Annotated in this window: 34 protein-coding genes and 1 pseudogene; 26 read left to right on the plus strand and 9 right to left on the minus strand. The window is 67.8% G+C overall.

Translation table 11 applies throughout. From position 1 onward, the window contains the following. Window positions 1–91: 91 nt before the first annotated feature. Both DDV73_RS06465 and DDV73_RS06470 read left to right on the plus strand, forming a co-directional pair. Window positions 92–2,062 (plus strand): acyl-CoA dehydrogenase family protein, encoded by a 1,971-nt coding sequence (locus DDV73_RS06465; RefSeq protein ID WP_109506433.1) that lies wholly within the window; start codon window positions 92–94, stop codon window positions 2,060–2,062. After that, complete coding sequence (locus DDV73_RS06470; RefSeq protein WP_161962303.1) at window positions 2,059–2,721, plus strand: class I SAM-dependent methyltransferase; 663 nt, start codon at window positions 2,059–2,061, stop codon at window positions 2,719–2,721. The genes DDV73_RS06465 and DDV73_RS06470 overlap by 4 nt, the downstream gene beginning before the upstream one ends. A gap of 121 nt (window positions 2,722–2,842) precedes the next feature. Here DDV73_RS06470 and DDV73_RS06475 read toward each other — a convergent pair whose 3' ends face one another. After that, window positions 2,843–3,358: an inorganic diphosphatase gene (locus DDV73_RS06475; RefSeq protein ID WP_476703541.1), complete on the minus strand. Its 516-nt coding sequence runs from the start codon at window positions 3,356–3,358 to the stop codon at window positions 2,843–2,845. A 160-nt stretch (window positions 3,359–3,518) separates the two neighbouring features. Here DDV73_RS06475 and dacB point away from each other — a divergent pair, with 160 nt between their 5' ends. From dacB to DDV73_RS06550, 15 genes are all read left to right on the plus strand, one after another. After that, window positions 3,519–5,126: a D-alanyl-D-alanine carboxypeptidase/D-alanyl-D-alanine endopeptidase gene (gene dacB / locus DDV73_RS06480; protein ID WP_109506435.1), complete on the plus strand. Its 1,608-nt coding sequence runs from the start codon at window positions 3,519–3,521 to the stop codon at window positions 5,124–5,126. A gap of 44 nt (window positions 5,127–5,170) precedes the next feature. Then, window positions 5,171–6,214 (plus strand): zinc-dependent metalloprotease, encoded by a 1,044-nt coding sequence (locus DDV73_RS06485; protein ID WP_240617154.1) that lies wholly within the window; start codon window positions 5,171–5,173, stop codon window positions 6,212–6,214. A 4-nt stretch (window positions 6,215–6,218) separates the two neighbouring features. Further along, on the plus strand, window positions 6,219–7,196 hold the full coding sequence (gene tilS, locus DDV73_RS06490; RefSeq protein WP_109506436.1) for a tRNA lysidine(34) synthetase TilS: 978 nt from the start codon (window positions 6,219–6,221) through the stop codon (window positions 7,194–7,196). Window positions 7,197–7,307: 111 nt separating this feature from the next. Continuing rightward, complete coding sequence (locus DDV73_RS06495) at window positions 7,308–12,155, plus strand: phospholipase A2 (RefSeq protein ID WP_154402631.1); 4,848 nt, start codon at window positions 7,308–7,310, stop codon at window positions 12,153–12,155. Between the two features lie 37 nt (window positions 12,156–12,192). Beyond that, window positions 12,193–12,744, plus strand: coding sequence for a hypoxanthine phosphoribosyltransferase (gene hpt / locus DDV73_RS06500; RefSeq protein ID WP_109506438.1), 552 nt, complete (start codon window positions 12,193–12,195; stop codon window positions 12,742–12,744). 39 nt (window positions 12,745–12,783) lie between these two features. Beyond that, window positions 12,784–13,005, plus strand: coding sequence for a DUF2191 domain-containing protein (locus DDV73_RS06505; protein ID WP_109506439.1), 222 nt, complete (start codon window positions 12,784–12,786; stop codon window positions 13,003–13,005). Between the two features lie 13 nt (window positions 13,006–13,018). Next, entirely contained in the window at window positions 13,019–13,459 is a 441-nt protein-coding gene (locus tag DDV73_RS06510; protein ID WP_276310095.1) for a TA system VapC family ribonuclease toxin, read from the plus strand. Between the two features lie 89 nt (window positions 13,460–13,548). Next, window positions 13,549–15,597 (plus strand): ATP-dependent zinc metalloprotease FtsH, encoded by a 2,049-nt coding sequence (gene ftsH / locus DDV73_RS06515; protein WP_109506440.1) that lies wholly within the window; start codon window positions 13,549–13,551, stop codon window positions 15,595–15,597. Next, window positions 15,594–16,208, plus strand: coding sequence for a GTP cyclohydrolase I FolE (folE, locus tag DDV73_RS06520; RefSeq protein ID WP_109506441.1), 615 nt, complete (start codon window positions 15,594–15,596; stop codon window positions 16,206–16,208). Before ftsH ends, folE begins: the two co-directional genes overlap by 4 nt. Before the next feature lie 56 nt (window positions 16,209–16,264). Continuing rightward, on the plus strand, window positions 16,265–17,113 hold the full coding sequence (gene folP, locus DDV73_RS06525) for a dihydropteroate synthase (protein ID WP_109506442.1): 849 nt from the start codon (window positions 16,265–16,267) through the stop codon (window positions 17,111–17,113). 96 nt (window positions 17,114–17,209) lie between these two features. Further along, the gene (locus DDV73_RS06530) at window positions 17,210–17,623 is read left to right on the plus strand and encodes a nuclear transport factor 2 family protein (RefSeq protein ID WP_161962304.1); all 414 of its coding nucleotides are present in this window, start codon (window positions 17,210–17,212) and stop codon (window positions 17,621–17,623) included. Next, window positions 17,620–18,012 carry a dihydroneopterin aldolase gene (folB, locus tag DDV73_RS06535; protein ID WP_109506444.1) on the plus strand — a complete coding sequence of 131 codons (393 nt, stop codon included), beginning with the start codon at window positions 17,620–17,622 and terminating at the stop codon, window positions 18,010–18,012. The genes DDV73_RS06530 and folB overlap by 4 nt, the downstream gene beginning before the upstream one ends. Next, window positions 18,005–18,574, plus strand: a complete 570-nt coding sequence (gene folK / locus DDV73_RS06540) for a 2-amino-4-hydroxy-6-hydroxymethyldihydropteridine diphosphokinase (RefSeq protein WP_109506445.1) — start codon at window positions 18,005–18,007, stop codon at window positions 18,572–18,574. Before folB ends, folK begins: the two co-directional genes overlap by 8 nt. Next, window positions 18,571–19,059, plus strand: coding sequence for a DUF3180 domain-containing protein (locus DDV73_RS06545; RefSeq protein WP_109506446.1), 489 nt, complete (start codon window positions 18,571–18,573; stop codon window positions 19,057–19,059). Before folK ends, DDV73_RS06545 begins: the two co-directional genes overlap by 4 nt. Window positions 19,060–19,138: 79 nt before the next feature. Continuing rightward, a complete protein-coding gene (locus DDV73_RS06550; RefSeq protein WP_240617155.1) occupies window positions 19,139–19,657 on the plus strand; it encodes a coiled-coil domain-containing protein in 519 nt (172 codons plus the stop codon). A 206-nt stretch (window positions 19,658–19,863) separates the two neighbouring features. Here the strand turns inward: DDV73_RS06550 and DDV73_RS06555 are convergent, their stop codons facing one another. Further along, complete coding sequence (locus DDV73_RS06555) at window positions 19,864–20,889, minus strand: ABC transporter ATP-binding protein (protein WP_420818468.1); 1,026 nt, start codon at window positions 20,887–20,889, stop codon at window positions 19,864–19,866. Between the two features lie 3 nt (window positions 20,890–20,892). On the opposite strand from DDV73_RS06555, the gene DDV73_RS06560 reads away from it, so the two are divergent. The 3 genes from DDV73_RS06560 (at window position 20,893) to DDV73_RS06570 (ending at window position 23,346) form a co-directional block, all read left to right on the plus strand. Next, window positions 20,893–21,606, plus strand: coding sequence for an ABC transporter permease (locus tag DDV73_RS06560; protein WP_240617156.1), 714 nt, complete (start codon window positions 20,893–20,895; stop codon window positions 21,604–21,606). After that, entirely contained in the window at window positions 21,603–22,337 is a 735-nt protein-coding gene (locus DDV73_RS06565) for an ABC transporter permease (RefSeq protein ID WP_109506449.1), read from the plus strand. The genes DDV73_RS06560 and DDV73_RS06565 overlap by 4 nt, the downstream gene beginning before the upstream one ends. Window positions 22,338–22,398: 61 nt before the next feature. Then, complete coding sequence (locus DDV73_RS06570; RefSeq protein ID WP_109506450.1) at window positions 22,399–23,346, plus strand: ABC transporter substrate-binding protein; 948 nt, start codon at window positions 22,399–22,401, stop codon at window positions 23,344–23,346. A gap of 499 nt (window positions 23,347–23,845) precedes the next feature. Here the strand turns inward: DDV73_RS06570 and DDV73_RS06575 are convergent, their stop codons facing one another. The 4 genes from DDV73_RS06575 to DDV73_RS06590 are packed head-to-tail and all read right to left on the minus strand — an operon-like array spanning window position 23,846 to window position 28,441. Beyond that, complete coding sequence (locus DDV73_RS06575; RefSeq protein ID WP_276310094.1) at window positions 23,846–24,262, minus strand: PIN domain-containing protein; 417 nt, start codon at window positions 24,260–24,262, stop codon at window positions 23,846–23,848. Then, window positions 24,259–24,489: a CopG family transcriptional regulator gene (locus tag DDV73_RS06580; protein ID WP_109506451.1), complete on the minus strand. Its 231-nt coding sequence runs from the start codon at window positions 24,487–24,489 to the stop codon at window positions 24,259–24,261. The genes DDV73_RS06575 and DDV73_RS06580 overlap by 4 nt, the downstream gene beginning before the upstream one ends. A 56-nt stretch (window positions 24,490–24,545) precedes the next feature. Then, window positions 24,546–25,691 (minus strand): glycosyltransferase family 2 protein, encoded by a 1,146-nt coding sequence (locus tag DDV73_RS06585; RefSeq protein ID WP_240617157.1) that lies wholly within the window; start codon window positions 25,689–25,691, stop codon window positions 24,546–24,548. Continuing rightward, the gene (locus DDV73_RS06590; RefSeq protein ID WP_161962305.1) at window positions 25,691–28,441 is read right to left on the minus strand and encodes a glycosyltransferase family 8 protein; all 2,751 of its coding nucleotides are present in this window, start codon (window positions 28,439–28,441) and stop codon (window positions 25,691–25,693) included. The genes DDV73_RS06585 and DDV73_RS06590 overlap by 1 nt, the downstream gene beginning before the upstream one ends. A gap of 94 nt (window positions 28,442–28,535) precedes the next feature. Here DDV73_RS06590 and DDV73_RS06595 point away from each other — a divergent pair, with 94 nt between their 5' ends. Next, window positions 28,536–29,594 (plus strand): sulfotransferase family protein, encoded by a 1,059-nt coding sequence (locus DDV73_RS06595; protein WP_240617158.1) that lies wholly within the window; start codon window positions 28,536–28,538, stop codon window positions 29,592–29,594. A 76-nt stretch (window positions 29,595–29,670) separates the two neighbouring features. On the opposite strand, the gene DDV73_RS06600 is transcribed toward DDV73_RS06595, so the two are convergent. Continuing rightward, on the minus strand, window positions 29,671–31,842 hold the full coding sequence (locus DDV73_RS06600) for a hypothetical protein (protein ID WP_154402632.1): 2,172 nt from the start codon (window positions 31,840–31,842) through the stop codon (window positions 29,671–29,673). Between the two features lie 147 nt (window positions 31,843–31,989). After that, entirely contained in the window at window positions 31,990–32,775 is a 786-nt protein-coding gene (locus DDV73_RS06610; RefSeq protein ID WP_154402633.1) for a hypothetical protein, read from the minus strand. 361 nt (window positions 32,776–33,136) lie between these two features. Between DDV73_RS06610 and DDV73_RS06615 the strand changes: the two genes are divergently transcribed. The 5 genes from DDV73_RS06615 (at window position 33,137) to DDV73_RS27775 (ending at window position 45,440) form a co-directional block, all read left to right on the plus strand. Further along, window positions 33,137–34,810: a LamG domain-containing protein gene (locus DDV73_RS06615; protein ID WP_161962306.1), complete on the plus strand. Its 1,674-nt coding sequence runs from the start codon at window positions 33,137–33,139 to the stop codon at window positions 34,808–34,810. Window positions 34,811–34,988: 178 nt separating this feature from the next. Next, window positions 34,989–37,082, plus strand: coding sequence for a hypothetical protein (locus DDV73_RS06620; RefSeq protein ID WP_154402635.1), 2,094 nt, complete (start codon window positions 34,989–34,991; stop codon window positions 37,080–37,082). Further along, complete coding sequence (locus tag DDV73_RS06625; protein WP_161962307.1) at window positions 37,079–38,659, plus strand: laminin G domain-containing protein; 1,581 nt, start codon at window positions 37,079–37,081, stop codon at window positions 38,657–38,659. Before DDV73_RS06620 ends, DDV73_RS06625 begins: the two co-directional genes overlap by 4 nt. Beyond that, a complete protein-coding gene (locus DDV73_RS06630; protein WP_109506460.1) occupies window positions 38,656–45,078 on the plus strand; it encodes an RHS repeat-associated core domain-containing protein in 6,423 nt (2,140 codons plus the stop codon). The genes DDV73_RS06625 and DDV73_RS06630 overlap by 4 nt, the downstream gene beginning before the upstream one ends. Before the next feature lie 74 nt (window positions 45,079–45,152). After that, window positions 45,153–45,440: a hypothetical protein gene (locus DDV73_RS27775; RefSeq protein ID WP_154402637.1), complete on the plus strand. Its 288-nt coding sequence runs from the start codon at window positions 45,153–45,155 to the stop codon at window positions 45,438–45,440. A 167-nt stretch (window positions 45,441–45,607) separates the two neighbouring features. Here the strand turns inward: DDV73_RS27775 and DDV73_RS06635 are convergent. After that, window positions 45,608–45,895: pseudogene (locus DDV73_RS06635) on the minus strand (transposase); the annotation flags it as partial. Window positions 45,896–46,063 lie beyond the last annotated feature (168 nt).

Raw genomic sequence — 46,063 nt, forward strand, 5'->3', positions numbered from 1 at the left:
ATCGGTAAGCCGTGTGCGGGAAAACCGCACGCACGGATTGAAAGGGGAATGGGGAAACGGGCCAGCAATGGCACCGCGCCCCTGACTACCAATGGCCGACTACGTGCAGCCCACTGTCGACGTACCAGCCCTGACCACGTTGCTCGACGGCGAGTACGCCGCCGTCCGCGACACCGTCCGCAAGCACCTCGCGCAGCACGCCGGCATCGTCGTCGATGAGCAGACGATGGGCCGAGACGAGTTCCGGGAGCGGGTGCGCGACCTGGTCGTCGAGGCGGCCGACGCGGGCCTGACCGGGTACGGCTTCCCGAAGGAGTACGGCGGCGGTGGCGACGTCGGCGCGTCGATCGCGGCCTTCGAGACACTGGCCTTCGGTGACCTGTCGGCGCTGGTGAAGTTCGGCGTGCAGTTCGGCCTGTTCGGCGGCGCGATCCTGCAGCTGGGCAGCGAGCGGCACCACGCGGCGTACCTCTCCGACCTCATCAGCGGCAGGCTGATGGGCTGCTTCGCGATGACCGAGACCGGGCACGGCTCCAACGTCCAGGCGCTCGGGACGACCGCGACGTACGACGCGGCCACCCAGGAGTTCGTGATCACGACTCCGGACCGGAGCGCGCGCAAGGACTACATCGGCAACGCCGCCCGGCACGCCGAGCTCGCCGTGGTGTTCGCGCAGCTGCTGCCGGCGCCGGAGGCTGCGTCGGAAGGTGTGCATGCCTTCGTGGTGCCGCTTCGTAAGAAGGGCTTGGGGAAGGACGGCGAGCCGCTGCCCGGCGTACGGATCGAGGACTGCGGCCACAAGATGGGCCTCAGCGGCGTCGACAACGGACGGATCTGGTTCGACGGGGTGCGGGTGCCGCGCGAGGCGCTGCTCAACCGGTTCGCCGACGTGACCGCGGACGGCGTCTACACCTCCGAGATCGAGAACCCCAACCGGCGCTTCTTCACGATGCTCGGCACCCTCGTGCAGGGCCGGGTGAGCGTGGGCGGCGCCGGCATCAACGCCGCTAAGGTCGCCTTGACGATCGCGCTGCGGTACGCCGAGCGGCGGCGCCAGTTCGAGACCGGCGCCGAGGAGGGGGACGGCGAGGAGGAGCAGCTGCTGCTCGACTACGGCATGCACCAGCGCCGGCTGCTGCCGCTGCTCGCCCGCACCTACGCACTCCACTTCGCCCAGGAGATCGTGGCCGGCCAGCTGCACGACGTCCTCTCCGGCGTCACCACCGAGGAGCGCGACCGCCGTGCCCTGGAGTCGCGGGCGGCCGGCACCAAGGCACTCGGCTCCTGGCACGCGACCCGGACCATCCAGGAGTGCCGCGAGGCGTGCGGTGGCGCGGGCTACCTCTCGGCCAACAGGTTCGCGGCGCTCAAGGCCGACACCGACGTCTTCACGACGTTCGAGGGCGACAACCACGTGCTGCTGCAGCTGGTCGCGAAGGGGCTGCTCACCGACTACTCCTCGGAGTTCTCCGATCTCGACCAGCTCGGCATGGTCCGCTTCGTCGCCGAGCTGGCCGTGGAGACCGTGATCGAGCGGACCAGCGTGCACAAGCTGTTCGAGCGGGTGAAGGACCTGCTGCCCGGCGGCGACGACTGGGACCAGGAGGCCGGGCTGCTCGACTCCAACTACCAGCTGGCGATGCTGCGCTACCGCGAGGAGCACATGCTGGCCGGGGTCGCCCGGCGGCTCAAGCGCGGCGTCGACGACGGGATGAAGCCCGGCGCGGTCTTCTCCCGGGTCCAGGACCATGTGATCGGCGCGGCCCGGGCGCACGTCGAGCGGCTGGTGCTGGAGGCGTTCGTGGCGAAGGTGGCCAAGACCGAGGACGGCGACAACAAGGTCGCCCTCGGGCTGCTGTGCGACCTGTACGCGCTGTCGGTGATCGAGGCCGATCGCGGCTGGTTCATGGAGCACGGCCGGCTCAGCAGCCAGCGGGCGAAGGCGATCACCCGCGAGGTGATGGACCTGTGCCGCAAGGTCCGCCCGCTCGCGGTCGACCTCGCCGACGCGTTCGGCGTACCGGAGGAGCTGCTGCAGGTCGAGCTGCTGGAGACCTCGTGAACGTCCCTGGCTTCGGCGGCTGGAACTCCGATCCGCTCTGGGCGCGGTTCTACGACTGGACCGTCGAGCACGAGCGGGTCGGCGGAGTGCTGTGGCGGGCCGGGATCGGCAGCGAGCTGCGCCTGCTGTACGACGCTGCCGCGGAGATCGGCCGGCAGCCGGCCGGTTCCCGGATCCTCGACATCCCGTGCGGCGGTGGGGTAGCGCTGCGTGGGCTGCGGCCCGGGCAGGGCGTCGAGTACGTCGCCGGCGACATCGCCCAGGCGATGCTGGACCGGACTCTTGCGGCTGCTCGGGATCGCGATGTCGCCGACCAGGTCAAGCCGCAGATCGCCGATGTCGGAGACCTGCCCTTCGCCGACGGTGAGTTCGACCTGGTGGTCTCCTTCACCGGTCTGCACTGCTTCCCCGACCCGCACCGCGCGATCGCCGAGATCGTCCGGGTGCTCCGGCCCGGCGGCGTACTCACCGGCAGCACGCTGCTCAACCGGTCCGGACTGCGCTACGCCCCGATCGGGCCGATCGGCCGCGCCGCCAACGTCCTCGGCCCCGGCCTCACCTACGGCGAGCTCACCGCCTGGCTCGCCGAAGCCGGCCTCGGCCACGTCACCATCGACCGCAGCGGCGCCCTCGCCTACTTCCGCGGGACCCGTCGCTGAGCAGAGCCGGCCAAATCGGACGGGGTTGTCAGGCACTCCCTGACGTTGTGGGCCGTTGCAACGCCCAACAAGGTCAGGAATACCCGGTCGGCCGGGGATTCCGCCACCCCGCGTCAGCCGTTCAGTGACCGCCGTTGACCTTCAGCCGCTCGAAGGACGCCTTGACCTCGGCGATGGCGTCCTCGCGGCCGACCCAGTTGGCGCCTTCGACGGACTTGCCGGGCTCGAGGTCCTTGTAGACCTCGAAGAAGTGCTGGATCTCGAGGCGGTCGAACTCGGAGACGTCGGAGATGTCCTGCAGGTGCGCCAGCCGCGGGTCATGCGTCGGGACGCAGAGGACCTTGTCGTCGCCGCCGGCCTCGTCGGTCATCCGGAACATGCCGATCGCGCGGCACTTGATGTGGCAGCCGGGGAAGGTCGGCTCCTGCAGAATCACGAGCGCGTCGAGCGGGTCGCCGTCCAGGCCGAGCGTGTCGGTGATGTAGCCGTAGTCCTCGGGGTACTGGGTCGAGGTGAACAGCTGCCGGTCGAGGTAGATCCGGCCGGTCTCGTGGTCGACCTCGTACTTGTTGCGCGACCCCTTCGGGATCTCCACGAGTACGTCGAACTCCAGCACCTCGGCGGCAGGCTCAGTCACAGTCAGCTCCATCGAACTTCTCGGGAATCGTTGGCCGCACCAAGTGGCCGCGCGGCGTACAGAAGTCTCGGCGATGCACCGCAACGCAAGACGACCGGCAGCCGGACACCGCCCGTTCTCGTGACCGGAGCCACAACCAGCAAGCCAGTAGGGTGCCTGCGTGACTGACGCGACGGGCAGCGAGGAGCGCCGGCGGCCGAGCCTGGCCGCCCGGTTCTTCGGGTACTGGTTGCCGACGCTGCTGGTCCTGGCGCTGGTGGGCGGCGCGTTTGCGGCGCACCGCTACGAGCTCGGCCCGCGCTGGCTGGGCTGGAAGGGCGACGACGCCGTCAACGCCTGCGGAGCTCCGGGTGGCAAGTCGATCGCTTCGCGATCGTCATGCCACCCGGCCGCCGTCGACCCGCCGGAAGGCCTCGACCTCCCCGATCTCGTCCCGGCCTCGCCGGTGGCCGAGCCGGTCCTCGATGGCGGCCCCGCCGATCCCGCGCTGGTCCGAGAGGCGCTGGCGCCGTACCTCGGCGACAACGACCTCGGCAAGCACGTCGCGGTCGCGGTGGCCGAGCTGGGCGGCGGTACGCCGGTCTTCGGCACCGCCGACGAGCTGGCCACCCCGGCGTCCACGATGAAGCTCGTCACCAGCGCCGCCGCGCTGGCCGCGCTGGGCCCGGACCGCACGTTCGAGACCTCGGTGGTTGCTGGCCGCAGCCCGCAGCAGATCGTGCTGGTCGGCGGCGGCGACCCGTTCCTCGCGTCCAAGCCGTTGCCGCCGGAGGTGCGCGACCTGACCTACCCGAGGCGGGCCGATGTTCGCACACTCGCCAAGAAGGTTGCTGCCAAGCTGGTCAAGCAGGGCCGGCGGTCGGTGAAGCTGGCCTACGACGACACCCTGTTCACCGGCCCGACCGCGAGCCCGCAGTGGCAGCCGGACTACATCGCGGACGCGATCGTCTCGCCGATCACCGCGCTCTGGGTCGACAACGGCGAGCCAGCGTCCGGCCTGGGCCGGGTGGCCGACCCGTCGGCGTACGCCGCGGATGTGTTCGCGCAGGAGCTGGCGGCCGCCGGCGTCAAGGTCGTGGGCGCGCCGACCAAGCAGGCGGCGCCACCGAGCGCAGCCAAGCTCGGCACCGTCGAGAGCGCGCCGGTGCTGCAGATCGTCGAGCGGCTGCTCGACGTCAGCGACAACGAGGCCGCGGAGGTCCTTGCCCACCACGTCGGCATCGCCGAGATCGGCGAGGGCTCCTTCGCCGGCGGCAGCAAGGGCGTGGTCGCGGTGCTGCAGGACCTCGGCGTGACGCTCTCCGCGAAGGAGAAGGTGTACGACGGCAGCGGCCTGTCCCGGAAGAACCGGCTCACGACCGCGACCCTGCTGGCGGTGCTGCGGGTAGCCGCCAGCGAGTCCCACCCCGAGCTCCGGTCGCTGATCACCGGCATGCCGGTCGCCGGCTTCACCGGCTCGCTGACCGACCGCTTCGACAGCGGCGCCCCGGAAGGGCGCGGGCTGGTCCGTGCGAAGACCGGCACCCTGTCCGCTGCCGGCGTACACGGTCTTGCGGGTGTGGTCACCGACAAGGACGGCACCCTGCTGTCCTTCGTGGCGATCGCGGACCAGGTCGCCGTCGCCGACGCCCTGGACGCGCGCGACACGATCGACAAGATGGCCGCCGCCCTCGCCGGCTGCCACTGCACGGAGACGCCGACGGCAGCCGAGACGCCGTCCGAGACGCCCACGGGGTCTCCGAGCGAGTCACCCACTGATACGCCCTGAATCGAGGACACCGGGCTCACCCACGCCCACGTAGGCTCCTCCGCATGACGAACAGCGCGCTCACCATGGTCGACTGGGACTTCGCCGTCGGCGTCGGCTCGCGCATCGCCGGCGACGGGCCGGAGGTGTCGAACGAGCAGGCGGCCGAGGCGGTCGCCGAGCTGCGCGCTGGGGCGGACCGCTCGACCGGCCTGGTGCGGGAGTACACCGGTCTGGTCGCCGCCGAGAAGACCGCGCCGGTGCTGGTCGTGGACCGCCGCGGATGGGTGCAGGCCAACGCCGACGGCTTCGCCACGATCCTGGAGCCGTTGGTCGCCAAGCTCGCGGAGAAGAAGAACCAGCCCGGCCCGCTCGCCCAGAAGGTCGGCTCGCGGGTGACCGGAGCCGAGGTCGGGGCGCTGCTCGGCTTCCTGGGATCGCGGGTGCTCGGCCAGTTCGACCCTTTCTTCGACCCGGCCGGCCGGCTGCTGCTGGTCGCCCCGAACATCGTGCACGTCGAGCGCGAGCTGCAGGCCGACCCGACCGACTTCCGGCTCTGGGTCTGCCTCCACGAAGAGACCCACCGGGTCCAGTTCACCGCGGTGCCGTGGATGCGCGACCACCTGTACGCCGAGATGACCAACCTGGTCAGCGGCTTCGAGCCGTCCTCGCTGCTCGACGAAGGGCTCAAGCGGGTCTCCGAGGCGCTCCGTGAGGGCGCCGGCCGGGGCAGCCTGATGGAGCTGATGAGTACGCCGGAGCAGCGGGCCGCGATCGAGCGGATCACCGGCGTGATGTCGCTGCTCGAGGGCCACGCCGACGTGGTGATGGACGGCGTCGGCCCGCAGGTGATCCCGAGCGTCAAGGAGATCCGCAGCAAGTTCACGCGCCGCCGCAAGGGCGTCGGCACCCTCGACCGGATTCTGCGCCGGCTGCTCGGCCTGGACGCCAAGATGGCGCAGTACCGCGACGGCGCCGCCTTCGTCCGCGCGGTCACCGGCCAGGTCGGGCACGACGGCTTCAACGCCGTCTGGGCCGAGCCCGGCAACCTGCCGTCCAAGGCCGAGATCACGGACCCAGAGGGCTGGGTCCGCCGGGTCCACGGGTAGCCGGATGAGTCTGGACCCCGCCGTCGCCGCCGTACGCCGCGCGGTCCGGGCCGCTCTCGACGGCGTCGAGCCCGGCTCGTCGGTCCTGGTGGCCTGCTCCGGCGGGACCGACTCGCTCGCGCTGCTGTCGGCCGCGGTCTTCGAGGGCCGCAAGGAGTCGCTGCGGATCGTCGGCGCCACCGTCGACCACGGCCTGCAGGAGGGCTCCACCGAGCACGCCGAGCGCGTCGTACACCAGATGGCCGAGCTGGGCGCGACCGAGACGATCAGCGTCTCGGTGCACGTCGACGGCGGTGGCCTCGGCCCCGAGGCAGCGGCGCGGCAGGCGCGGTACGCCGTACTCGAGGAGATGGCCGAGCGCGTCGATGCCGGCGTGATCCTGCTCGGGCACACCCGCGACGACCAGGCCGAGACGGTGCTGATGGGACTCGCGCGCGGCTCGGGCGGCCGCTCGATCGCCGGCATGCGCCGCGCCTTCGGCCGCTACCGGCGACCGCTGCTCGACGTCTCCCGCGCCGACACGGCCGCTGCCTGTGAGGCGGAGGGCATCGTGCCGTGGGACGACCCCCACAACGACGACCCCGCCTTCACCCGCGTGCGGGTCCGGCACCAGGTTCTGCCGCTACTGGAGACCGAGCTCGGGCCCGGGGTGGCCGTGTCGCTCGCGCGGACGGCAGACCTGCTGCGCGCCGACATGGAGTACCTCGACGGCGTCGCCGAGGCCGAGTTCAAGAACGCCCAGGAGCAGGGCCTCTCGGCCGCCGTACTCGCCGAGCTCCCCGCGCCGATCCGCACCCGCGTCCTCCGCCTCGCCGCCCTTGCTGCCGGGTCCCCGGCGTCCGACCTGTTCCACGAGCACGTCGTCGGCATGGACCGCCTGATCACCGACTGGCACGGCCAGAAGGGCATCGACCTCCCCGGCGGCATCCGCTTCGTCCGCAAGGGCATTGTCCTCGGCTTCCTGCGGTCGTCCGGGAGCTGACCCCGCCGCGAAACGTTGTCAGATCTTTGTCAGATCGGATCTGTATCGTCCTGCTTCACCACGCCTCGCTCCCACCACTTCACGCGAGGCCAGACGGTCGAGGGCAGCAGCATGCACGTACGAACCAGATTCACCCTGTTGTTGGCACTGTTCCTCCCGTTGCTCGTGGGGGTGCCCAGTGGGCCGGCGGTCGCCGAGACGTCGATGTCGTCGGCGCAGCTCAACTCGCTGTGGAACGCCTACGGAGACGAGGGCGGGCACTGGACCGGCGGCGACAGTACGACGTCGGTGCCGCTGCCGGACGGCCGGATCGCCTGGCTGTTCTCCGACACCTTCCTCGGCACCGTCAACCCGGACCACTCGCGGCCCGCGAGCACACCGATGGTCAACAACACCCTGGTCGTGCAGAGCGGGAGCACCCTCGGGCCGACGCGGCACGGCGGCACCACAACAGCGCCGAAGGCGCTCGTGGAGGCGACCGAGTCCGGCGAGTTCTACTGGGTCGGCGACGGCACGGTCACTGGCGGCAAGCTCAAGGTGTTCTACAACCGGTACAAGCGCAACAGCTCGGCGTGGATGGACATCAGCCTCGTCGGCACCGCGCTCGTGACGTTCGACCTGCCGTCGCTGACGGTCTCGGGCATTCAGCAGCTGCCGGTCGGCGCCACGACGACCTGGGGTTCCGCCGTACTCGAGGACGGCGGGTACACCTACGTCTACGGGACCGAGGACGCCGGTGCTATGAAGTTCGCGAAGCTGGCCAGAGTCGACGCGTCGCTCGCCGGCAGCTGGGAGTTCTGGACCGGCTCGACGTGGTCCGCCTCGGAGCCGGCGGCAACCCGGTTGCTCAGCGGCGTCGGTACGGCGTACTCGGTGGACAAGATCAACGGGCAGTACGTGCTGACCACCCACGACACCAACGTCGGCTTCGGCCCCTCGGTCATGGCCCACACCGCGCCGGCGCCGACGGGCCCGTTCGCTGCTCCGCGGTACCTCCTCGATGCGCCGGAAGCTTCGGCGGCCCAGGGACGGTACGTGTACGACGTACGCACCCACCCCGAGCTCGCCGCCGCCGGGAAGCTGCTGCTCTCCTACAACTCCAACGCGTTCAGCCATGAGCAGAACCTGGCCGACGTCCGCATCTACCGGCCGCGGTTCGTCGAGGTCGCCTGGCCGCCGCCCGCGCCGGGCGCCGTACCCGCGGCGCCGTCCGGGCTCACCATCAAGGGCAATGCCAGTCCGGTCGACCTCAGCTGGACACCGGTGAGCGGGGCGGACTCCTATCGCGTGTACCAGCGGGATGTCACCGCCGGCCAGACCCACTTCGCCCGGGACGGCAAGGTCTTTGAGGAGCCGTCGGCTTCGTATGGGTTCCTCACCGACGGTCACCTGTACGAGTTCCGCGTGGTGGCGGTGAACGCCGCCGGGGAGAGCCAACCGAGTGCGACGAGGACGGTGACCGTCGACGTGGCGCCGCCCCCCGCGCCAACGAACCTGCGTGGCGTGGTGAACGGAGACGGCAGCGTCGACCTGTCTTGGGACGCACCCGACGTTCCCTCGCACTTCGTGGTCTACCGGCGCAACGTCAGCATCGGAGAGACCGCGTTCTCCTTGGTGTACAACCCGGACCCCGGCGCGCGGACACTGACCGTCTCGGACCTCGGCGATGCGCAGGAGCACGAGTTCAAGGTCGCCGCGTCCAACGGCGCGGGGGAGGGTCTCACCAGCGCACCGATCCGGCTCACGTCGCGCTACGACAAGCCCGGCGCGCCGACGAGCCTGCAGGCGACCCCGGACCGCGCGGGCGGCATTGCCCTCACCTGGCAGCAGCCGGAGGCGAACGCGTGGTACTGGGTGTACCAGCGTGACATCACCGCGGGCGAGACCGAGCTGAAGCGCCTTGAGTACCCGGTGACCGAGGGCACGTCGGCCGACCTGGGCGGCTACGAGGACGGTCACGAGTACGAGTTCCGGGTCGCGGCGGTCAATGCCGGCGGCGAGGGCCCGCAGAGTACGACGGTCCGAGCGACGGCCTGGGTCGACAAGCCGCTGGCGCCGACCGGGCTGGTCGCGACCGCCGGCACCGACGGCTCGATCGACCTGGACTGGGACGGCACCGGCGAAGGCCTGTACTTCTGGGTGTACCAGCGTGATGTCACGGCTGGTGAGACCGAGCTGGTTCGGCTGGAACTCCCGGTCACCGACGGTACGGCGGCGGAGCTGGGCGGCTTCCTGGACGGCCACGTGTACGAGTTCACCGTCGCCGCCATCAACCAGGGTGGCGAAGGCCCGCAGAGCGCGACCGCTCGGGCGACCGCGCGGGTCACCGCACCGGCCGCGCCGACCGGGCTGTCGGCGGTGCCGGGCGATGGCGAGGTGGCGTTGTCCTGGACGTCCAGCGGGCCGGACGCCTGGTACTGGATCTACCAGCGTGACGTGACGGCCGGCGACACTGAGTTCCTGCGGCTGGAGTATCCGGTGACATCCGGATCCTCGTTTACCGCGGGCCTCCTCGCGAACGGGCACACGTACGAGTTCAAGGTCAGCGCGATCAACGCCGGCGGCGAAGGCGCGCAGAGCGCGGCCGTACAGGCCAGGCCGATGCCGCCCAAGCCGGTTCAGGTGACCGGCCTGACCGCGCAGGCTCGCGCCGACGGCTCGGTCGACCTGCAGTGGACCGGCCCGACGGGCAGCTACTTTTACTGGATCTACCGGCGTGACGTGACCGCCGGGCAGACCGGCTTCACCAAGCTCGAGTACCCGGCGGAGAACACGAGCTTCGCCGTCGAGGGCCTGACCCACGGCCACATCTACGAGTTCACGGTCGCGGCGACGAACCTGGCCGGTGATGGGCCGACCGCCGCCCCGGTCCGGGCGACCGTCGACTACGCGCTGCCTGCCGCACCTACCGGACTCGAGGGCGAGACGGCGGGTGACGGGTCCGTCGTACTCTCCTGGCGGCCGACCTCGGACCGGGACCTGTACTGGGTCTACCGGCGCGACGTGACCGCGGACCAGGTCGGGTTCACCAAGTCGGCGCTGCCGGCCAGCGACCCGACCGCCACGATCGGCCCACTTGTCCACAACCACGTCTACGAGTTCAAGGTCAGCGCGGAGGGACCCGGCGGTGAAGGTCCGGCGTCGTCGACCGTGCAGGTGACCTCGAAGGGCGGGCTGCCGCAGCCGCCGAGCGGGCTGACCGCGGACGCCGGGAACGCGCAGGTGCAGCTGAGCTGGCAGGCCAGCCCGACCCCGAACGTCATGTACTGGGTCTACTACCGCGACACCGTCGAAGGTGACCCGTTCCGGCGGCTCGAGCTGCCGTCGTCGGACACCAGCGTCACCGTGAAGCCGCTGACCAACGGGCACCGGTACGAGTTCCGGGTGGCCGCGACGAACGCCTCCGGCAACAGCGCGCCAAGCGGCATCGTGTCGGCGAAGCCGCTGCCGCCCAAACCGGCCGCCCCCACCGGGCTGGAGGCGATCGGTGACGACCACAAGGTCGGGCTCGGCTGGAACCAGACCTCCGGCGCCAACAGCTACCGGGTCTACTACCGGGACGCCTCGGCCGGCCAGACGACGTGGCGACAGTACGGGTCGGCGCGCGACGAGTGGTGGCGCACCGTGTCGGGGCTGGAGAACGGGCACCGGTACGAGTTCCGCGTGACCGCGCTCAACCTGGCGGGAGAGAGCTCACCGTCGGCGATCGTCAGCGCCACGCCGCGCCCGCCTGCGCCGGCCGCACCGTCGGGCCTGCACGCCACGGCGGGCAACGGCCAGGTCAGCATGTCGTGGACCGCGAGCCCGACCTCGAACGTGTACTACTGGGTCTACTACCGGCCACAGGGCCACTCACAGTGGTACTACTTCAGCAAGCCGGTCTACGGGACCAGCTTCGTGGCGAGGCCGCTGTACAACGGCTTCAACTACGAGTTCAAGGTGACCGCCGCCAACCTGGGCGGTCAGAGCGGCTACTCCAACACCGTCACCGCCAAGCCGTTCCTGCCGATCCCGTCGACCCCGGTCGAGCTCAAGGCGACGGCCGGCTACAGCAAGGTCTCGCTGGACTGGTCGGCCGGGGCGATACCGGGCGCGTACTACTGGGTCTACTTCAAGCCGGAGGGCAGCTCCAGCTGGTACTACCACCCGAAGCCGGTCACCGGCACCTCGTTCGTGCATCGGTCGGTCGTGGACACGTACACGTACCAGTACCGGGTGACGGCGGCGAACGCGGCTGGCCAGAGCGGCTACTCGAACACCGTCAGTGCCACGCCCATGCCGCCACCCCCAGAGGTATCGGATCTGCGTGTGACCAACGACGACCGCTACATCGGCCTGCGGTGGTCCGCGCCGTACAGCACCAAGCTGACGTTCACCGTGCAGACCAAGGAGGGCACCAGTTGGCGCACCGTCGTTCCCGGCAGGTGGTCGATGGCGACGCCCGGCGGGAGCCCTTACGACGAGACGGTCACGTTCGAGTCCCTGCGGAGCAAACAGGCCCATGAGTTCCGGGTGCGCGCCGAGAATCCCTCCGGAGTCGCCTACTCGAATACGGTGACGGTCCGGCGGCCAACCTCGTTGGCGGCGATGTACTACTCCCTCACCGCAGCGACTGACGCCAGTTGGGCCAAGTTCGGGGAACAAAGGCTTGCCCCACCCGATCCCTGGTACCCGTGGGACTGGTCGAACGACGGGTGCTCGACTCCCTGGTGGACTCTCATCGGGGATAGCCCGTACGACTTCTACTTTCCCTGCATCCGGCACGACTTCGGGTACGGCAACCACGCCCGCGCCGGCGTCAACGGTGAAAATGCGCGGGCCCGTATCGACTACACCCAACTTTTTGATATGAAGCGGGAGTGCGAGGAGATTTGGGGTAGCGACCGCAGCTGTTTTCGTTGGGCCCACCTGTTCTACGACGGGGTGCGCGCGTTCGGGCAGGACGCATGGGAGGACTGAGCGGGGACAGGGCAGATCCGTGTGACATCCTGACGCCATGGATACGGCCAGTGTCGAGAAGGACCTCGTCAACATCCTGTTCACCGAGGAGGAGATCCAGGCGAAGATCCAGGAGCTGGCTCGCCAGATCGAGCGGGACTACGAGGGACGGGAGCTGCTCATCGTCGGCGTCCTCAAGGGCGCGGTGATGGTGATGGCCGACCTGGCCCGAGCGCTGGACCGTCATGTCGAGATGGACTGGATGGCGGTCAGCAGCTACGGCTCCGGCACCAAGTCGAGCGGCGTGGTCCGGATCCTCAAGGACCTCGACACAGACATCTCCGGCCGCGACGTACTCATCGTGGACGAGATCATCGACACCGGGCTGACCCTGAGCTGGCTGGTCTCCAACCTGGCGAGCCGGCGGCCGGCCAGCGTCGAGATCGCGACACTGTTCCGCAAGCCGGAGGCGCAGACGATGCCGGTGTCAGTGAAGTACGTCGGCTGGGACATCCCCAACGAGTTCGTGGTCGGCTACGGCCTCGACTACAAGGAGCGCTACCGCAACCTGCGCTCGGTCGGCACCCTCGCCCCTCACATCTACTCCTGACGCGGTGATGTCGTGATGCGGTGATGCTAGGCTGGTCGCATGCGCACGACACTTGAGTTGGACGACCGGGTCCTCGCCGTGGCCCGGGCGCATGCCCGCGCGCGGAAGGTGTCTCTGGGTCAGGCGGTCTCGGAGCTTGCCCTCCGAGGGATCGACCAGGAGAGCGTTGTCAGGCCAGCCGGCGGGTTCCCGGTCCTGCCGCGAGTGGCCGGGCATGTGATCACCGACGAGATGGTCGAGGAAGCACTTGACGACATCTGAGACCACGTTTCTGTTGGACGTCAACGTGCTGGTCGCACTGACCAACGAGAGCCACCTTCACCATGCCGAGAGCCATCGTTGGCTGGAGTCGGCCGACTCGTGGGCGACGACACCGATCACCGAGTCGGGACTGACGCGCATGCTGCTCAACCCCGCGGTCACCGGCCGGAAGCTGACCCGCGCCGACGCCCTTCAGGTCATCGCCGAGCTGCGCCGGCAGCCGCGCGCAGGCTTTCTCCCGGATGCGAGCACCTTGGCCGAGCCCGACATCGATCTGGCCGGCCTGGTCGGCCACAAGCAGGTGACCGACCTTCACCTCGTCAATCTTGCGGCGGGATCGGGCGCCGTACTTGCCACCTTCGATCGCCGCATCCAGGAGTGCCTCGCACCAGCGGATCAGGGCAACGTCCACGTCATATCCGCACGGCCGCGCCTGGCCTCGGTCACCGAGTGACACAATGTCTCTTGGGTGGCGACATGTACCGTCGTTACCTCATACACCTGCCGTGATGACGGCGGGAGCCGTCCTGTTGAGAGAAGCCTGTGAAGCGCATATTCAAGGGTCCCTGGCTGTGGATCGTGATCGCCGTCGTCGGCGTGCTCCTCGCCCTCCAGTACCTCGCCCCCAACGGCGGGTACGACGAGGTCGACATGTCCCAGATGGAGGAGTACATCGCCAAGGGCGAGGTCAAGGAGATCACGTTCGTCGACCGTGAGCAGGAGATCAAGGCGACCCTTGACGACGGCGTCCGCAAGGACGGCGACAAGGTGACCACCAAGTGGGTGGGCGGCCAGCAGCGCGACCTGATCAACAAGGTCAACGCGCAGGTCGAGGCGGGTGCGATCGACAAGTTCAAGACCGAGATCGCCAAGCCCAGCCTGCTCGGCTCGCTGCTGCTCACGCTGCTGCCGTTCGCGCTGATCATCCTGCTCTTCCTGTTCCTGATGAACCAGGTGCAGGGCGGCGGAGGCCGTGGCGTCATGCAGTTCGCGAAGTCGCGCGCCAAGCTGATCACCAAGGACATGCCGAAGACGACCTTCGCCGACGTCGCGGGCTGCGACGAGGCGATCGAGGAGCTCGGCGAGATCAAGGAGTTCCTGCAGGAGCCCGCGAAGTTCCAGGCGGTCGGCGCCAAGATCCCGAAGGGCGTGCTGCTGTACGGCCCGCCCGGCACCGGCAAGACGCTGCTCGCCCGCGCGGTCGCGGGTGAGGCGGGCGTGCCGTTCTACTCGATCTCCGGCTCGGACTTCGTCGAGATGTTCGTCGGCGTCGGTGCCTCCCGGGTGCGCGACCTGTTCGAGCAGGCCAAGGAGAACGCCCCGGCGATCGTCTTCATCGACGAGATCGACGCCGTCGGCCGACACCGCGGCGCCGGCATGGGCGGTGGCCACGACGAGCGCGAGCAGACCCTCAACCAGCTGCTGGTCGAGATGGACGGCTTCGACGTGCGCGGCGGCGTGATCCTGATCGCCGCGACCAACCGTCCCGACGTACTCGACCCGGCGCTGCTGCGCCCGGGCCGCTTCGACCGGCAGATCGGCGTGGACGCGCCCGACCTGTCCGGCCGCCACAAGATCCTCCAGGTCCACTCGCGCGGCAAGCCGATGGCGCCGGGCATCGACCTCAAGAGCGTCGCGCGGCGTACGCCGGGCTTCACCGGCGCCGACCTGGCGAACGTCCTCAACGAGGCCGCGCTGCTGACCGCGCGGCTCAACCAGAAGCTGATCGGCGCCGATGCCCTCGACGAGGCCATCGACCGGGTGATCGCCGGCCCGCAGCGGCGGACCCGCCTGATGAGCGAGAAGGAGAAGCTCATCACGGCGTACCACGAGGGCGGCCACGCCCTGGTCGCCGCGGCGCTGCCCGGCAGCGACCCGGTCCACAAGGTCACGATCCTGCCGCGCGGCCGGGCGCTGGGCTACACGATGGTGCTGCCCGATGAGGACAAGTACAGCCAGACCCGAAGCGAGATGCTCGACAAGCTCGCCTACATGATGGGCGGCCGCGCGGCCGAGGAGATGGTCTTCCACGACCCGACCACAGGCGCCGGCAACGACATCGAGAAGGCCACCAAGCTGGCCCGGGCGATGGTCACCCAGTACGGCATGACCGAGCGGTTGGGCGCGATCAAGCTGGGCGAGGAAAATTCCGAGCCGTTCCTGGGCCGCGACATCGGCCACGAGCGCAACTACTCCGAGAGCGTTGCCGCGATCGTCGACGAGGAGACCAAGAAGTTCCTCGCCACCGCCCACCAGGAGGCCTTCGACATCCTCGAGGAGAACCGCGACGTCCTCGACACCCTGGTCACCGCGCTGATGGAGAAGGAGACGCTCGACAAGGCGGAGGTCGCGGAGATCTTCGAGGCGCTGCGGCGCCGTCCGGAGCGGCCCGCGTGGACCGGTTCGCCGGACCGCAGCCCGTCCAGCATCCCGCCGGTCGAGGTGGCCCGGAGCCTGCGCGAGCAGAACGGCGCCGAGCCGGGCCTCGACCTCGACAAGCCGGAGGGCGGCGTGATCGTCACCCCACCAGGCCCGGGCGGCGACGTCCACGGCGACCCGAGCCTGGGCGGCGTCGCGCCAGAGGTGCGATGACCGACCCGATCCGGCTGCCGGACGTCCGGCCGGAGGACGTGCCGGAGTACGACGAGCAGCGTGCCGAGGCGGCGGTGCGCGAGCTGCTGGCCGCGATCGGTGAGGACCCCAACCGCGAGGGACTGCGGGACACCCCGCGCCGAGTGGCGCGGGCGTACGCCGAGCTCACCGCCGGCATGCGGATGCGGCCGGAGGAGGTGCTCACCACCACCTTCGACATCGGTCACGACGAGATGGTGCTGGTGCGCGACATCGAGCTGTGGTCGATGTGCGAGCACCACCTGGTGCCGTTCACCGGCGTCGCCCATGTCGGCTACATCCCGGCCGAGTCCGGCAAGATCACCGGGCTGTCGAAGCTGGCCCGGCTGGTCGACCTGTACGCCAAGCGGCCGCAGGTCCAAGAGCGGCTCACCACCCAGGTTGCGGACGCGATGATGGAACTGCTCGATGCCCGCGGCGTGATCGTCGTGATCGAGGCCGAGCACCTCTGCATGACCATGCGCGGGGTCCGCAAGGCCGGCGCCCGCACCATCACCTCGGCCGTGCGCGGGCAGATGCACCACGCCGCCACCCGGGCCGAGGCGATGGCGCTGATCCACCGCAACCACTAGCGTCCAACCGGCGACTCAGCCACCAACCAGCCACCAACGACGACGGCGTACCACTCATGGACCTGGCCAAGCTCTTCGAACCGCTCGACCGTCCGCGAGTGATGGGCGTGGTCAACGTGACCCCCGATTCGTTCTCAGACGGCGGCCGCTGGGCCGAGCTTGCTGCCGCGGTCACCCACGGCCGGGACCTGCTCGAGGAGGGCGCCGACCTGCTCGACGTCGGGGGCGAGTCGACCCGGCCCGGCGCCACTCGACCGGTGCTCGCCGAGGAGCTCGACCGCGTCATCCCGGTGATCCGCGAACTCGCCTCCGGCGGTGCGGTCGTGTCGGTGGACACGATGCGCTCGGAGGTCGCCGAGGCCGCGCTCGACGCCGGCGCGCTGGTCGTCAACGACGTCTCCGGCGGCCTGGCCGACCCGCGGATTCTCAAGGTGGTCGCGGACCGGCAGGCGGCGTACATCGCGATGCACTGGCGCGCCCACAGCGACCAGATGCACAAGCACGCCGTGTACGACGCACCCGGCGGCGTGGTCGCCGCCGTCCGCAGCGAGCTCGCCGCCCGCGCCCACGACGCGGTCGTCGCCGGGATCAGGCCCGACCGGCTGGTCCTCGATCCCGGCCTGGGCTTCGCGAAGACCCCGGATCACAACTGGGAGCTGATCCGGCGCCTGGACCGGATTGCGGACATCGGATATCCACTTCTGGTCGGATCCAGCAGGAAGTCCTTTCTCGGATCGCTACTCGCAGGGGAAGACGGCGCGCCGCGGCCCGTTTACGACCGCGAAAATGCCAATATCGCTTTGACCACATTGGCTGCTTTGCACCATGTGTGGGGTGTCCGTGTGCACGAGGTGCGTGGGAGCATGGATGCCGTGCGGGTCGTCGCACGCTACCGGGAGCAGTGACGGATTCTTCGCGAGATGCAAGGCCACCAATCGGTGGCCCTACCAACTGTCCGGAGAGGTTACGACTTGTCGGAACGTACTGGCACACTCTCAGACGTGGAAGCGGTGATCGCCGCTAACGAGGCCTTCTACGAGGCCTGGGAAGCAGGCGACAAGGCGCAGCTGCGGTCGATGTGGCTGGACTCCGACGACGTCGTCAGCGTCCACCCGGGCGTCGACCCGGAGGCCGGGGACGTCATGCTCGCGACGTTCGACGAGCTGGTCGACCAGGTCAACGGCACCGGCACCCAGTTCTTCGTCTCCGAGGTCTCGGTCGCCGTCGTGGGCGACGTGGCCCGGGTGGTCTGCGTCGAGAACTGCGTGACCACAGTGCCGACCGAGCTGCAGCTGGTCGACTACTCGCGGCTCGGCACCACCAACCTGTTCCGCCGTACGCCGGACGGCTGGCGGATCTGGCACCACCACGCCGGGCCCGTGGTTCCGGTGCTCCGCCCGGAGCCGGAGGCGTGACGGACGAGATCTCGATCACGGGGATCGAGTGCTTCGGCCATCACGGCGTTTTCGACTTCGAGCGGCGCGAAGGTCAGAACTTCGTGATTGACGTCACGCTGGGGCTGGATACCCGTCCCGCGGCCACTTCTGACGACTTGCGGGAGACCGTCGACTACGGCAGCCTCGTGGCTTCGGTGAAAGTTGCCGTTGAGAACGATCCGGTCGATCTGATCGAAACCCTGGCCCAGCGCATCGCGGACGTCTGCCTCTTGGACGACCGTGTTGAATGGACCAGGGTGACGGTGCACAAGCCGGAGGCCCCCATCGACGCGACGTACTCGGACGTCGCGCTGACAGTGTTGCGGCAACGGCCGCAGACGAGTGACGGAGAGCTGACGAGTGACTGAGACGCCCAACCCGCACATCATCGACGCCGACAGTCTCACCGGCGAGATGCACCCGATCCGACGTGCGGTGCTTGCCCTCGGATCGAACCTCGGCGAGCGGATGGACGCCCTGCAAGGAGCCGTCGACACTCTCGCGGACACTCCGGACGTCTGGCTCACCAACATCTCACCGGTCTACGAGACCGAGCCCGTCGACGCGCCGGAAGGTTCGGGCAAGTTCCTCAATGCCGTTGTCCTGCTCGACACCACGCTGCCGGTGGCAACGCTGCTGGACCGGGCACTGGCGATCGAGGACGCCTACGAGCGCGAGCGCACCGATGTCCAGAACGCGCCGCGCACCCTCGACGTCGACCTGATCGTGGTCGGCGACCGGCGCAGCGACCTGCCCACCCTGAAGCTGCCGCACCCGAAGGCGCACGAGCGGGCCTTCGTGCTCCAGCCCTGGTACGACGTCGAGCCCGACGCCGTCCTGCTGGACGCCGGCCCGATCGCCGAGCTGCTGGAGAAGGTCGACCGTCACGTCGTGTCACGCCGAGACGACCTGGTCCTCCAGGTTCAGTGACCGAAGATCCCACGCCCGGCTCGCCTGAGCCGGGACGAGTCCGAACCACCCCGACCGGCGTTCTGGTCGGCTGGGGACTGGTCGGACTGGTCGGCGGCTGGGTGCTCCGGCCGCTGTCCGAGAGCTTCCAGGAGACCGCCCCGATCGTCACCTGGGCGCCGGTCGGCGTGCTGTTCTTCGTCGCCGCGATCCTGGGCGCGACGGCATGGCTGACCTGGCGCGCCGTACACGTCCGGCGGGAGCGGCTCCAGCCGCATCAGGCGGTCAACCGGCTGGTGCTCGCGAAGGCGTGTGCGCTGGTCGGTGCGCTGGTCTGCGGCGGCTACTTCGGGTACGCCGTCAGCTGGATCGGCCTGAACACCGAACTGGCTGGCCAGCGGCTGTTCCGGTCGCTGGTCGCTGGGGTCGCCGGGCTGCTGATCGTGATCGCCGCTGGGGCCCTAGAGCGCGCGTGTCGGGTCCGAAAGGACGACACCGACCTTTAACCTGTGTGGCATGTCTTCCCCTGCCGTCCGTCGTCGTCAACGTAGTGTGCGACTTTTAGTCGCCTGCGTTCTTCTCGCTGTGTCAGCACTACTCGTGATCGGTGCGGTGCTCAGCGGGTCTGCCGTCCTGGTGACTGTCTCCGCGATCGTGGCCGTGGCCCTCGGCGCCGCCGCGACCCGGATCACTCACAGTGAGCTGATGCAGTCCCGGCGCGATGCCGGCAACGAGCTGAAGAAGCAGGCGCAGGCGTACGCCGAGATGACGGCCGAGCGGACCGAGGACAACCGCCGGTTCGCCGCCACCATGGCCGACCGGATCATGGACCGGCAGCGCACCATCCACCAGCTGGAGAACGAGCTGTCCGCGACCCAGAAGAAGGTCGCCGAGCTGACCCTTCAGCGCAGCGCCGAGGCCCGTCGCGCCGATGCCGCCGAGAAGCGCCTCGGCGAGTCCGAGAAGGCCACCACCGCCGCCGAGATCCGGGTCGCCGAGCTCACCAACCGGGTCGCCGAGCTCGAGCAGCGGATCGACGACCTCAAGGCCGAGCTGGCAGCCTGGGAAGTCGCGGCCAAGGAGCCGGCGCGGAAGCACGCGTAGCGGGGTTGTTGTTTCGGGCGTGATCCACCGGCGGGCGCGCGCCCGGGCAGGCGCGGGGCGCTGCGGCGGCGCGTCGCGCGCCTGATGCTCGCCCTTGGTTGCGCGCCGTTGGCGCGCGCCGCGGCCAAGCCGCTTGACGCTGCCCAGCGCCTGCCCGCGCCCACGCCCGCCGGCGGGTCATTGGGCGCCCGGTCGTGGGTTTCGGGTCAGTGGGAGTTGGTGTTGACGGACTGACGCAGCGCTGAGTGGATGCCGTTGGGCGTGAGCACGCCCAGGAACTCTGCGCCACGACGGACGCCGAGCACAGGCTGGTCGGCGCGCATCAGCTCGGCCAGGGCGTCCTCCAGCGAGGAGTCGACGTCGATGGCGCCGGCGAGGTCGCCGGTCTTGTGGGTGCCGATGGGCTCGAGGTGGTCCGGGTCGATCGGAGTCACCGCGAGCCGGCGCAGGCCGCGGGAGGATCCGACGAAGTCGGCCACGAACTCATCGGCGGGGTTGCCGAGGACGGCGGCGGGTACGTCGTACTGAGCCAGGCGGCCGCCGGTGGCGAAGACCGCGACCCGGTCGCCCATCTTCACCGCCTCGTCGATGTCGTGGGTGACCAGGACGACGGTCTTGCCGAGCTCGCGCTGCAGGCGCAGGAACTCGTCCTGCAGCCGCCCGCGGACCACCGGGTCGACGGCACCGAACGGCTCATCCATCAGCAGCACCGGCGGGTTGGCCGCGAGCGCGCGGGCCACGCCGACGCGCTGCCGCTGGCCGCCGGAGAGATGGTGCGGGTAGCGGTCGGAGTACGTCGCCGGGTCGAGGCCGACCAGCTCCATCAGCTCGTGCGCACGCTCCCGCGCGACGGCCTTGGACTCGCCGTACAGCAGCGGCACGGTCATCACGTTGGTGACGATCTTCTGGTGGGGGAAGAGGCCGATCTGCTGGATGACGTAGCCGATGCCGCGGCGCAGCGCGACCGGGTCGGACTTGGTGACGTCCTTGCCGTCCAGGAAGATCCGCCCGGTGGTCGGCTCGATGAGACGGTTGATCATCTTGAGCGTCGTGGACTTACCGCAACCGGACGGACCGACCAGGCAGACAATCTCGCCGCGGGCGACGTCGAGGTCGAGAGCGTGGACGGCGGTGGTGCCGTCGGCGTACGTCTTCCCGACTCCCTCGAGCCGGATCATCGAATCGTCATCGGTGCCTGACTCGTCTTGGGGGTGGCCCCCGGTAACGTCCATGCCGTGACCCTACTCGTGCCCGCCGACACTGCTGCGGAGACTGAGCCGAGCTGTTACAGCCGGCTGGTCAACGACTGGTGGTGCGGGCAGTACCTCTCCGATCGCCAGCAGGAGCTGGTCGACGCCACCGTCGAGCACCTCGTGATCACCGCGTCGGCGATAGTGCTCGGCCTGGCGATCGCGTTTCCGCTGGCGCTGATCGCCCGCCGGATTCCGCGGCTGCAAGGGGCGATCCTCGGGGTGTCCACCGGGCTCTACACGATCCCGTCGCTGGCGCTGTTCCCGCTGCTGGTGCCGTTCACCGGCATCAGCCAGACCACGGTGGTGGTCGGGCTGGCGCTGTACGCGCTGACGATCCTGGTGCGCGGCATGCTCGACGGCTTCGGTGCGGTGCCCGCGGACGTGCGCGAGTCGGCGAAGGGCCTCGGCTACTCGCCGGCCAAGCAGCTCTTCAAGATCGAGCTGCCGCTCGCTCTGCCGGTGATCATGGGCGGGCTGCGGGTGGCGACGGTGTCGACGGTCGCGCTCACCACGGTCGGCACGCTCGTGGATCACGGCGGGTTGGGAAATCTGATTGCCTCTGGGGTGCGTGACAACTTCCGCGCCCAGCTGCTGGCGGCGTGCGTGCTCTGCGTGCTGATCGCCGTACTGCTCGACGTACTCCTAGTGCTCTCGCAACGGCTGCTGACGCCCTGGACGAGGGGAGCGCGGGTATGAGCGTCTTCGGAGACACCTGGGAGTACCTCACCACGCTGGCCAACTGGCGCGGCGACGAGGGGATGCTGGCGCTGCTGCTCCAGCAGCTGCTGCTGTCGGTGACAGCGTTGGGGATCGCGGTCGCGATCGGGCTGCCGATCGCGCTCTGGCTGGGCCACCTCGGCCGAGGCGGGTTCCTCGCGATCAACATCAGCAACGTCGGCCGGGCGATCCCGACGTTCGCGCTGCTCGGCCTGCTGGTCACCGCCGACTGGCCGGGGGTCGACACGTTCGGTCCCTACGGCCGCGCCGGGCTGGCCACGCTGCTCGCGCTGGCGGCGTTCGCGCTGCCGCCGATCATCACCAACGCCTACATCGCGATGCGCGAGGTGCCGGCCGACGTGAAGGAGGCGGCCGACGGGATGGGCATGCACGGCACCCAGAAGTTCTGGCGGGTCGAGCTGCCGCTGGCGCTGCCGCTGGTGGTCGCCGGCGTCCGGCTGGCGCTGGTGCAGGTGTGGGCGACCGCGACGATCGCGGCGCTGGTCGCCGGACCCGGGCTCGGCCGCGTGATCACCGACGGCTTCTACAACTCCTACTACGGCAAGGGCATCGCCGGTGCCGTGGTGGTCGCGCTGGTTGCCCTGGCACTCGAGCTCGGCGCCGCGGGAATCCAGCGGGCGGTCAACCCGTTGCCCCGGAGCACGACCGGCCGCAAGGCTGAGGCGGCGCCTGAACCCGCTGCGAAATAGAGATGCAGGATCCGGACACGCGTGGCCGACCGGTCACGGGACACAGAAGGTGAGTTTTGAGATGCAGGTACGACGGATTCTCGCGGCGACGGTCGCGACTGGAGCGGTGCTTCTCGTGGGCGCCTGTGCGGGGGACGACCTCGCGAAGGACGAGGGCGACGACTCACCCAGCGCGGGCTCGGGCGGCGGGGAGGTGCGGCTGACCGGGCAGAACTTCCCAGAGGCGACCCTGATGGCGAGCATCTACGAGCAGCTGCTGACGGCCGAGGGGTACGACGTCACCGTCGACCTGGTCGGCACACGCGACATCTACATGCAGGAGTTCCCCGGGGACTACGACATCGTCCCGGAGTATGTCGGCGGCATCGTCGACTACCTCAACACCACCAAGAACGGGCCGGAGTCCGAGCCGCTGACGACCTCCGACGCGGCCGAGTCGATCACCAACGCCCAGTCGCTGCTCGACGCCGAAGGGATCACGCTGCTGGCACCGTCGGCGGCCGCGGACACCAACGCGTTCTTCGTGACCGAGGAGTACTCCGAGAGCGAGCGTGTCACCAAGCTGTCCGACCTCGAGGGCAAGGAGATCGTCCTCGCCGGCGCCCCGGACTGCAAGGGCCGCCCCGACTGTGAGGGTGGCCTGACGGACGTCTACGGCATCAAGGTCACCAAGATTCTGCCGCTCGGCTACGGAGGCGATTCAGTGAACCGGGCGGTGATCGACGGCGAGGCGCAGCTTGGAGAGACTGCAACTACCGACGGCACCTTGGAATCGCAGAGTCTGGTGCTGCTGGAGGACGACAAGCAGATCCAGCCGGCTCAGAACCTGATCCCGGCGGTCAGCTCGGACTTCCTTGCCGAGCACCCCGACCTCGAGGAGACCCTGAACGCCCTGATGGCGGCGCTGGATACCGATCGGCTGACCGACCTTAACGGTCAGGTTGCTGTCGAGCGGGCCAAGCCGGAGGACGTCGCCAAGGACTTCCTCGAGGGCGCCGGCCTCATCTGACCTCTCTCGGGTGGTCGAGCAGGTTGCGCTAGCAACCGTCGTCGAGACCACGGCGCGTCATGGTGGTCTCGATGACGGCCCCAGCACCGCGGCCGCGTGGCCGCGACCGCGATGCTGCGGTTGCTGGCGCTCGCTGCTCGACCACCCGCGAGGTTAGGCTTCGCCCGGTCGGAGGGCGAGGGCGGCGGGGCCGATGCTGCGCTCGTCCAACGCCGTGCTGATCCTCGCCAGGTCGAGGCGCGCCGGCTCGCCCGTGTGCGGCACCGCCACGCCGCCCAACCCGGGGCTGCCTCGGAGGCGGCCAGCTGCTCGGCGTACTCCATGACGGCGGTAGCGTCGGCACACCGGTCCTGCTCGACCAGCCAGGCGGTACAGCGGGGTCAGGACGCTGTTGGTCAGTGAGCGGGACGCCAAGAACTCCACCGCGGCCGACGGCGGCAGCGCCCACCACTCGCCAAGGAGCCGGGATCTCGATGAGGTACCGGTGCATGTCGCCGGTCTACCCGATCCTCTCGACCTTGACTGCGGTGTCGGCAAGGAGTAACCGCAGGTCGTCAGGATCCGAGGTCAGCAAGACGACGGGCGCCGGCAAGGCGAGCGCAGTGGCTGCGACGACCGCATCGACCGTCAGGTCGCGAGGCTTGCGGCGCGTCGATGCAGCGACGGCCCGGAGCCGTCCGGCCCGGTATCCGATTTCGTCGGTTACTACTTCGAGTCGCAGAGACTTGGCGACGCGACGTACTCCGGCGTCGCGGGATGTTCCGTCGGTGACCTCGGCAAGTGTGACGGTCGATGCGTGCAGCGTCGAGTCGGTTCGCCGGGCGACGGTCGCCCACGCCTGGAGCCGGCGCTCGTCGGCCACTAGAGCCGAGAGCGCTTCGGCGTCGAGCAGGATCGAGTGGGATCGGACGATCACCCGGCCAGCCGGCCCATGATCGCGGCGACCTCGTCCTCGTCGACGACGCCGTGCTCGGCCTCCATGCGTGCAAGGGCGTCATCGAGGGCGTCCCGCTCGAGCTGGCGGGCCACGGCGCCGGCGACGTACGCCGAGAAGCCACGCGACCCGACGCGGGCGCGAACGCCCTCGGAGGTGGCCGCGGGGATGGAGACGGAGTGCTTCTCGACGCCAGCGGGAATACCCATGGTCGAATCCTACTTCGAGTAGGATATCTCGGGCAAGTGGGTTGACGAGGCGCGCCTCAGGCCTCGTCGGGGCGGAGGGTGAGGGCGGCGGGGTCGATGTTCGCCTCCTTCAACGCCTCGCTGATCTTCGCCAGGTCGAGGCGCGGCGGCTCGCCCGTCGACGGGACCGGCACGCCACCCAGGCCGGGTGCGGCTTCGGAGGCGGCCAGCTGGCCGGCGTACTCCATGACGGCGGTGGCGTCGGCGCGCCGGTCGTGCTCGACCAGCCAGCCGGTGAGGCGGTGCAGCGGGGTGAGCACGCTGTGCACCAGCGACCGCGACGACCAGAACTCCACGACTGCCGACTGCAGCAGCGTCCACCATTCGTCGGAACAGCCGGGGATCTCGATGAAGTAGCGGTGCATATCGCCGGCCAGCACCCGCTCCAGGAAGACCTCGCGGGTGTTCACGTTGCCGTGCGCCTCGACCGACGCGAGCGCCATCCGCTTGGTGGCGATCCGGTCCTCGAGGTCGGCGAGCGCCGAGCGCTGCTGGGTGATCGACGTGCCGTCGCCGCGGATCCGCCAGTGATAGACGATGTCGGGGAGTACGTCGAAGCGGCCGGCGAGGTAGGCGCGCGTGGTCGTCGGCTGGTCCTCGTAGCGGACCCGCTCCGGCCACTCCAGGCCGGCCGACTGCCAGAACGAGGTCCGGAAGACCTTGTTCCACGCGAACACGTCACCGAGGATCTCGGGATGCTGGTCGGCGGTGATGCCACGCCAGCGCGGGTTGTGCAGGCCGTGCATCCAGCCCGGCTCGTGCAGCTCGCCGCCCCGGTCGGTCTCCCAGCGCACGATCGAGCCGGTCGCGAAGTCCGACCCGGATCGGGTCAGCGAGCCGACCATCCGCGAGTACGCCGCCGGCGGCACCACGTCGTCGGAGTCCAGGAACGCGACGTACTCGCCGCGGACGTGCTGCATACCGACGTTGCGCGCCGCGCCGAGACCGCCGTTCGCCGTGTGTACGACGCGCACCCGGTCATCGCGCTCGGCGTACCCGTCGGCGATGGCGCCCGACGAGTCGGTCGCACCATCGTCGACGACCACCACGTCGAGCGCGCGGTGCCGCGACGCGAGAACGCTGTCCAGGCAGGCCGGCAGGTAGTCCTCGACGTTATAGACCGGCACCACCACGCTCAGCAGTGGCTGGCGACGGCCGAACATTATGCCGGCGGCTCGCCCGCGCGGGCGGCGACCTGTGCGGCGTACTTCTGCCAGTGCTCGCGGTACGGCGTGAGCTCGTCGCTCCAGGGCTTGAGCCCGCCGGCGTAGTGGACGATGCCGGGCTCGACGATCTCCTGCAGGACCGGCAGCGCGTTCCACTTCTCGTCGAGCTCGACCCGGTTGGGGCCGACGTACATGATCAGGATGTCCTGGTCGTGCAGCCCGAACCGGCCGACCAGCGGCAGGTAGGTCTCGACGAACTTGTCCTCGCGCATCCGCTGCAGGTCGAGTACCAGCACGCCGGCGTTGAAGTTGTCGAAGTCGTAGTCGAACTTCGCCGACATCGTCCGCCGCAGGTCCGACGCCTTCTGCGCGGACAGCAGGTTGCCGGCGGTCCGCCACTGGTCGGTGACCGAGTAGACCGAGGTGCGCGCCGCGAGCGGCAGCCCCTTGAGGTCGACGTTGTGCAGCTCGCAGACGTCGCCCTCGGTCACCGTGTCGATGTCGACGTAGGTGATCCGGTTGAGGTCGGGAAGCAGGTCCGGGAGCACCAGTCGGTCCATGGTCGAGACCGTGATGTGCGGGATCATCCGGGTGATGTCGCCGTACTCGATGCCGTCGAAGTTGAGGAACGTCATCGGCACCTCGGGCCACGCAGCGGCGATCCACTTCTGGTAGTCCGCGTCGAGGCCGCGCGCCAGGATCCACAGCCGAAGCGGGCCGGAGGCGTTCTCGATCAGCGACTCGAGCGTGGTCGGGAAGTGCTGCTTGAGGTTCTGGTCGAGCGCGAGGGCCACATCGGTGACCTTGGCGGCGTCGACCTTGTCGTGCGGTCCGTACGTCGTCGCGCCGGCCTGGACCTGCTTGACCATGCCCTCGATGTTGAGGTCGATCGCGTCCGGGTCGGCCGGCAGCCGCGCCTCGTGGCGGGCCTTGGCTTCGGCGACCAGCGGCGCGGTGACCTCGCGCCAGTGGGCGTAGACCTCGTCGCTCGACTTGCCGTCGAGGATCAGGTTGAACGACGACGCGATCAGCTCGCGGATCCCGTCGCGGATCGCGGCGAACGCCGGCGCCTCCGGCGTCATGTCGAGCAAGCCGTCGAAGCGGACGTCGCCGATCTTGCCGGGCTTGAAGTTGACCTGCAGCCCGAGCGAGGTGGCCGGCAGGTAGGCGTGCAGCCGGCTGGTGACGATCCGGTGCACCCGCTTCTGGTAGTCCTCCAGGATGTCGATCGCCATCCTGGTGCCCTCGACCAGGCCGACCGCGCGGTACTTCGGGTCCTTGTTGGTCATGAACTCGACCGGCCGGTTGGCCTTGATCTTCTTGGCCGGGGAGTCGATGGCGAGTACGACGCCCTCCGGGTCGCGGTCCACGTCCTCCAGCGGCGGGAAGACGGCGTTCACGGTCGTGGTCAGGCAGCCGGTGAAGAAGGCGTCGACGCCCGCGCTGAGCAGCACGTCGACGGTGGTCCAGTCGCGGCAGCCGATCGGGCCGTGCGCCTTGAGGTACTCGATCGCCTCGGGCGTCAGCAGCTTGATCATGTTGATGTGGAAGGAGATGAACAGCGGGTTCAGGTTCGGGTGGTACGGCAGCCCGTAGCGGAGCAGGTACATCGAGTGCATGTGCCAGCCGAACGCGATCCCCCAGGTGTTCTCCGGGAGGTCGTCGCCCTCGCTGTAGTCGCGGCTGATCGTCAGCAGGTTGACGTCGGCGTCGCCGCCGTCCTGGTGCTGGAGCTCGGGCCGGACCCGGGTCTGGAGGAGGCTCGCCAGCTCGCCGAGCCCCTGGTCGCCGGTGAACCGGGCCTTCTGGAACCGGGCCAGGTTGCCGAGCATCGACAGCGTCTGGACGTAGTCGCCGACGTTGCGCGAGGCCCGCGAGAGATCGGGCTGGTAGTAGTCGATGACCGCGACGTTGACCGTGCCCTCCTTGGCGGGGGCGGCGGTCGACGGCGCCGGGTGCGACCAGCGGCGAACGTTCTCGAGGATGTCGCGGGCGGTGAAGTCGTCGCCGTCCTCCACCCGGTCGAGCTCGTCGGCGGGCCGGGTCTCGGCCTCCTCCACCAGCGTCTTGGCCAGGTCCTGGTTGCCGGTCACGAGGAACCGGCCGGCCAGCTCGACCAGGTCGCGGGTCCCCAGGTCGGCGGGCCGCTCGGCCACCGCACGAGCGACGGCCACGGCTTCCGGCGTACCGACGAACAGCGCGCACTGCACTGCCTCCACCGGCGCCAGCTCGGCCAGCTGGGCGGGTTCGAACCGCGAGAACCGGCCCCACGCCGACTCGAAGTTCTTCATCGCGTGCGACACCAGCGCGTTGCCGAGGTGGTGTGCCTCCTCGGTGCCGATGCCCTCACCGAGTGCCCGGGCGGTGTGTCGCTGGTTGTGCGTGATCAGCAGCCGGGTGGCCCGCGCCTGCGCGACCAGCGAGCTCGATCCGCGCGCCAGCTCCTCGGCGTACACCGACAGGCCCTTGGCCCGGCCGGCCGCGGTGACCACGGCGCTGTTGAGCTTGTTGCTCCAGACCATCTCTTTCGGAGACGCCGGCATCGCGGCGTGGCCGATGAGCCGGCGGCCGGTCTTCCAGTAGGGCTCGTTGAAGCGGGGAGCGTCGTCGGCAGCGGCCGTGGCCGAGGGCTGGTTGCTCGGCTTTGCGGAGGTGTTGTTCGACGCGTGGGCGGACGCGTCGTGGCGCCGGCGCCGGCCGGCTCGAAGAAGACGTGCGGCAGCACCGCGTGGGGAGGGCTTGGGCATGGCGCACACCCTACCGCTGGGAACCATGGCGCCCTATTTGTAGTAGCGCGGCGAGTTGAACGTGCCAATTTTATGACCAGTAGGGTCTCTGCCCGTGAGTGAGACGCGAAAGATCGTGTACGTCGCGGGTGCCGGGCGGAGTGGCACCAGCACGATGTCCGGGATCCTGACGATCCTCGGTCTGCAGGTGCCGCAGCCCGAGGTGGTCGCCGACGAGTCCAACCCGAAGGGCTTCGGCGAGCCCCAATGGGTGGTCGACTTCCACGAGCGCCTGCTCGGCGAAGCGGTCGTGACGTCGGCCGACGGCCGGCCGTCGGCCTGGGCGGAAGCCGCGGCTGTCGCAGACCGTCCGGCCGAGCGCACGGCCGCCGCTGCCTGGCTCGGCGAGCACTTCGAGGTCGCGCCCGAGCTGGTCGTGAAGGACCCGCGGATCTCCTACTTCCTCGACCTGTGGCGCGAGGCCGCCACGGCGAACTCCGCGGAGCCGCTGTTCGTGACCATGCTCCGCCCGCCGGCCGAGGTGGTCGGATCGCGGCAGAAGTACTACAAGAGCCGCCTCGGCGCTGCTCACCTGACGGCGTCCTGGCTCAACATGCTGCTGCACACCGAGCTCGCCACCCGCGGCACCGCCCGCTCCTTCGTTCGGTACGCCGACCTCCTCGGCGACTGGCGTTCGGCCGTGTCGACCGTCGGCACCTCGCTGAAGCTGTCGACGCTGGCGGGGATCTCCGACTCTGCAGCTGCGCGGATCGACGGCTTCGTCGACCCGTCCCTGCGCCGGGTGACCTTGGACTGGGACGACCTCGAGCTCCCGCCGCGCCTCCTCGACCTCACCCGCACCGGCTGGGAGCAGCTCAACCTGCTGGCCTCTCCCGAGGGAGATACGGCCGAGGTGCACGGCGTACTTGACGAGGTGCGGGCGTCGTACACCGAGCTGTACGACGAAGCCGAGGCGATCTCGAAGTCGGTCGTCGTCGCCGCCACCACCCGCGCCCGCCGCGAAGCACTCGCCGAGCACCCCGCCCCCTCCGGCGACGGCTCCATCGGCGCCCCCGCCTCGCGCCGCGCCGTCGACCGCATCCCCCACGACCTCCGAGCCCGTATCCCCGCCCCGGTCCGTCGCGCTGCCCGGAGGGTCCTCAAACACCGCTAACCGCAGGTGGTCATTCCGGCGCTTCGACATCCGCGCGGAACTTGCGAGTGATGTCGGCGGCGTAGCAGGTCAGGGTTCAGCGGTGACACAGTTCGAGCACGCGAGAGAGGATCTCGTTCCGATCGAGTCGAATGTTCTCTAGGTCGATCCGGATATCGGTGGCGCTGCGCCGCATTCCTGAGTCGACCGGTTCGCCCAACACCGTGATTGGCACCGGTCGGCCCTCCGACTCATACGCGCCGGGCCGCTGCTCGGGTGGCAGGTTCAGCAGCCCGGGTGGACCGTAAGACAGGCCGGGTCCGTCGGTCAGCCAGCCGACCTTGTGTTGGCTGGTTCCGTTGGGTGCGACGTACACGTCGGTCGCGGCGGCCCACAGCGCACTCTCTCGCATCGTGTTGCCGACGAGATCCAGGACCTGGTCCGGCCGCGAGGCACGGCGTCGGATCTCGCTGGCCAAGGCGTGCAGCGCCTCGATCAACGGCTGCCACTTGTGTGAGATGAGGTCGCGTCCGACTGGATAGGAGTACCCGTCCAGAAGGAAGAGGGCATCTGGGTGACGCTCATGCACAGCATCGATCAGCCACGGAACTTCGTGTTCTTGGTCCACCCATGAGCGGCTGCCGACTCTGAGCCCGATCCAGATTGTCGGGAAGGGTCGTTCACGCTCGGGCGGTAGCTCTGCGGAACCGGTCGTATTGGGGAGTGCTCGCATCTGTTCGACCACTTGGTCTACCAGTGAGCGCCGGATGAAGTACGCAGCGAGTGGGACCACCAGGTGGTCCCGGGAGAACGGGTATGGGTCGCGCACCGCCTCGCGCTCGGTCTCGACGATGCGGCTGTCCGCAAGTGCCGGAAACAGGTTCACCAACGGTCCGAAGAACTCGGTTCCACCAACGTGGACCTCGTCGATGCGATCGACCAGCCCGTGGTCGATGGCTCGCTGGAAGCCTGAGAAGGTGTTCCAGAGATGGTGTGCGAAGTTCTCCACCGTCAGGGTGACCACTACCACCGTTCGTTGCGCTACCGGTTGATGGCGCGTGGCGACGGCCTCGGCGTACTCGGCCGAGCGGGCAGCTACTCGCTTCAGCAGTTGGGCCTGGAGGTTGGCGACTCGTAGCGGAGTGATGCGCCGCCACATCTCGGCACCGAGGTCGATCATCACGTTATGTCGGGGCAGGAGGAGACAGATCGCCTTGCTCCCCTCGGCGCCGGCCACGAGGAAGGTGAGCTCGCGGTCTCCGAAGGAGTACGTCGTCCGGCCGAACGGAATGGTCGTGTCGAACGGCTCCAACTCGACTCCGGTGTAGGGGTCGCGGAGTACTAGTCGTCCCTCGCGAATCGCGCGGGTATGGAAAGCGACGTGCGCGTCATTGATCTCGGTGATCTCCCGAGCGCGGGCGGTGACGAACAGGCGGTCATCAGGCTCAGGCAAGTCCGGCCGTAGGAACTCGTCCTGCCACCACCGCAGTGCCTCGTCGGAGAGGTCGAGCTCGGCCGAGGCCTGCTCGAAGGACACGATGCGTGGAGGCTGGGCCAGAAAGTAGAGGTTGACGTGCGCGATCGGGATCCTGGCCAAGGCCTCGCACTCTGCCGCGTCAAGCACTCGCAGGGCGGCGTAGTCGGCCCAGGCGCGTGCACAGAGTTGGGCGTTGTCCGAGTGCAGGAAGGCTTTGACCTTGGCCGCGTGCTCCTCCCGCACCGTGGCGGCGGACGGCCCTCCCAACAGTCGGAGCAGCACGCCGACAAGTGGTGTGTCGGTCTCCGCCTGGAGGTCGCTCAGGCGCCTGTCGATGCTGACCTCGCCGGCTGATTGGAGTCTGGCGACCCAGGTGTCGACGGGAGCCGTCGCTCCCGGGTTGGAGCGGACGGCGTCCTGGCAGGCTGCATCGAGTACTTCGGTAGTCGCGCCGGCCGACTCGAGTGCGGAGAGCAGCAACTTCAGCCTTGCTGCGTGCGGATCGGGGCTGACTGTCAACAGCCGTTCATGCACAAGAGCTGCGTCGGCGTGCTGACCGTCTTGCTCGTAGAGCGCGGCGATCTCACCAAGGAGTGCGCCATGGTCCTGGAACCTCGCTGCGGCAAGCTTCGCCAGGCGGCGTGCACGCGGCTTGCGGCCGGCCGCACGCAGTTCCTTGAGGACGGCTAGCACGCGCTGCGGCATAACATCTGGAACATCACGCTCAAGTCGGTCGATCAACCGATCGGCGGATGCCACTAGCCCCACGCTGTGGTGATCTTGCTGCGTCACCGGCACATCCTAATGACAACGCCAGGCACGAGCCGCCGTCGCGAACTGGCTGCCTCGCCGCGAGCTCCCACTTGTCCCTGATGGTGTCGTGGTGGACGCTTGCATGTGCGATCGTCACGTCAAACATCGCTGACCAGCGGCGGTGCGTTACCCCGGAATCTCGACGTCCGCACGGAACTCACGGGTGAGCTCGGCCGCTTCCTCGACGGTGACTGTGCCAGGCGTGAAGGCAGTGGTGCCCTGTCGACCTGCCGCTGTAAAGGTGCACATGACTACCCCCTTCGCCTGACCTGTGCTGCCTTTGCCGCACGCGAGCGCGCCGCCTTGAGGACCGGCGTCGAAGTAGTCGATGTCGTCAAAACCTGCTCCGGCCATGTAGTTGCGGGTGGCACGGGAGGGGGAGTCCTTGATCTCGTCGTCCAGGCCGGTCCCGGGCTGCGTGACCACCCCACTGAATCCCATCCGCCGGGTGTGGTCGTCGCCATGGAGGTACTGTCCAGCGACGATCGTGACGTCATCTCCAAGCTCGCTCCGCGCGCGCGTCTTCTGAGCCTCGAAGTGGCGTTTCGTCGCCTCACTTCGGTCGAGTTGCCAGTCACCGCTGGTGGCCGGGAGCTGGAGACCGGCTCGCTCCTCCGTGCGCCCGGATGCCGTTGGCTCGGCGTTCGGCCCGAACGAGCTGAGGACGAAGAGGCCGGCAGCGCCGACGATGACCGCCGGCCCATAGAGCCACCACGGCACCCGGTTCGGAAGGAAGAAGACAAGCAGCGCGACCGCCACGGCCGGCATCATTCCCCACGCGGACGCCTGGCCAAGGACGAACGACGCCGGCTCCGTGCTGCGCGGGATCTGGATCGCTGCCAGCACGAACACCATCAGCACACCCAGCGGAATCGTGATCGCGAACGCCCATCGGTTCGGCTTCGGCTGCACGGGTTGGTACGGCGACATTGCGTGGTACGGCGGCGCCGGATACGACGTGCCGGGCGGATAGGTCTGCTGAGGTGGCTGCTGCGGCGGCCCGGGATCGAATGGAGGCGGCCCCGGCGGCGGCATGGAATCATGAGTCATTTGGTTTCCCCTGCAAAGAACGGTCGCGGCAGCGTACTTCCCACTCGGGCGCCGCGTACTCGGAATACACACGACGGCCCCCGCCACTGGTCTAGACCACCTGTGGATAGCCGCTTGGACGTGCCGCACGGCTCCCGTATGGTCGCGCCCAACGTCTTTACACACGGGGGTGGCGACGATGGCCAGACGTCGATGGGTTCAGTCCGTAGCCGGTGGAGCGCTTGTGCTCACCGCGGTGGTTTCGGCGGCGACGCTGGCTCCGCCGGTTGCCGCCGTGGCCCCGCCACCGGCGCCCACGATCGTCGCTGAGCCCGGCGTCCAGGAGTGCGCGACCCCGCAGGAGCCGACGTCGTGCCCGGAGAATCCGCACGCCGGTCGCTCCTTTACCTTCAAAGCCGTGGCGACGCCCGGTCTGACCCTGGCCTACAACTTCCAAGGACCGACCGGCGGCGACTCCGGCCGGGTCGCCGCTGACGCCTCGGGTACGACGACACTCCCGCCGTACCGGGCGGACGAGGGGCTCCATCGGCTCGTCGTGCAGGCGATCGACAGCTCCGGGGTGCCGAGCCCGGACTCGACGTACGCCTTCCTGGTCGGCCCGATCAGGCCGACGGGTCTATGGACCCTCGATGAGCAGAGCGGCGAGTCCGCGGCCAGTACCGGCAGTGTCCCGGCGCCGCTCACCCTGGGTCCGGCGGCCGGCTGGTCGGCGAGGGGCAGGCTGGCCGGCGCCATCCGCTTCGACGGTCGCGGCTATGGCCCGGCGACCGCGGGCCCGGCCGTAATCGACACCACCAAGTCTTTCTCCGTCGCCGCTTGGGTCCGGCTCGACAAGGAGGCGTCACTGGCGACGGTCTTCTCCTCGCCGGGCCAGAACGTCAGCGCGCTGTCGGTGTGGTGGGACCGCGCCGATGGGAAGTGGCGTGCGGGCCGCTACCCGAAGGACGCGTCCTCGAGCAAGCAGTCGATCGCGTCGGTGTCGGGCCGCCCCTCAGGAGTCTGGAGCCATGTCGCGGCGACGTACGACCGGGCCACCAACAAGATGCGGCTCTTCGTCAACGGGCGACCGCAGGGGACGCTCAAGTTCTCCGGCACGCCGTGGGCCGGGACCGGTTTGTGGGTCGGATGCGACAAGTGGAGCGGACGCGCCTTCCGCTGCATGCGCGCGTCGGTCGACGACCTGCGCGTCTACCAGACCGTGCTGCCGTCGGCCGACATCGCGACGCTCGCAGCCCCTCGCGTGAACGACAACCCGGTCGCCGCGGCCGCCGGCCGGTGGCGCATGGAGGACCCGGCGGCGGCGGGCCAGGCAGCCGACGAGGTCTTCGACGGCGCGCTCACGCTCAACGGTGTCCAGGGCGACGCGTTCAGTGCCGGTGCCCTGGTCGTCGGACCGTCGGGTGCCGCCTCCGCGAGTACACCCAAGCCGGTCATCGACAGCACCGGTGCCTACACGGTCAAGGTCGACGTCGCGATCAACGACGTGAGCGCGCCACAGGTCGTCGCGCGGCAGGCCGGCACCAACACCGACGCCTGGTCCCTCGCCTTCGTGCCCACCGACTCCGGGCCGGTCTGGCGGTTCAGCCGCCCCTTCGCCGACTCCGTCAGTGCGGACGTGACGGTTGCCGAGTGGCGCGCCGAAGCTCCGTTGGCGGTGAACACGCTGGTTGTCACCTACGACGCAGCCGGCACCCTCCGCTTCTACGAGAACGGCGCCCCGGTCCGCAAGGACGGTGAGTCGTTCGAGGTTACTGTCGGCACGCCCTGGATCGCCCGCGGCGGCGTGGTCCTCGGCTCCGGCACCGTCGCCGGAACACCCGCGCCCATGACTGGCACCATCCACGACTTCGCCCTGTACGCCGGTCAGATGAGCGAGAACGACATCCTCAACGGCTGATCTGGTTGCCGGTCAGCCCCTCGATCTGCAGCTTGCTGCAATCCAAGTACACAACGCGCCCTGCCGGGGTAGCGTGCACCGACTCGCATCTGATCATGGAGGATTCCTCGTGGGGGACATGAATCGCCGGAAGTTCTTGCGCGCATGCGCTCTGCTAGCGGCAATGCCACTACCGGCAATGCTCTTGGTCTTTGCTGAAAGCCCTGTTGACGCGCAGGGCCCGCCGCCGGTTGCACCCTCGCTCTCCGCCGAGGCGCGTGCCTTCGCACAGGCAACTGCCGCCGGTGAGCGCGTCGAGGTGGTCGACAAGCGCACCGAGTACGGGCGTACCTTCGCGAACCCGGGCGGCACGACGTTTACGCAAGAGCGGTCCACCGTCCCGATGTTCGGGCGCGACAGCAGCGGCCGACTCGCGCCCATCGACACCGTGCTGGTGAAGGACGCCGGACGGGTGCGGCCGCGCGCATCCGCCGTCGACCTCGTCTTCCCGTCAGCGGATACCAGCACCCTCTCGATGAGCTACCTGGGCCACAAGATCTCACTCACGCTGGAGGGCAAACTCAAGGACCCCATCCTCGATGGGGACACAGCCACCTACTCCGAGGTCTTCCCTGGCGTTGACCTCAAGCTCACCGCGACACCCGAGGGGTACCGCGAGGTGTACGTCGTCAAGACGCGAGCAGGGGCTGCAAACCCGGCACTCAGGAAGCTGACGCATCCGGCAACGGGAGTCCATGGGCGACTCGTGCCACGGACCGGCGGCGGCGCGACCTTCGTTGATCCGGCAAGCGGCGCAGCAGTCTTCTCTACTGCGCAGGCGACCATGTGGGACTCAACCGGGGATGAGCAGCCTGTCTCGGGCAGGTTGGCGAAGCCGTCGGGCGGTCAAGCACGGCTCGATGAAGGCATCGAAGGCAGCATCGAGGATCCAGAAGATGCGCCTTCTCCGCACGATCAGGTAGCCGAGATGCCGGTGTCGGTGACGGGAGGCGCACTTGAGGTGACTCCTGACGCGAACCTCTTGACTGGCCCTGACACCGTATTCCCGGTGTACATCGATCCATGGGACGGCATTGATACGTACGCGCGACTCATGCTTCGCAGTGACGGCGAGAAGGCTTGGCAGTTCCAGGACGACGAGGGGATGGGACGCTGCCCGACCTCATACACGACGTTCTGCGCGGGTCCGTACGTCAAGCGCCTTTTCTACAAGTTTGATCAGGGCGACCTGCGAGACGTCGACAAGGTGCTTCACGCTGAGTTCAGGGTGCGGAACGTCTTCTCCATGTCGTGCGACGCGCGGACGGTGGAACTCCATCGGACGGGCAACGTCAACAGCGGAACGAACTGGCCAGGTACTGGGGCAATCTCATTCATCGATGACTACACCGGCGCTAACGGATGGGGCGGAGAGTGCGCTGGACAGGCGGACATCGAGTTCAGCAGCGAGGCCCTGAGGTCAGCGGCGGCAAGCTTGGCATCCGGCTCAGCTGACTACATCACCCTTCGGCTCAAAGCGAAGGATGAGGCTGATCAGCGGGCGTGGAAGCGTTTCAGCCAGGCCGGCGTGTTGAGTGTCTCGTACGCTCGCTATCCTAAGGCGCCATCTCAGGTCGGCGTCATGAGCGGCAAGGACCCGCGTTGTGCGGAAGCCGACGATGCTCCATTCATCGCCTCGCAGCAGCCCAAATTCGCCGCCACCCCGCAAACCAAGTTCAATGGCCTCGACCCAGCAGACCCGCATCTTCAAATCAAGTTCCAGGCGCAGTCGCTGGTCGATGGCGTTTGGCAGGACGCGCTTGGCGGAAACGAAGTTCCGTACTCCTACTCACCCTCGACTAGTCCGTGGGGCAAGGACAATGTGCGTGAGGTCCTCGATTTGGCCGTTCTTGGAAGGACCCTCACGAAGGGCTTGCACCGGATGCGCGCATTGACGCGCACACACTACACCTATCGCAACTCCGCAGGCGATTATATTTCGGGCGTACTGGAGTCAGGTTCCTGGACGCCAGACGAAGGAAAGTGGTGTCATTTCAGGATCGATCCAGATGCGCCACCTGCGCCGGTCATCACCGGTGGAGCTCCGTACGTTATCGAGACCGACGAGACCGGGCGGCTTGATCGCGGTGGACCAGGCATAGCGGGAACTTTTACGCTGAAACCCGGCGAGACCAGTGGCACGAGTCAAGCCCCGGGACAGGTTACGAAGCAAGGCTGGGTGGCACGGGGGACGTGGGTGCCGTCACGATGTCCGGACAGACTGGCACGGTGAGGGCCACGCCCAAGGCCTACGGCGCATACAACATCTACGCGCGAGCTAAGGATTCGGTCGGCACCGGGCGGATTAGTGAAGAGGCAAGCGAGCGGTTCTACGTCGCAGTCCCCAAGGAGGCCGGACTTTGGGACATGAACCTGGTGGTCCAGTCCGGCGTGGGTCGAATCGCGCCAGACTCCAACCCGTCAGGCACCACCAAGAATCCTCTGTCCTTGCATGGCTGGGCGACTACCTGGTCCGAGGACGGACCCGGCCGCGCTGGCAAGATGCCTCCGCCCGCGGGCGAGGTGCAGGAGCGGATGGACACCTCCCTCACCTTCTCGGGTGTCGAGCACGCACAGACTGCGGCGAAGGTGCTGACCACTGCGAGCTCGTTTTCCGTGAGCGCCTGGGTCTATCTCAAGGACGGTGAGTCCCCGGCCCGAGCCATTCTGTCGCAGTTCAATGCGGACAATTCCGCTGGCGTGGACCTGCGATACCAGCGGGCACAGAACACCTGGGGCATGTGCTGGAGCTATACGACTGTGGAAGGGCGTAAGTGCGCCACGGTGCTAGGGCCGGACAATGCGGCTATCAAGAATGCATGGACGCATGTCGCCGGGGTGTACGACAGTTCTGCGAACAAGCTCATCCTCTACATCAACGGCCGTTTTGCCGGTGAGAGGGTGTTGACGGCTGCAGAGAAGCCACAGACGACGGGTGGGCCGCTCGTCGTCGGCAAGAGCCCGTTCTATGCCTTTAATGGCCTCGTTGACGAGGTACGGGTCTGGAACCAAGCCATCGACGCGGACTTCATGTTGACTCGAGCCACATATGCTGACCGGAATCCCTATGGTGGCAACGAAGACCCGTCTGAGGCCACTGGAGGGAGTCTGGTTTCGCTGGTCGGCAGCTGGGACGCGAGCATCGCCGGTATGGCGGACCAGTCCTACTTCGGACGAGGCACTCTCCAAAAGTCAGCTTCCGGAGTGTCGTTCGACAATCAGCGCGGCATGGTGATGGACGGCGCGTCGGGCTCACTAACCGGTGCTGGTCCGTTCTTGGACGAGACCGGCTCCTTTACCCTGAGCGCCATCGTTGATGTTGACCTGGCCGACCTAATCGATAAGCCGGCCGGGCATCAAGCCCGAATCATGGGTCAGTCCGCGGGACCTGGGCAGTCGAGTTGGGCGCTGTGGTTCGTCAAGAAGTCTGGGGTCGGTGAGCCAGTGGCCGGGTACTGGGCAGTGGGTCGGTGGGAGAAGCCGATTCTGGCCGGCGCTGAGCCGCAGGTTGCCGACGAGGATGCGTTCAGTGAGCAAGCGTCGGTCGATCAGACGACGGTGAACGCTGTCTATGACTCCATCAACCAGAAGCTGACCGTCTTCGAAGGCAGCGACGAACGCGGCAGCATCACCTTCACCAAACCAGTGCAGGGCTCTGGAAGCTTCTATGTCGGCTGGGGGGCGGACAGCCAGGCCGGCCGCTTCGACGGCGCCATCCAGAAGGTGCAGTTGTGGGCAGGCGCTATGGACGCGACGCAGCTGTCCGGAATCGGTCAACTTACCCAGCTGAATGAGGTCGTGACGCCATGAGGATCAAGATCCGAGCACCCCGCCGTGCGGTTGTGGGGGTGGCAGCAACCGCGACGTTGTTCGCCGGGCTCCTTGTCCCGGATGCGTCAACGTCCGCCGCCGCGGCGACCGCTCACCAGCCACGTCGCGACGAGGCGCCGATCGCTCGCGGTGGACCGGTGGATCGTGCAGACGGACGCGCTGAGTGGGACAAGGCGCTGAAGCAGTGGGAGGCGTCCCGGTCCAATGGCCAGACCGCACTCGCAGAGCAGGTCGCCAAGAGCAAGCGGGACAAGGCCGCCCAGGCGGCACTGCGGTCCGGCCAAAAGGCTGGAGTCGATCAGGTCGTCGGTGCGCAACTGGCAGCGGACACCGATCCGGGCCCCGGTGGCACGATGGGTCGCCCGGGCGGCGGCGACTACAAGGCGACCTCGTTGGCCCCGTCGTCGACGTGGACCGCTGGCGGTTCCTCAGGGTCGTTCACATGGTCACATCCGCTCCGGGTGGTTCCGGCGGCTGCCGGACCCGTGCCTCAGTTGTCGATCGCGTACGACTCGGGGTCGGTCGACGGCCGGACCGCGGTAACCAACAACCAAACCTCGCCTCTCGGTGAAGGCTTCGACATAACGAACTCCTACGTTGAGCGCAACTATGGCTCGTGCCATCAGGACGGACACGAGAAGAAGCACGACCTGTGCTGGCGTGGTGAACACCTGACTCTCGTCCTCAACGGTCAGGCGAACCCGCTCGTCCGTGTCTCGGATACCGAGTTCAAGCTGAAGTCGGACGACGGGTCGATCATCCGACGCCTTCAAGGCGCTGCCAACGGTGCGAAGTACGGCGAGCACTGGCAGTTGACGACGACCGACGGGACCAAGTACACCTTCGGTCTCAACCGGTTGCCTGGATGGGAGACCGGCAAGGCGGAAACCGATTCGACCCTGGTTGTCCCCGTCTACACCGACGATGCGTCCGACCCTGACAACCCGTTCAGCCGCCCTGCCGCCGAGGCCTGCCACGGCGCGACCTTCGCCGACTCCCTCTGCACGCAGGGATGGCGATGGAATCTCGACTTGGTCACCGACCTCGACGGCAATGCAGCGTCGTACTGGTATCAGAAGGAACAGAACTTCTACGCCAAGGGCGGCGAGGAGACCAACCCGGTCGAGTACGATCGCGGCAGTTACCTGAAGCGGATCGAATACGGACAGCGTTCCGACAACCTGTATAGCGCCGGCCCGCAGCAGGTTCGCTTCCTGACCGAAGAGCGGTGTCTTGCCGCGGACTGCAGTTCGCTGACTGCGGCAACCCAGGCCAAATGGCCGGACGTGCCTTTCGACTCGTTGTGCAGCGCGGATCAGATCCGCAACGCCGACACGACCTACCCATTCGAGGACCCGAAGTGCGCAAACGTGCCGGCGCCGACGTTCTTCACCCGCCGGCTCCTCAGTCAGGTCACAACCGGCTTGTGGACGGGAACCGAGTTCCGCGAGGTGGATCGCTGGACCATGCAGCACAGTTGGTTCGACCCCGGTGACGTCGGAGACACCACAGACCAGGTCTTGTGGCTGAGCTCGATCCAGCACAGCGGCCGAGTCGGAGAACCGATCACGACCCGCCCGACTCGTCTGGCGTGGGAATCCGATGCGATGTCGAACCGGGTCGACAAGACCGGTGACGGGATGGCCCCGCTGAACCGGCCGCGACTCAGCACGATCATCTCGGAGACTGGCGCTATCACCCAGGTCGGGTACGCGCCGGCCGAGTGCACAGCGGGCACGCACCCCGTGACGCCTAACGGGGGTGACTCGGTGAAGGCGGCTGCAGAGAACACGAAGCGGTGCTTCCCGACTTACTGGGCGCCGTACGGCGGCGATCCAAAGATCGACTGGTTCCACAAGTACGTCGTCTCCAGTGTCCGTGAGAAGGACACCACCACGGCAGACACCGTTACCACGAGTTACGAGTACGAAGGTGGCGCCGCGTGGCGTTATGACGAGGACGCGACTGTCGCTGACGACTACCGAACGTGGTCGCAGTGGCGCGGCTACGGGAAGGTGAGCACCTTGGTCGGCGATGCTGCGGCACCTGACCGGAGCAAGACGACAGCCGCCTACTTCCGCGGCATGGACGGCGACTTGGCGGCAAGCAAGTCAAGCCGCGTCGCAGCGAAGGTCGCAGGATTGACCGAGGCGGCACCCGAGGTCGCCGACTCCGACGAGTTCGCGGGCATGGCCTATGAATCAGTCCTCTATAGCGGGGTGACCAGAACGGGTGACACTGGCGCACCGGTCTCGTCCACCGTTAACAGGCCGTGGTCCAAGCAAACCGCATCCATGTCTCACGCCGCGAGCAGGCTCGACCTGCCAGGGACGGAAGACGACAAGGACATCAGCGCAGTCACAGTCCGTGCTGTCGCAGTGCGGCCGGACAAAATTGTCAAGCAGATTCGCGTAACAAGTGAGGCTACGCCGTATTGGAAGCAGGCGATCCAGGAGGTTGCTGGCCGCACCACCGATGTTGGCCTGCCGACGTCCGTCGACAGTTGGACGGTAGAAAGGCCGTCGGCATCACCAACCGACAGGACTTGTACTCGGCTGTCCTACGCAGCCAACGCCGCTCGCGGCTTGAGCGGCCTTCTGTGGCGCAACCAGACTGTGGCAGTCCCGTGTTCCAACGCCACTCCGGTTTTGTCGACGGATACGAATGTCCCCGGAGACATAATTAGCGACAACCTCGTCCGCTACGAAGGGGGCGGGACGGCTTGGGCTGGCCAGACGCCACTCAGCACCCACGTCATTGCTACTGGCCGAGCGAAGAGTTACACGACGAGCCGCACCACCAATATCCAGGTGATGTCGACGACCACGTACGACGCACTTGGCCGCCCAAAGGTCGCCACCGACGCGGCTGGGGCGAAGACGACTACTAACTACATGCCGGCCGATGCAGGTATTCCGCAGTCGGTTGAGGTCATCAATGACCTGCAGCACAAGACGGTCACGCAGCTGGAGCCGGCATGGATGGTCCCGACCATCGTCACCGATGCCAACAACCGCCGAGTCGAGACAACCTATGACGCGCTAGGTCGCGCCACCGCGATCTGGACGCCGCTCGGCCACCGTCCCTTTGGTGCGGAGCCCGATTACAAGTTCACCTACCATCTCGGCGGAGCCGACGAGGTTGGCGATCCGGTTGACGACTCTTGGGTACGTACGTCGCGCTACACCGGCGACGGCGACTATTACATCGATACCTACGAGACCTTCGACGCGCTTTTGCGACCGCGGCAGACCCAGCGACCAGCTGTCGGTCCCGGTCGTATCCTGACCGACACTCGGTATGACGACCGCGGCCAGGCGTACATGACCTTCGCCGACGCGTTCGACCCTGATCACGAGCCCAGCGGCGTCAGATGGATGGTTGAAGAGGGCAACGCTGTCCAAACGGACACGACTTTCGATGGGGCCAACAGACCAGTCGCGGTGAAGACCACCTACTTGCTGGCTGTAGAGCAGAACGGCACCACCTTGAAGTCGCGGACGACGACGACGACCTACCGCGGCAACGAGACCGTGGTCCATCCGCCAAACGGTGGTATCGGCACACTCGTTCAGACTGACGCCCTCGGCCGTGTCGTCGAGCGCCGCCAGTACCCAACCGAGTCTCCGACGGGCGACGTTCACGAGGACACAGTCTTCAAGTACGACAGGCATGGTCGGCAGTCAGAGATCATTGGCCCCGCGAGCACGACCGCCAAGTGGACCTACAACTATGACCTTCGCGGGCGGCAGATCAGTGCAACGGATCCGGACCGCGGTCAAACGGTCACGACCTACGACGAGTTCGACCGCGTGCTGTCTACCGACGCAAAGGGCCTGGGCGGCAGCGTCACCAATAAGCGCCTGTCGTATACCTATGACAAACTCGGCCGAAAGACCGGGATGTTCAGCGGCCTCGACCCTGCCACCGGAACCAAGCTGGCGGACTGGAAGTACGACACGGTCGCGAAGGGCTACGTCGGCTCGTCCACTCGCGTCTCGGCTGGCCGCAGCTACACCAAGAGCGTGCTTGACTATGGCCCGCTTTACCAGCCGAAGAAGTCCAGCATCACCCTGTCGGAGACCGATCCGCTGGTGACCGAGGCAAACCTCCCAAAGACGTTCACATTCGAAACCGACTATCAGCGGGACGGAAGCGTCTACTCCACGACGCAGCCCGCTGCGGGTGGATTGCCGCAGGAAATCATTCAGTTCAAGTACGACGATGAGCGGCTCGGCCTGGTCGATGAGATCTTCTCGGGCGCGACCTCGGCCGTCGTGACGAACACCAGCTATAGCCCGTTTGGCGACCTGTCGGCCGTCGATCTTGCCAACTCTCGGAGCAGCCTGGTCAAGGCCCAGATGCTCTATGAGTACGACGGCCTGCGGCGCATGACGCGTTACGACGTGGTTGCCGAGACGCATGAGAAGCACATCACCGACCAGTTCTACGCGTACAACGACGCCGATCAGATCACGTCGATCACCGATCGCGCTGATTCGTCTACTGTGATCGAAGGCTCCGGGCGCGACAACCTGTGCTTCACCTATGACGCGTATCAGCGTTTGAAGGAGGCATGGACGCCGCATCCTGACTCGACCATCGTCTCGAGCGAGCCCAACGTCGATCCGGTTGCCGACTGCTCCAGCACACACAAGGCGTCAGACAAGCTGGGCGGTCCCGGCGCGTACCGGCATACCTACGCCTACAAGAAGGGTGGCGCGCGAGCGAGCTGGACACAGCACGCGACAACTGCTGATGGCACTGATTCGGTGACCACCTACGCATATGACGGCACGTGCCCAGGTAGTGATCGCGGTCCGCACACGCTTGCCTACGTCCAGGTCGACGGAGTCAAGCGAGCAGCTTGCAACGATCCGACAGGCAACATCACTGCGTCGCATACCGAGGACGGCACGCCGCGCGCCACGACGTGGAACAGTGAGGGGAAGCTGTCGAGCGCAAAGGTTGGCGAGGAGGGCGCCCCAGGAAGTGTCTACTACGCGCACCTCTACGACGCGGATGGCAATCTGTTCATCAAACGGCCGGCCGGCTACAAGGATGGCAAGACGACCATCTACCTCGGCTCTACCGAGATCGAGCTCATCAAGACCGGGACAGCGACAACGCCAAAGTATGAGATCTCAGCGAGGCGCTACTACTCGCATCCGGCAGGAACTGTAGCCGTTCGAACCGCGAAGCAGGGCGTGAGTGGAAATCAGCTCACATTCATGGCAGCGGATCCGCATGGAACCAGCAATGCCACCATTCGAGCGTCGACTATGGAGGCCAAGAAGCGCTTCACTGACCCGTTCGGCAACAGCCGCGGTGGCGTCGACACCTGGGTTGATGACAAGGGTTTCCTCGGCAAGCCGTACGACGATGTCACTGGGCTGACCCACATCGGTGCACGTGAGTACGACGCCCAAACCGGCCGCTTTCTCTCCCTCGACCCGTTGATGGATACCGCCGACGGCCAGTCATTGAACGGCTTCACGTACTCCAACAGTGACCCCGTCAACAAGACCGACCCCACCGGCCTGATTCTGCTCGATAGCCCGGGCGGCGGATCGCCCGCCTACGTTCCGCCACCGGCGCCGACGCCCGATCCCCCAGAGCGCTCCTGGCGTGATCAAATTAGCGGCGAGGTACTTCTCGGCGCGGCGGCTGAAGTCGCAGGCGGCGTCGACGGTGTGGCGAACATGCTTGCGGCCGACGCCAAGCGCAAGGTGCCTGGGCTTGAGCATGTCAAGCTTGAGTCCAACCTGGAAGGCGGCGTCACGTACGTCGCCGAGAAGGCTGGCTACGACACGACCGGCGTGTTGAGTCCCTTCACGGGTGGCCGCGTAGCCAGCTACTTCATCCCGGGCGTGGGCATCTTCAAGGCGTTGACCAGCGGTCCGAGGCTGCTGCCGCGAGTAGGCAACGCCATGAAGATGCTGGGCACCCTGATGAGGAAGGGGTCAGACGAAGCCGGTGACGGGGCGAGGAGGAGAGCCTCAGGGACCTACCGAGGGGAGTCCCAGCGGGCGCCTGGCGGACACGACGGTCCAGAAGTTAGCCTTGACAAGGTCAAGCGTTGCCTTGGGCAGTGTGGGATGAGCGTGCGCGACTATGACCTTGTCCACGAACGAGTCATTACTACGCCAGCTGGAGCACCTGCGTACGGCAACAGCCCGCATACATATCACGGCCAGCCTTACCGAGGTCCGCGCGGACGCCCGCTTATCCAAATCTCGGACATGGGGCTCAGGAGCCTGGAGGAAGCAGTGACTACTATTTTCCATGAGGTCTTCCATCACAAAAACTTTGCCCTACGTGGTGTCGGCGGGTCTGAGGCAGAAGCGGAGGAATACGGCCTGAAGATGCTTGAGGAATTCCTCCGTCGTAGGCGGTGATCGCTATGCTTCCGTGGAGGAACTTCAGCGCTGAGCAGGTGGGTCGTCTGGCGGAGACGCGCCAGACTGCGGTCATGCCAGGTGGCTGGCGCTGTCCGAACTGCAATGGCGTCGTTCGGCACTACCGTTACGAGGGCCGCAGGCCGGGCGCGCAGACTCTGATTTCATACATCTGGTGCCCCACGTGCAAGCACTACTACGGCTCGACTGGTCCGCTGCCTGCTGGCTTGCAGGTGGACGATCCGCTTCGCGATCTAACGCCGGACGAACGGCTGCGTTTGGAAAGCAATCTGGCGTTGTTCTTCCATCGACTCGATGAATTGTGGGACGCGGATCTGCTTTCGAAGGATCTGCCGCACTAGCCCGAATCTTTCATCGGTCGGCTGACGGGCGTGGTGGCCGCGTGTGGGACGCAGTCTGGGTTTGATTGTGTCTGGTGGCGCCGACAGTTGCCCGGGTGTCGCCTCGGGTGGGCGCGGTTCCACTGGCCGGTGGTGTCGCGGGGTTGTCGGGACGGTCGGGCTGGTGGTCAGCCGGGGGCGGCGAGGGCGACGAGCCGGTGGACGCCGTCTTGGGCGAGGTTCGCCCAGGGTGCCTTGTCGGCCAGGTGCAGCAGGAGCCGGCGGCCGGTGCGGGCCAGGGTGGCGGGGATGGTGAACAACCGCAGCCGGAGCCGTTTGGGTTCCCACCTGCGGGCGGCGTGGTCGTGCAGGGAGAGGATCTGCATCCAGGCGGTGAGCTCGACGGCGAGCATCACGATGGCGCACCAGATCTGGTTCTGGTCGAAGCCCTGTAGGGGGAGGTTGGTCAGGCCTGAGTTCGGACACCCTGTCGTGATTCCCCGGCCCGCAGGCCGCTGACCTGCAGGGATAGGTCGGCGGGCGGGTGGATGAGGCACTAATTGGTGCCCTACGCTCGGGGTCGTGGCGTGGGTGAGGCGGGTGCGGACGGGCTCGGGAGCGACGGCGGTGCAGATCGCTGAGTA

The sequence above is a fragment of the Nocardioides speluncae genome (assembly GCF_003121585.1).
In the GTDB taxonomy this organism is placed as follows: Bacteria; Actinomycetota; Actinomycetes; order Propionibacteriales; family Nocardioidaceae; genus Nocardioides; species Nocardioides speluncae.

Coding starts and splice junctions, on each gene's coding strand:
- DDV73_RS06465 (WP_109506433.1), top strand. CDS start 92: ATGGCCGACTACGTGCAGCCCACTGTCGACGTACCAGCCCTGACCACG.
- DDV73_RS06485 (WP_240617154.1), top strand. CDS start 5,171: ATGACGAACAGCGCGCTCACCATGGTCGACTGGGACTTCGCCGTCGGC.
- tilS (WP_109506436.1), top strand. CDS start 6,219: ATGAGTCTGGACCCCGCCGTCGCCGCCGTACGCCGCGCGGTCCGGGCC.
- DDV73_RS06495 (WP_154402631.1), top strand. CDS start 7,308: ATGCACGTACGAACCAGATTCACCCTGTTGTTGGCACTGTTCCTCCCG.
- hpt (WP_109506438.1), top strand. CDS start 12,193: ATGGATACGGCCAGTGTCGAGAAGGACCTCGTCAACATCCTGTTCACC.
- DDV73_RS06505 (WP_109506439.1), top strand. CDS start 12,784: ATGCGCACGACACTTGAGTTGGACGACCGGGTCCTCGCCGTGGCCCGG.
- folE (WP_109506441.1), top strand. CDS start 15,594: ATGACCGACCCGATCCGGCTGCCGGACGTCCGGCCGGAGGACGTGCCG.
- folP (WP_109506442.1), top strand. CDS start 16,265: ATGGACCTGGCCAAGCTCTTCGAACCGCTCGACCGTCCGCGAGTGATG.
- DDV73_RS06555 (WP_420818468.1), bottom strand. CDS start 20,889: ATGGACGTTACCGGGGGCCACCCCCAAGACGAGTCAGGCACCGATGAC.
- DDV73_RS06565 (WP_109506449.1), top strand. CDS start 21,603: ATGAGCGTCTTCGGAGACACCTGGGAGTACCTCACCACGCTGGCCAAC.
- DDV73_RS06570 (WP_109506450.1), top strand. CDS start 22,399: ATGCAGGTACGACGGATTCTCGCGGCGACGGTCGCGACTGGAGCGGTG.
- DDV73_RS06580 (WP_109506451.1), bottom strand. CDS start 24,489: ATGGGTATTCCCGCTGGCGTCGAGAAGCACTCCGTCTCCATCCCCGCG.
- DDV73_RS06585 (WP_240617157.1), bottom strand. CDS start 25,691: ATGTTCGGCCGTCGCCAGCCACTGCTGAGCGTGGTGGTGCCGGTCTAT.
- DDV73_RS06590 (WP_161962305.1), bottom strand. CDS start 28,441: ATGCCCAAGCCCTCCCCACGCGGTGCTGCCGCACGTCTTCTTCGAGCC.
- DDV73_RS06620 (WP_154402635.1), top strand. CDS start 34,989: ATGCTCTTGGTCTTTGCTGAAAGCCCTGTTGACGCGCAGGGCCCGCCG.
- DDV73_RS06630 (WP_109506460.1), top strand. CDS start 38,656: ATGAGGATCAAGATCCGAGCACCCCGCCGTGCGGTTGTGGGGGTGGCA.
- DDV73_RS27775 (WP_154402637.1), top strand. CDS start 45,153: ATGCCAGGTGGCTGGCGCTGTCCGAACTGCAATGGCGTCGTTCGGCAC.